Source organism: Micromonospora sp. URMC 106, from assembly GCF_051386395.1.
Classification (GTDB): domain Bacteria; phylum Actinomycetota; class Actinomycetes; order Mycobacteriales; family Micromonosporaceae; genus Micromonospora.
In genome coordinates this window covers 1-55,019 of the sequence record NZ_JBPQTP010000032.1, presented here as the reverse complement: position 1 = coordinate 55,019, position 55,019 = coordinate 1, and the positions used below count along the sequence as shown (strand labels likewise).

At 74.3% G+C, this 55,019-nt stretch carries 54 protein-coding genes (1 of these 54 running past the window's edge); 19 read left to right on the top strand and 35 right to left on the bottom strand.

Annotation, left to right across the window (positions count from 1 at the left end):
- From ACSNOB_RS13240 to ACSNOB_RS13220, 5 genes are all read right to left on the bottom strand, one after another.
- A protein-coding gene (locus ACSNOB_RS13240) for an SRPBCC family protein (RefSeq protein ID WP_436686921.1) crosses the window boundary here: on the bottom strand, positions 1 to 747 show its 5' portion. It extends 207 nt beyond the left edge of the window; the window shows 747 of its 954 coding nt (coding positions 1-747); its start codon is at positions 745 to 747; its stop codon lies off the left edge, out of view.
- A 319-nt stretch (positions 748 to 1,066) separates the two neighbouring features.
- Positions 1,067 to 2,656, bottom strand: a complete 1,590-nt coding sequence (locus ACSNOB_RS13235) for a pectate lyase family protein (RefSeq protein ID WP_436686920.1) — start codon at positions 2,654 to 2,656, stop codon at positions 1,067 to 1,069.
- Positions 2,653 to 2,874, bottom strand: a complete 222-nt coding sequence (locus ACSNOB_RS13230) for a hypothetical protein (RefSeq protein ID WP_436686919.1) — start codon at positions 2,872 to 2,874, stop codon at positions 2,653 to 2,655. The genes ACSNOB_RS13235 and ACSNOB_RS13230 overlap by 4 nt, the downstream gene beginning before the upstream one ends.
- A gap of 135 nt (positions 2,875 to 3,009) precedes the next feature.
- On the bottom strand, positions 3,010 to 3,561 hold the full coding sequence (locus ACSNOB_RS13225; RefSeq protein ID WP_436686918.1) for a YciI family protein: 552 nt from the start codon (positions 3,559 to 3,561) through the stop codon (positions 3,010 to 3,012).
- Positions 3,562 to 3,658: 97 nt separating this feature from the next.
- On the bottom strand, positions 3,659 to 4,642 hold the full coding sequence (locus tag ACSNOB_RS13220; protein WP_436686917.1) for a trypsin-like serine peptidase: 984 nt from the start codon (positions 4,640 to 4,642) through the stop codon (positions 3,659 to 3,661).
- A 490-nt stretch (positions 4,643 to 5,132) separates the two neighbouring features.
- Between ACSNOB_RS13220 and ACSNOB_RS13215 the strand changes: the two genes are divergently transcribed.
- From ACSNOB_RS13215 to ACSNOB_RS13205, 3 genes are all read left to right on the top strand, one after another.
- On the top strand, positions 5,133 to 5,981 hold the full coding sequence (locus tag ACSNOB_RS13215; protein WP_436686916.1) for a CHAP domain-containing protein: 849 nt from the start codon (positions 5,133 to 5,135) through the stop codon (positions 5,979 to 5,981).
- A gap of 283 nt (positions 5,982 to 6,264) precedes the next feature.
- Complete coding sequence (locus tag ACSNOB_RS13210) at positions 6,265 to 6,915, top strand: phosphotransferase family protein (protein WP_436686915.1); 651 nt, start codon at positions 6,265 to 6,267, stop codon at positions 6,913 to 6,915.
- Between the two features lie 204 nt (positions 6,916 to 7,119).
- The gene (locus ACSNOB_RS13205; RefSeq protein ID WP_436686914.1) at positions 7,120 to 7,995 is read left to right on the top strand and encodes an alpha/beta fold hydrolase; all 876 of its coding nucleotides are present in this window, start codon (positions 7,120 to 7,122) and stop codon (positions 7,993 to 7,995) included.
- A 37-nt stretch (positions 7,996 to 8,032) separates the two neighbouring features.
- On the opposite strand, the gene treZ is transcribed toward ACSNOB_RS13205, so the two are convergent.
- The 3 genes from treZ to glgX are packed head-to-tail and all read right to left on the bottom strand — an operon-like array spanning position 8,033 to position 14,206.
- Positions 8,033 to 9,766 (bottom strand): malto-oligosyltrehalose trehalohydrolase, encoded by a 1,734-nt coding sequence (treZ, locus tag ACSNOB_RS13200; RefSeq protein ID WP_436686913.1) that lies wholly within the window; start codon positions 9,764 to 9,766, stop codon positions 8,033 to 8,035.
- Positions 9,763 to 12,087 (bottom strand): malto-oligosyltrehalose synthase, encoded by a 2,325-nt coding sequence (gene treY / locus ACSNOB_RS13195; protein ID WP_436686912.1) that lies wholly within the window; start codon positions 12,085 to 12,087, stop codon positions 9,763 to 9,765. The genes treZ and treY overlap by 4 nt, the downstream gene beginning before the upstream one ends.
- 1 nt (position 12,088) lies before the next feature.
- Entirely contained in the window at positions 12,089 to 14,206 is a 2,118-nt protein-coding gene (gene glgX / locus ACSNOB_RS13190; protein WP_436686911.1) for a glycogen debranching protein GlgX, read from the bottom strand.
- A 335-nt stretch (positions 14,207 to 14,541) separates the two neighbouring features.
- Here glgX and ACSNOB_RS13185 point away from each other — a divergent pair, with 335 nt between their 5' ends.
- The gene (locus ACSNOB_RS13185; RefSeq protein ID WP_436686910.1) at positions 14,542 to 15,945 is read left to right on the top strand and encodes a glycosyltransferase family 4 protein; all 1,404 of its coding nucleotides are present in this window, start codon (positions 14,542 to 14,544) and stop codon (positions 15,943 to 15,945) included.
- Between the two features lie 165 nt (positions 15,946 to 16,110).
- Here ACSNOB_RS13185 and ACSNOB_RS13180 read toward each other — a convergent pair whose 3' ends face one another.
- From ACSNOB_RS13180 to ACSNOB_RS13165, 4 genes are all read right to left on the bottom strand, one after another.
- The gene (locus ACSNOB_RS13180; RefSeq protein WP_393107250.1) at positions 16,111 to 17,394 is read right to left on the bottom strand and encodes a citrate synthase; all 1,284 of its coding nucleotides are present in this window, start codon (positions 17,392 to 17,394) and stop codon (positions 16,111 to 16,113) included.
- Positions 17,395 to 17,627: 233 nt separating this feature from the next.
- Positions 17,628 to 19,856 (bottom strand): sulfatase-like hydrolase/transferase, encoded by a 2,229-nt coding sequence (locus ACSNOB_RS13175; RefSeq protein WP_436686909.1) that lies wholly within the window; start codon positions 19,854 to 19,856, stop codon positions 17,628 to 17,630.
- Positions 19,849 to 21,273 (bottom strand): class I SAM-dependent methyltransferase, encoded by a 1,425-nt coding sequence (locus ACSNOB_RS13170; RefSeq protein ID WP_436686908.1) that lies wholly within the window; start codon positions 21,271 to 21,273, stop codon positions 19,849 to 19,851. The genes ACSNOB_RS13175 and ACSNOB_RS13170 overlap by 8 nt, the downstream gene beginning before the upstream one ends.
- 8 nt (positions 21,274 to 21,281) lie before the next feature.
- Positions 21,282 to 21,431: a hypothetical protein gene (locus tag ACSNOB_RS13165; RefSeq protein ID WP_393107243.1), complete on the bottom strand. Its 150-nt coding sequence runs from the start codon at positions 21,429 to 21,431 to the stop codon at positions 21,282 to 21,284.
- A gap of 190 nt (positions 21,432 to 21,621) precedes the next feature.
- Here ACSNOB_RS13165 and ACSNOB_RS13160 point away from each other — a divergent pair, with 190 nt between their 5' ends.
- Positions 21,622 to 22,017 carry a VOC family protein gene (locus tag ACSNOB_RS13160; protein ID WP_393107241.1) on the top strand — a complete coding sequence of 132 codons (396 nt, stop codon included), beginning with the start codon at positions 21,622 to 21,624 and terminating at the stop codon, positions 22,015 to 22,017.
- Between the two features lie 92 nt (positions 22,018 to 22,109).
- On the opposite strand, the gene ACSNOB_RS13155 is transcribed toward ACSNOB_RS13160, so the two are convergent.
- Positions 22,110 to 22,796, bottom strand: coding sequence for a helix-turn-helix domain-containing protein (locus ACSNOB_RS13155; RefSeq protein WP_436686907.1), 687 nt, complete (start codon positions 22,794 to 22,796; stop codon positions 22,110 to 22,112).
- A gap of 37 nt (positions 22,797 to 22,833) precedes the next feature.
- Here ACSNOB_RS13155 and ACSNOB_RS13150 point away from each other — a divergent pair, with 37 nt between their 5' ends.
- The gene (locus tag ACSNOB_RS13150; protein ID WP_436686906.1) at positions 22,834 to 23,688 is read left to right on the top strand and encodes an arginase family protein; all 855 of its coding nucleotides are present in this window, start codon (positions 22,834 to 22,836) and stop codon (positions 23,686 to 23,688) included.
- A 42-nt stretch (positions 23,689 to 23,730) separates the two neighbouring features.
- Here ACSNOB_RS13150 and ACSNOB_RS13145 read toward each other — a convergent pair whose 3' ends face one another.
- The 3 genes from ACSNOB_RS13145 to ACSNOB_RS13135 all read right to left on the bottom strand — a co-directional run bounded on the left by ACSNOB_RS13145 (position 23,731) and on the right by ACSNOB_RS13135 (position 25,874).
- Positions 23,731 to 24,705, bottom strand: a complete 975-nt coding sequence (locus tag ACSNOB_RS13145) for a VOC family protein (protein ID WP_436686905.1) — start codon at positions 24,703 to 24,705, stop codon at positions 23,731 to 23,733.
- 5 nt (positions 24,706 to 24,710) lie between these two features.
- Positions 24,711 to 25,427, bottom strand: a complete 717-nt coding sequence (locus ACSNOB_RS13140) for a TetR/AcrR family transcriptional regulator (protein WP_436686904.1) — start codon at positions 25,425 to 25,427, stop codon at positions 24,711 to 24,713.
- A 213-nt stretch (positions 25,428 to 25,640) separates the two neighbouring features.
- Positions 25,641 to 25,874 carry a hypothetical protein gene (locus ACSNOB_RS13135; RefSeq protein WP_436686903.1) on the bottom strand — a complete coding sequence of 78 codons (234 nt, stop codon included), beginning with the start codon at positions 25,872 to 25,874 and terminating at the stop codon, positions 25,641 to 25,643.
- 179 nt (positions 25,875 to 26,053) lie between these two features.
- Here ACSNOB_RS13135 and ACSNOB_RS13130 point away from each other — a divergent pair, with 179 nt between their 5' ends.
- The 3 genes from ACSNOB_RS13130 to ACSNOB_RS13120 all read left to right on the top strand — a co-directional run bounded on the left by ACSNOB_RS13130 (position 26,054) and on the right by ACSNOB_RS13120 (position 28,836).
- Positions 26,054 to 26,995 carry a serine/threonine-protein kinase gene (locus ACSNOB_RS13130; protein WP_436686902.1) on the top strand — a complete coding sequence of 314 codons (942 nt, stop codon included), beginning with the start codon at positions 26,054 to 26,056 and terminating at the stop codon, positions 26,993 to 26,995.
- Positions 26,996 to 27,117: 122 nt separating this feature from the next.
- A complete protein-coding gene (locus tag ACSNOB_RS13125; protein WP_393107233.1) occupies positions 27,118 to 27,546 on the top strand; it encodes an OsmC family protein in 429 nt (142 codons plus the stop codon).
- A gap of 450 nt (positions 27,547 to 27,996) precedes the next feature.
- The gene (locus ACSNOB_RS13120) at positions 27,997 to 28,836 is read left to right on the top strand and encodes a hypothetical protein (RefSeq protein ID WP_436686901.1); all 840 of its coding nucleotides are present in this window, start codon (positions 27,997 to 27,999) and stop codon (positions 28,834 to 28,836) included.
- A gap of 19 nt (positions 28,837 to 28,855) precedes the next feature.
- Here the strand turns inward: ACSNOB_RS13120 and ACSNOB_RS13115 are convergent, their stop codons facing one another.
- The 5 genes from ACSNOB_RS13115 to ACSNOB_RS13095 all read right to left on the bottom strand — a co-directional run bounded on the left by ACSNOB_RS13115 (position 28,856) and on the right by ACSNOB_RS13095 (position 33,344).
- Positions 28,856 to 29,404, bottom strand: coding sequence for an ATPase (locus ACSNOB_RS13115; RefSeq protein ID WP_436686900.1), 549 nt, complete (start codon positions 29,402 to 29,404; stop codon positions 28,856 to 28,858).
- A gap of 188 nt (positions 29,405 to 29,592) precedes the next feature.
- Entirely contained in the window at positions 29,593 to 30,039 is a 447-nt protein-coding gene (locus ACSNOB_RS13110) for a response regulator (RefSeq protein ID WP_393107229.1), read from the bottom strand.
- A gap of 70 nt (positions 30,040 to 30,109) precedes the next feature.
- Positions 30,110 to 30,457 carry an STAS domain-containing protein gene (locus ACSNOB_RS13105; RefSeq protein WP_393107227.1) on the bottom strand — a complete coding sequence of 116 codons (348 nt, stop codon included), beginning with the start codon at positions 30,455 to 30,457 and terminating at the stop codon, positions 30,110 to 30,112.
- An 83-nt stretch (positions 30,458 to 30,540) separates the two neighbouring features.
- Positions 30,541 to 31,590 (bottom strand): cobalamin B12-binding domain-containing protein, encoded by a 1,050-nt coding sequence (locus ACSNOB_RS13100; RefSeq protein ID WP_436686899.1) that lies wholly within the window; start codon positions 31,588 to 31,590, stop codon positions 30,541 to 30,543.
- Entirely contained in the window at positions 31,587 to 33,344 is a 1,758-nt protein-coding gene (locus ACSNOB_RS13095) for a SpoIIE family protein phosphatase (protein WP_436686898.1), read from the bottom strand. Before ACSNOB_RS13095 ends, ACSNOB_RS13100 begins: the two co-directional genes overlap by 4 nt.
- Before the next feature lie 252 nt (positions 33,345 to 33,596).
- On the opposite strand from ACSNOB_RS13095, the gene ACSNOB_RS13090 reads away from it, so the two are divergent.
- Positions 33,597 to 33,941 (top strand): STAS domain-containing protein, encoded by a 345-nt coding sequence (locus tag ACSNOB_RS13090; RefSeq protein ID WP_436686926.1) that lies wholly within the window; start codon positions 33,597 to 33,599, stop codon positions 33,939 to 33,941.
- 57 nt (positions 33,942 to 33,998) lie between these two features.
- Complete coding sequence (locus tag ACSNOB_RS13085) at positions 33,999 to 34,343, top strand: STAS domain-containing protein (RefSeq protein WP_436686897.1); 345 nt, start codon at positions 33,999 to 34,001, stop codon at positions 34,341 to 34,343.
- Positions 34,344 to 34,425: 82 nt separating this feature from the next.
- Here ACSNOB_RS13085 and ACSNOB_RS13080 read toward each other — a convergent pair whose 3' ends face one another.
- Entirely contained in the window at positions 34,426 to 34,740 is a 315-nt protein-coding gene (locus tag ACSNOB_RS13080; protein ID WP_436686925.1) for a hypothetical protein, read from the bottom strand.
- Between the two features lie 214 nt (positions 34,741 to 34,954).
- On the opposite strand from ACSNOB_RS13080, the gene ACSNOB_RS13075 reads away from it, so the two are divergent.
- Both ACSNOB_RS13075 and ACSNOB_RS13070 read left to right on the top strand, forming a co-directional pair.
- Entirely contained in the window at positions 34,955 to 35,935 is a 981-nt protein-coding gene (locus ACSNOB_RS13075) for a DUF2267 domain-containing protein (protein WP_436686896.1), read from the top strand.
- A gap of 30 nt (positions 35,936 to 35,965) precedes the next feature.
- Positions 35,966 to 36,784: a spermidine synthase gene (locus ACSNOB_RS13070; protein ID WP_436686895.1), complete on the top strand. Its 819-nt coding sequence runs from the start codon at positions 35,966 to 35,968 to the stop codon at positions 36,782 to 36,784.
- 12 nt (positions 36,785 to 36,796) lie between these two features.
- Here ACSNOB_RS13070 and ACSNOB_RS13065 read toward each other — a convergent pair whose 3' ends face one another.
- Both ACSNOB_RS13065 and ACSNOB_RS13060 read right to left on the bottom strand, forming a co-directional pair.
- The gene (locus tag ACSNOB_RS13065; protein WP_393107216.1) at positions 36,797 to 38,098 is read right to left on the bottom strand and encodes an NAD(P)/FAD-dependent oxidoreductase; all 1,302 of its coding nucleotides are present in this window, start codon (positions 38,096 to 38,098) and stop codon (positions 36,797 to 36,799) included.
- A 51-nt stretch (positions 38,099 to 38,149) separates the two neighbouring features.
- On the bottom strand, positions 38,150 to 40,303 hold the full coding sequence (locus ACSNOB_RS13060; RefSeq protein WP_436686894.1) for an amylo-alpha-1,6-glucosidase: 2,154 nt from the start codon (positions 40,301 to 40,303) through the stop codon (positions 38,150 to 38,152).
- Positions 40,304 to 40,421: 118 nt separating this feature from the next.
- Here ACSNOB_RS13060 and ACSNOB_RS13055 point away from each other — a divergent pair, with 118 nt between their 5' ends.
- The 3 genes from ACSNOB_RS13055 (at position 40,422) to ACSNOB_RS13045 (ending at position 43,419) form a co-directional block, all read left to right on the top strand.
- Positions 40,422 to 41,867, top strand: a complete 1,446-nt coding sequence (locus ACSNOB_RS13055) for a M20/M25/M40 family metallo-hydrolase (protein WP_436686893.1) — start codon at positions 40,422 to 40,424, stop codon at positions 41,865 to 41,867.
- Positions 41,868 to 41,970: 103 nt separating this feature from the next.
- Positions 41,971 to 43,056: a hypothetical protein gene (locus tag ACSNOB_RS13050; protein ID WP_436686892.1), complete on the top strand. Its 1,086-nt coding sequence runs from the start codon at positions 41,971 to 41,973 to the stop codon at positions 43,054 to 43,056.
- Positions 43,057 to 43,257: 201 nt separating this feature from the next.
- The gene (locus ACSNOB_RS13045) at positions 43,258 to 43,419 is read left to right on the top strand and encodes a hypothetical protein (RefSeq protein WP_350712201.1); all 162 of its coding nucleotides are present in this window, start codon (positions 43,258 to 43,260) and stop codon (positions 43,417 to 43,419) included.
- 42 nt (positions 43,420 to 43,461) lie between these two features.
- Here the strand turns inward: ACSNOB_RS13045 and ACSNOB_RS13040 are convergent, their stop codons facing one another.
- From ACSNOB_RS13040 to ACSNOB_RS13010, 7 genes are all read right to left on the bottom strand, one after another.
- On the bottom strand, positions 43,462 to 43,833 hold the full coding sequence (locus ACSNOB_RS13040; RefSeq protein WP_436686891.1) for a hypothetical protein: 372 nt from the start codon (positions 43,831 to 43,833) through the stop codon (positions 43,462 to 43,464).
- A gap of 50 nt (positions 43,834 to 43,883) precedes the next feature.
- Positions 43,884 to 44,177, bottom strand: a complete 294-nt coding sequence (locus ACSNOB_RS13035; RefSeq protein ID WP_436686890.1) for a DUF6510 family protein — start codon at positions 44,175 to 44,177, stop codon at positions 43,884 to 43,886.
- A gap of 20 nt (positions 44,178 to 44,197) precedes the next feature.
- A complete protein-coding gene (locus ACSNOB_RS13030; RefSeq protein ID WP_436686889.1) occupies positions 44,198 to 44,932 on the bottom strand; it encodes a ferredoxin reductase in 735 nt (244 codons plus the stop codon).
- Positions 44,929 to 45,528: a sulfite oxidase-like oxidoreductase gene (locus tag ACSNOB_RS13025; protein WP_436686888.1), complete on the bottom strand. Its 600-nt coding sequence runs from the start codon at positions 45,526 to 45,528 to the stop codon at positions 44,929 to 44,931. Before ACSNOB_RS13025 ends, ACSNOB_RS13030 begins: the two co-directional genes overlap by 4 nt.
- Before the next feature lie 72 nt (positions 45,529 to 45,600).
- On the bottom strand, positions 45,601 to 46,620 hold the full coding sequence (locus tag ACSNOB_RS13020) for a TerC family protein (protein WP_436686887.1): 1,020 nt from the start codon (positions 46,618 to 46,620) through the stop codon (positions 45,601 to 45,603).
- Between the two features lie 225 nt (positions 46,621 to 46,845).
- On the bottom strand, positions 46,846 to 47,835 hold the full coding sequence (locus ACSNOB_RS13015; RefSeq protein ID WP_436686886.1) for a glycosyltransferase family 9 protein: 990 nt from the start codon (positions 47,833 to 47,835) through the stop codon (positions 46,846 to 46,848).
- Complete coding sequence (locus ACSNOB_RS13010) at positions 47,828 to 49,006, bottom strand: glycosyltransferase family 4 protein (RefSeq protein WP_436686885.1); 1,179 nt, start codon at positions 49,004 to 49,006, stop codon at positions 47,828 to 47,830. The genes ACSNOB_RS13015 and ACSNOB_RS13010 overlap by 8 nt, the downstream gene beginning before the upstream one ends.
- 74 nt (positions 49,007 to 49,080) lie before the next feature.
- Here ACSNOB_RS13010 and ACSNOB_RS13005 point away from each other — a divergent pair, with 74 nt between their 5' ends.
- Positions 49,081 to 50,247, top strand: a complete 1,167-nt coding sequence (locus ACSNOB_RS13005; RefSeq protein ID WP_436686884.1) for a CaiB/BaiF CoA transferase family protein — start codon at positions 49,081 to 49,083, stop codon at positions 50,245 to 50,247.
- A gap of 51 nt (positions 50,248 to 50,298) precedes the next feature.
- On the opposite strand, the gene ACSNOB_RS13000 is transcribed toward ACSNOB_RS13005, so the two are convergent.
- Entirely contained in the window at positions 50,299 to 50,709 is a 411-nt protein-coding gene (locus tag ACSNOB_RS13000) for a DUF2267 domain-containing protein (RefSeq protein WP_436686883.1), read from the bottom strand.
- A 156-nt stretch (positions 50,710 to 50,865) separates the two neighbouring features.
- Between ACSNOB_RS13000 and ACSNOB_RS12995 the strand changes: the two genes are divergently transcribed.
- Both ACSNOB_RS12995 and ACSNOB_RS12990 read left to right on the top strand, forming a co-directional pair.
- The gene (locus ACSNOB_RS12995) at positions 50,866 to 51,135 is read left to right on the top strand and encodes a DUF2795 domain-containing protein (protein WP_436686882.1); all 270 of its coding nucleotides are present in this window, start codon (positions 50,866 to 50,868) and stop codon (positions 51,133 to 51,135) included.
- Between the two features lie 99 nt (positions 51,136 to 51,234).
- Entirely contained in the window at positions 51,235 to 51,852 is a 618-nt protein-coding gene (locus ACSNOB_RS12990) for a DUF1345 domain-containing protein (protein WP_436686881.1), read from the top strand.
- Between the two features lie 218 nt (positions 51,853 to 52,070).
- Here the strand turns inward: ACSNOB_RS12990 and ACSNOB_RS12985 are convergent, their stop codons facing one another.
- The 3 genes from ACSNOB_RS12985 to ACSNOB_RS12975 form a co-directional block, all read right to left on the bottom strand.
- On the bottom strand, positions 52,071 to 52,736 hold the full coding sequence (locus ACSNOB_RS12985) for a hypothetical protein (protein ID WP_436686880.1): 666 nt from the start codon (positions 52,734 to 52,736) through the stop codon (positions 52,071 to 52,073).
- A gap of 42 nt (positions 52,737 to 52,778) precedes the next feature.
- Positions 52,779 to 53,750 (bottom strand): pirin family protein, encoded by a 972-nt coding sequence (locus ACSNOB_RS12980; protein ID WP_436686879.1) that lies wholly within the window; start codon positions 53,748 to 53,750, stop codon positions 52,779 to 52,781.
- An 87-nt stretch (positions 53,751 to 53,837) separates the two neighbouring features.
- Positions 53,838 to 54,434, bottom strand: a complete 597-nt coding sequence (locus tag ACSNOB_RS12975; protein WP_436686878.1) for a hypothetical protein — start codon at positions 54,432 to 54,434, stop codon at positions 53,838 to 53,840.
- Positions 54,435 to 55,019 lie beyond the last annotated feature (585 nt).

The window sequence follows — 55,019 nt, the reverse complement described above, 5'->3', positions numbered from 1 at the left end:
GTAGCGCAGCTGCACCCGGACCTCGGTCCCCCGGTCGCCGGGCGCGGGCACGAACCGGACCCGGCCGGCGTTGGGCACCCGGGCGCCGGGCAGCGACCGCCAGCCGAGCGAGCGGTTCGGCTGGTCCTCGACGATCTCCGCGTCCCACTCGATCCGGCGGCCCGCCGGGCCGCGGGCGGTCCAGTGCGACCGGCGCAGATCCTCGGCGCGTACCGACTCCAGGTGGGACATGAAGCGGGGCAGGTTCTCCACGTCGCGCCAGAACCGGTACGCCTCCGCCGGGGACCGGTTGACGGTGACCCCGAGGTCCATCCGGATCACCCGCCGGCCGGCCCGCCGCGCGCGGACCTGGCGTACGGCGGTGACCAGGTCGACGGCGGCGATGCCGGCGATCACGGCGGTGGTGAGGCCGACCCGGCGGCGGCGCTCGCCGCACCGGTCCGCCCAGGCCCGGCCGAGCAGGGCGAGGTCCGCCGCGTCCCCGGCCACCCGGGTCCACGTCCAGCCGGCCGGCCGGCGACCGGCGATCAGGCCGGCGGCGTGGACCAGTTCGCGGGCCCCCACGACCGGGATCACCGTGCGCGCGACGGGCGAGTCGTCCACACCGGCCAGTCGGGCCAGCGGCCCGGGCGCGGCGATCGCGCCCACGCCGAGCGCCAGGCTGAGCCAGCCCAGCGCCCGGGGTGACGGCGCGGCCGGCTCCGGCCCGTCCAGTTCCGGCAGCAACACCTCGTCGGACCTGTACACGGTCGGCCTCCTCGGCTCGGCGTCGGCAGGCCACCCCGGTCGGAGCGGGCGGCCCGGCGGTGGAAACCGCCACCGTGACGCTATGCCCCCGAATTGACCCATGAACCCCGAATCGAGACAGAACCCCGTTGTGGGCGCGACGCCGTACCGCCGACGGCTCGTCGGATCCTGGCGTGGGGCGGGGACCGTCGCGGCTGACGGCCCCCGCCCGTCGGCGGGATCAGCCGCGGGTGGCGGTCCCGCCTCCGTCCACGTCGGGCGGCTTGTTGCCGCGCGGTGGTCCGAAACGGCCGTTGCCGGACGGACGTCGGAACCGCCGCTACGCGGCGTAGGTCTCGAACTCGGCGACCCTCGGGGTGCCGGCCGAGCCGGTGACGTCGAAAGTGATCTTGCTCAGCGCGGTCGCCGGGAAGGTGATGACGCCCGCTCCGCCGCCGGAGGCCAGGACGGCGCCGGTGTCGTGGTTGACGAGCCGCCAGGACCCGATGTTGCCGATGGCGCCCGCCGCCTCGCGGATGACGACCCTGGACACCCTGGTGGCGGAACCCCACTTGATCGAGATCTGACCGGTCGAGCCGGCCGGCGACCAGTAGGTGCTCATGTTGCCGTCCCGGACGTTGCCGTAGCTCGTTCCGTCGGCCTTGCTGGAGCCGTCGGAGCCGGCCCCGATGCTCAGGTTGGGCCCGCCGGGCTGGGTGGGCGTCGGCGTGGGGCTGGTGGGCGTCGGGCCGGGGCTGGTGGGCGTCGGGCCGGGGCTGGTGGGGGTCGGCCCGGGGCTGGTCGACGTCGGTGCCGGCGTCTGCGGCGAGCAGTTGCCGTCGGACTCCCGCAGGCCCGTGTTGGCGCCCGCCGTCTGGCGGACGACGTCCGGCACGCAGGCGGCCCCGTCGAGGGTGTAGGCGTACGGGATGCTGACGGTGGTGTTGGACTGCGGGTTGGGGCCGGCCGGGTAGTTGTCGGTGCCGGGGCTCGACCAGGTCACGTTGTCGAAGACGTTGCCGGCGACCTGCCAGTAGCCGCGCTCGCTGGTGTAGAAGGTGCCCAGGACGTCCTTGGAGTTGCGGAAGTAGTTGTTCTCCACCTTGGCCTGCCCGCCGGCGCGGGAGTTGATGCCGGACTCGCGGAGGCTCACGTAGTGGTTGTTGTAGATGTGCGCGATGCCGCCGCGCAGCAGGGGCGTGCGGGAGTCGATGTTCTCGTACAGGTTGTGGTGGAACGTGACGAAGCCGTTCGAGCGGTCGCTCTCACTGGACCCGATGAGGCCGCCGCGGCCGGAGTTGCGCAGGATGCTGTAGGACAGGGTCACGTACTGGGTATCGTCCTTCATGTCGAAGAGGCCGTCGAACCCCTCCGACTCCCCGCCCGACGCCTCCAGGGTGACGTGGTCGACCCAGACGTTGCGGACGTTGCTCTCCATGCCGATGGCGTCACCACCGTTGGACGTGGGTGAGCCCGACTTCTTGACGTTCCGGACGGTCACGTTCCGGATGATGATGTTGCTGGCCTCGCGGATGTGGATGCCCAACTGGTCGAAGACGGCTCCGCTGCCGACCCCGATGATCGTGACGTTGCTGATCTGCTTGAGTTCGATCACCCCGTCGGCGGTGCTGCAGCTTCCGCCGGACACCTTGCTGGTGTTGCCGTGGTTGATGGTGCCCGTGACCTCGATGACGATCGGGGTGCTGCTGCTGGCCCGACCGCAGAGGGCCGCGTGGATCGCGGTCCCCGTGGTGGCCCGCACCGTCTGCCCGCCCGCCCCACCGGTGGTCCCACCGTTGCGCGTCGCGTAGCCGGTGGCGGAGCCGGCCGCCGCCGACGCCTGGTGCATCGGCAGCGCCACCACGATCGCGGCCCCGACGGCCGCCGTGGCCAGCGCCGCCTGGAGTCGCAATGCGACTGGTCGTCTCATCCTCGCCTCACCTTCGACTTCGAATGCTGGGGCGCCGGTTCGATCCCGGCCTCGTCGGCGCCGATCACACGTGCCTGGAAAGCGCTTTCCACGACCGAGGATAGGGAGACGTCGATTAATCTGGCAAGGATGTGTCCGGGTTGCGGGTGAATGTCCGACCCGATGCGCGACTCTCCGACGACCGCCGACCGACGGTGCGCGACGTCGCCCGCGCGCACCTGGGCTCCCCCACGATCCACGCACCCACCCGGAAAGACTGGCCTCCCGACGCGGGCGGCCACTCTTTCCGACAGTGCGCCGATCTCGCCCCCGGCACCGCGATCGCGCCCGGCTCGGCGGGTGGTGGCTCCGGGTCAGGCCCGCCGACCGCCGAACGTCCAGAGGTGCACCTCGACGTCGGCGTACCGGTCCGGGGTCAGCAGCGCACGCGCCTCGTCCGGTCCCGCCGCCCTGACCAGCGCCGCCGTGCCCAGCCAGGTGCCCCCGTCGTCGGAGAGCAGCGGCCCGTACGCGATCAGGTCGTCCCGGTCGGCGCTCACGTCGAGGTCGGCGGCCTGCCCCGCGCCGAGACCGAGCACCAGGTACCGGTCACCACCGGTCCGGCCGCCGGGGAAGTCCCACATCGTGCGCCCCAGCGCGTTGTGCCAACGGCGCAGCAGCACGTCGCGGTACGCGCCGGCCTGGTAGTTGGGCTCGTCGAAGGCGAACGCCCGGGCGGCGGCGGCATCGGGCAGGTCGACGATGTGCACGCTGCCGGTCGGCGTCTCCCCGTCGGGGGCGAAGGTCGGGCCGCGGGCGATCAACTCGGCCGCGTACCGGTCCATGTAGGACCAGTGCGCCTCCAGCAACTCGGCGCGCAGTGCGAGGGAATTGCGCCGATCGCGGTGGTAGCAGAAAAATTCCATGCCGCACAGCATGGTCTTCACGCCTGGTGGTGCAAGTGAATAAGCGCGCGGGCAGAGCCCCGGCCAACCGGCCGGGGCTCTGCTGGTCATGTGCCTTTTACGCCGGGGAGAGACCTTCCGCGAAGTCGTAGAGGCTCTTGATGTCGTTGTCGAAGTACGGACCGTCGAATTGGCCGTTGCCCGGATTGTCGCCGTGGCTCACGACGCTGTTGACGTATCCGAGGCCGTTCTGGTCGTTGTATTCCTGGAGCCAGGGTCCGCCACTGGAGCCGTAGGTCATGTTGCACCACATGCGGATCTGCTGGCCGCCGGCGTGCCACGTGCCACTCTGGCAGTAGTACTGGCTCTCGCCGCCGCCGAGGTTCGACGGGTAGCCGAGGGCGGTCATCAAGGAGATGTTGTAGCCCCAGTTCCAGCGCAGTCCGTGGCCACCGACCGTCTCGACGACCTTCAGGCCCCAGTTACCACCGTTGTGCATGATGGCGATGGCCATGTCCTCGTCGTAGCTGCTGCTGTTGGTCCACGCGGTGCGGGCCGTGAGCTGGTAGGCCACGAACGTCCCGAAGGGCCGCGCCCCGTCGCGGTACCGCGGCACGAACTGCCAGTTGCTGTACCACTGCCCGCCGGCGCCCTGGTGCACGCAGTGACCGGCGGTCATGACCAGCCGGCGCTTGCCGCTGGCGACGGCGCTCGCCGAGCAGGAGGCGGTGCCGCCGCTCGGGGTGGTGAAGTAGACCTTGCCGACGACCGCCGACTCGTTGAGCTGGATGCCGACCTCGTCGCCGCTGGCGATGCGCGGTTGCGCCGGTGCGACCGTGCCCGCCGGTCCGTCGGGCTTCGGCGCCCGGTTGGCCGACTCGCTGGCGCCCGGGCGCTTCGCGATGTCCAGGTCGACGGCGCTCGCCATCCGCTCCGCCGTCCAGAACGCGGCGACCTCCTTGGCGATCTTCTCGTTGGTGATCGCGCGGCCGTCACTGGTGCGGGCGGTGGTGGTGGTGTTGCCGTTCCTCTCGACCGTGGTCGGCTTCGCCTCGGCGGCGACCGGTCCGGTCACGACCAGCGCGAGCGCCATGCCGGCCATTGCGGACCAGCGTAGGGTTGGTTTCAAGAGTTGCCCCCTTTTCCTGGGTGCTCCATTCGGGCCACCGAAACGTATCGGCCGATCACTCCGATCGCAATGGAGTGGAATGGCAGGTAATTGACACTGACTCTTTGGTGACCGATAACGTGAGCAGCGCGGCCGCCGACAAAACGTGTCCAGCTCGAACAGATGCTCCGGTATTGCCGCGCAATTCCCAGCGCCGCGAATCCGCGCTTTCGGCCTGAGGGCGTTCGCGCTTGTCGACAGGTGGGAATTGCGATTGCAGCAACCAATCCCCGTCCGCCCGCGAGCGGCGACGGCCGCAGAAGTGCCGGCGCCCGGTCGGCGGGTCAGGCGGACCAGTGTCGCCCTGCCGCGTCGGCTCTGGTCCGACTCCAGGTGGGCGACGGGCGGCCGCACCGGCACATGCGAATTGATCAATGGCTGTAGTGTGGGCCCGTCGTCACATACCCCCGGAAGGGAAGTGGACATGCCCAGGATCACCGTTCGCGTCCTCGGCGCCCTCGGCACGAGCGTGCTCGGCGCGACACTCGGCGTCCTGGCGGTCGCCGCGCCTGCTCAGGCGGCGTCCCGCGATGGAATCTGCGACACCGGCGAATTCTGCTACTACTACAACAGCGACCACGCGGGATCGATCTCCGACCATACCGGCTCACTGGCCGACTACGGCTCGACGCAGCCGGACTGCTACGAGTTCAAGGGCGCCGGCAGCGGCCAGGGCCTGTGCGTCAAGAACAACGCCGCCTCCGCGTGGAACCGCACCGGCAGCACCGTGCGGGTCTACTACAACAGCGACTACAACGGCTCCTACGCCTACCAGGACCTCGCGCCCGGGGCGAAGACCAACCTGAACGCCACGTTGAAGAACAACAACGCCTCCCACCAGCTGCTTTCCGCGGGCGGGGCGACCTATCCGGCCTTGGACGACTACCCGTACAAGGGCCAGAGCACGGGCGTCGATCCGTGGAACTTCTACAAGGGGCAGTGCACGAGCTTCGCCGCCTGGGCGCTGCGGAGCCGGGTCGGCGTGCCCTTCCACAACCAGTACCTGGGCCAGCCGGCGTGGGGTAACGCCAAGGAGTGGGTCGCCGCCGCCGGGCGCGCCGGGGTGCCGGTCTACAACAGCCCGAAGGCCGGCGACATCGCGGTCCGGCTGGGCGGCACCTACGGTCACGTCGCCTTCGTCACCCGGGTTAACTCCAACGGCACCTTCGAGGTCGACGAGTACAACTACGTCTCGGCCGACAAGTACAGCCACCGGACGGTGTCGGTGGGAACGCTCAACAGCCAGTTCTCCAAGTTCATCCGCTTCAAGTGACCTGCTGCCTCGCCTGAGGGTTGCGGGCACGCCGGCCCACCGGGGCGGGCGTGCCCGCCGTCCGGGCGAACGACCGGTCCGCGTCACCGGGTCAGGCCGACCAGCGTCGCCAGGCACGTCACGCCGGCCGGCGCCGGATCCCCCCGGGCGACCTCGGCGACCACCGTACGCGCCAGGAAACTCTCGGTGCTGCTGGTGGATGATCCTGCTATGCGGCGACTGTCGGAGCCCTCCCGCAAGGACACTTCCGCGCGTGCCGCCCTCCGGCTGATGAGGTGGCAGAGTGATCGACCGCGATGAGGCGGCGGCCGTCCCGCCGTTGACGCTGGCTTGGGTGAGTCGGCACCTGGAGGTCGGCGAACGGATCGTCAGGACCGAGCCGCTGCACGGCGGCATCACTGCCGAAATGCGGAGGCTGACCATCGGCGCGCGGGACGGAAGCATCCGTGAGCTGGTGCTGCGGAGCTTCGTGGACCCGTCTGACGCGGGACACGCCGAGGACTGGCTGCACCGGGAGGCCGACGCCCTGTCGCTGCTCAAGGGGACCGCCGTGCCGGCTCCTGAGCTGGTCGCGGCTGATCCGACCGCCGCGGACTGCGAGTATCCATCGCTGCTGATGACACACCTGGCCGGCCGGACGGTCCTCGAGGACGAGGGATTGGAGGCGCGCGTTCCCCTGCTGGCCCGTCAACTCGTGGCGATCCACGCGGTGCGGCCCGCCGAGCGGCCCCGAGAGTATGTGGCGTCGACGACCGCCGACTGCACGGCCCGGCGTGGGGTCCGCGGTTCGCCCAGGCGTATGAGGAGGCCGGCGGGGTGCTGGCCGCGGCCGCGAGCGAGCGGCTGTACTGGCGGGTGCGGGACGCGCTGGCGTGCTCAGAGGAGGTGCAGGTGGTGGCGCGGCCATGGCGAGAGGCGGGGAGGACAGAGCTGACGACGCGAGCCGTGGAGAAGCGGTTGGATGCCTGTGTCACTGCCCTGATGGACGCGCGGGCCTGAGCCACGGCGGCCCCGGCGCGGCCCGGCGGAGGACTCCCTACCGCGGCTCCTGACGTCCGTGCCGGCAATCGAGGCAGGCGGGTGTTCCTGCCCGCGCGTAGCATCCGATCTGTCACCCGTCGGTCGTAGGCTCGCCGGCATGACGACGACAGACACTCGCACGCTCGCCGTGCCCGGCGCCGACCTGGTCTACGACGTACGCGAACCCCTGTCGGCCCCCGGCGAGCACCGCACGCTGCTGATGGTCGGCCAGCCGATGACGGCGGAGGGCTTCGGCGCGCTCGCCGGCCACTTCACCGACCGGACGGTCGTCACCTACGACCCGCGCGGGCTGGGCCGCAGCGTACGCTCCGACGGCCGCTCCGACCACACGCCGCAGCAGCAGGCGGCCGACCTGCACCTGCTGATAGCGGCGCTCGGCACCGGGCCGGTCGACGTGTTCGGCAGCAGCGGTGGCGCGGTCACCGCGCTCGAACTGGTCGCGTCCCACCCCGGCGACGTCGTCACGCTGGTGGCGCACGAGCCGCCGATCAACGCGGTGCTGCCCGACGCCGAGGCCGCCGAGCGCGCCCGGGCCGGTTTCCACGAGGCCTACCAGACGAAGGGCGCGGGCGCCGGCATGGCCGCCTTCATCGCGATGACGTCCTGGCAGGGCGAGTTCACCGACGCCTACTTCGCCCAGCCCGCACCCGACCCCGCGGCATTCGGCCTGCCGAGCGACGACGACGGCTCCCGCGACGACCCGCTGCTGTCGAAGAACTCCTGGGCGATCACCGACTACCGCCCCGACGCGGCGGCGCTCACCGCGGCGCCGACCCGGATCGTGATCGCGGTCGGCGAGGAGACGGCGGGGACGTACACGGCGCGTACGGCCGTCGCCACCGCGGCGCTGCTCGGCCAGGAGGCGGTGGTGTTCCCGAGCCACCACGGCGGCTTCCTCGGCGGTGAGTTCGGTTACGCGGGCAAGCCCGCCGAGTTCGCGGCGAAGCTGCGCGAGGTGCTGGACGCCGGCTGACCGCTGCCGGCGGTGGCAGCCAGACGTCGGGCGCCGCTCAGAGCGCCACGACCGCCGCCGTCTCCGCCGGCAGTTGGATCCGGTCCCGCATCACCGTGACGCCCTCGCCGGTGGCCAGCAGCACCCGCCGCACCACCCCCGGCAGCGAGACGCCCTGCGCCCGCCCGGCCAGGTTCGCCACCACCAGGCACTCGCCCCGGCGCATCACGAGGAACTGGTCGCCGTGGCGGACGTCGACGGCGTGCAGCCGCGGGTCGGACAGGTCGGGCCGGCTCTTGCGCAGCGCGATGAGCCGCCGGTGGAACTCGTACATCTCGCGGTGTTCCGGCTTGTCCAGCTCCGCCCAGTCGAGGCGGGAGCGGACGAAGGTCTGCGGGTCCTGCGGGTCCGGCACCTCCCCCTCCGGCCAGCCGTGCGCGGCGAACTCCCGCTTCCGGCCGGTCGCCACGGCGGTGGCGAGTTCCGGCTCGGGGTGGCTGGTGAAGAACTGCCACGGGGTGCTGGCCGCCCACTCCTCCCCCATGAACAGCATCGGCGTGAACGGCGCGGTGAACAGCAGGGTCGCCCCCACCCGCAGCAGCGCCGGGGAGAGGCTGGCGGAGATCCGGTCGCCGGTGGCCCGGTTGCCGATCTGGTCGTGGTTCTGCAGGTACGCCACGAGGCGGTGGCCCGGCGTGCGCTGCCGGTCCACGGGCCGCCCGTGGTGGCGGTTGCGGAAGCTGGACCAGGTGCCGGCGTGGAAGAAGCCGCCGGTGAGCACCTCGGCGAGGCATTCGAGGGAGCCGAAGTCGCCGTAGTAGCCCTGCCGCTCGCCGGTGAGCAGGGTGTGCAGGGCGTGGTGGGCGTCGTCGTTCCACTGGGCGTGCAGGCCGTAGCCGCCGGCCTCCCGTGGGGTGATCAGCCGGGGGTCGTTGAGGTCGGACTCGGCGATCAGCGACAGCGGCCGGCCGAGGTGGGTGGAGAGCGCCTCGACCTCCACCGCCACCTCCTCCAGCAGGTGGGTGGCGCGACTGTCGGGCATGGCGTGCACGGCGTCGAGCCGCAGCCCGTCGACGTGGTAGTCGCGCAGCCACATCAGCACGCTGTCGACGATGTAGCGGCGCACGCCGTCGGAGTGCGGGCCGTCGAGGTTGACCGTGCGGCCCCAGGTGTTGCTCTGCTCGGTGAGGTACGGCGCGAACATCGGCGCGTAGGCCCCGGAGGGCCCGAAATGGTTGTAGACGACGTCGAGGATCACCCCCAGACCCTTGGCGTGGGCGGCGTCGACCAGCCGTTTCAGGCCGTCCGGCCCGCCGTAGGGCTGGTGCGGGGCATACCAGCAGACGCCGTCGTAGCCCCAGTTGTGTTCGCCGTTGAAGGCGTTCACCGGGAGCAGCTCGATCATGTCGACGCCCAGGTCGACCAGGTGGTCGAGGCGGCCGATGGCGGCGTCGAAGGTGCCTTCCGGGGTGAAGGTGCCGACGTGCAGCTCGTAGAGGACGCTGCCGGGCAGTTGCCGGCCGGTCCAGGCGTGGTCGGTCCACTCGAACGCCGCGTGGTCGTAGAGCCGGCTCGGCCCGTGCACCCCCGCCGGCTGCCAGGCCGACCGGGGGTCGGGCAGCGCCCGCCCGTCGTCGTCGAGGAGGAAGGCGTAGTCGGTGCCGGGGCCGGCGCCGGGCACCTCGACCCGCCACCAGCCGCCCGGGCCGGAGCGCATCTCGTGGTCGGCGACGCCGGGCAGGCGCAGCCGGACCCGGGCGGCCTCCGGCGCCCACACCGTGAACTCGGTCATGACGCAGCCTCCACGGACTCGTTGGTGGGAGCCAGCAGCGCGACGGGATAGGTGGCCAGCAGGTCGGCCAGAGGGGTCTCCCCGCCACTGTAGACCCGGCCCGTGAACAGGTCCGTCATCTCGTGAACGGCAAGTGACACGATCGTGTCGCCCCAGCCGCCGGCGCGGGCCAGGCCGAGCGGCAGCCGGGTGGCGACCGCGACCGCGCCGCCCCGGTCGAAGGCCACCGCGTGCCGGCCGGCGGGCCCGTGCGCGGGCACCGGCCGGTAGCCGGTGAACAGGTCGGGGCGGTCGCGGCGCAGCCGCAGCGTCCGCGACACCACCAGCAGCTTCGCCGCGCCGCTCGCGTCCACCGGCGGGAGCGGGCCGGCGTCGAGGTCGGCCAGGAGCTGTCGGCGTACGGCGAAGTCGACCGGGCGGCGGTTGTCCGGGTCGACGAGGGAGTTGTCCCACAGCTCGGTGCCCTGGTAGGTGTCGGGCACCCCGGGCATGGCGAGCTGCACCAGCTTCTGCCCCAGCGAGTTGGACCAGCCGGCCGGGGTGATCTCGGCGGCGAAGGCGGTCAGCTCGGCGTGCAGCTCCGGGTCGTCGTACATCGCGTCGACGACCTCGTGCACGGCCCGCTCGAAGGCGGGGTCGGGGTCGGCCCAGCTCGTCGACACCGACGCCTCCCGGGCGGCCTTCTCGGCGTACGCGTGCAGCCGCTCCCGCTCGATCGGCCAGGCGCCGACGGCGGTCTGCCAGAGCAGGTGCGCGAAGGCGGGGTCGGGCAGCGGCGCCCGCGCCGTCCACCGGGTCACGAGGTCGGCCCAGCGTCCGGGCAGTTCGCTGAGCACGGCCAGCCGGGCCCGGACGTCCTCGGAGCGCTTCGTGTCGTGGGTGGACAGGGTGGTCATGCTCGCCGGCCAGCGCACCTGCCGGGCGGCGGCGAAGCGGTGGAACTCCGCCGGCGGCACGCCGAAGTGGGCGGGGCTGCCGCCGACCTCGTTGAGCGCGACGAAGCGGCTCCACCGGTAGAACGCGGTGTCCTCCACCCCCTTCGCCATCACCGCGCCGGTGTACTGCGGGAAGCGCTTCGCCAGTTCGTCGTCCGGGTCGCGCAGGCGGCGGGTGAGCGCGTCCAGCGCGGCGGTCAGGTCCGGGCGGCGGCGGCCGGCCTCGGCGCGGGCGGCGGCCAGGTGCCGGGCGCCCTCGGGCGGGTAGCCCCGGTAGACGGCGAAGGCGGCGGCCAGCTCGGCCAGCGCCGCCCGCGCCGCATCGCGGTCGACCTCGGGGGCGAGCGCGGCCAGCCGGGTCAGCTCGGCCGACAGCAGCCGGGTGGCGGCGGCGAGCTTGGTGTCGTGGGTGAGGTCCTGCCAGGAGGTGTGCCGGCCGACGAGGTGGGTGTCCAGGGCCGTGAGGTCGGCCTCGGCGTCGGGGTCGACGAAGAGGCCGCAGACGGCGGCGAGGGCGTCGTAGCCGGTGGTGCCGTCCACCGGCCAGTCCGGCAGCTCCTCGCCGTACTCCAGGATCTTCTCCACCACCAGCCACGCGGTGGGGGCGGCGGCGCGCAGCCGGGCCAGGTAGCCGGCCGGGTCGCGCAGCCCGTCGGGGTGGTCGACGCGGATGCCGTCGACCTCGCCGTCGGCGGCCCAGCGCAGCACCAGCTCGTGGGTGGCGGCGAAGACCGCCGGGTCCTCGACCCGCAGCCCGGCCAGCTCGGAGACGGCGAAGAACCGGCGGTAGGTCAGCTCGGCGTCGCCGCGTCGCCAGGACACCAGCTCGTAGTGCTGCCGGTCGTGCACCTCCCGGGGGTTGCCGTCGCCGGTGCCGTCGGCGACCGGGAAGCGGTGCTCGTGGTAGCGCAGCTCCCCGTCGGCGAGCTTGAGGTCGTCGAGGGCGTCCGGGGCGTCGGCCAGCACCGGCAGCAGCAGCCGACCCCGGTCCCAGTCGATGTCGAACCAGCCGGCGTACGCCGAGTCGCGGCCCCGGCGCAGCACGTCCCACCAGGCGGGGTTGGCGGCGGGCACGGCCACCCCGGCGTGGTTGGGCACGATGTCCACGACCAGGCCGAGGCCGGCCGCCCGCAGGGCGCGCAGCAGCCGCCGCCGGCCGGCCTCGCCGCCCAGCTCGGGGTTGACCGCCCGGTGGTCGACCACGTCGTAGCCGTGCGCGGAGCCGGGGGTGGCGGTCAGCAGCGGCGCGCTGTAGAGGTGTGTGACGCCCAGGTCGGCCAGGTAGTCGGCGAGGCCCGCGGTGGCGTCCAGATCGAAGCCGGGGCGGATCTGCACCCGGTAGGTGGCGCCGACCCGGGGGGCGCCCGGCGCGGGGGTGCTCGACATGTCAGGCCGTCCTCTCCAGCACCACCACGCACCGGTCCGGCACGCCGAGGACGCCGCCGGCCTCGACCACCGTGGTCTTCTCCGGCTCCGGTTCCGCGGTGCTGATCACCAGTTCCCAGCGCTGACCGAACTCGGGGCCGGGCACGGTGAAGTCCAGCGGCGCGTCGTGGGCGTTGAAGCAGAGCAGGAAGGAGCTGTCGACGTGGCGCTGGCCGTACGGGCCGCGCTCGCGGATGCCCTCGCCGTTGACGAAGAGCGCGACCGACCGGCCGAAGTCGTTGCCCCAGTCCTCCCCGGTCATCTCCCGCCCGTCGGGGGTGTACCAGGCCAGGTCCGGCAGGGGCTCGTCGACCTCCCGACTGCGCACGGCGAGGCCGGTGAAGAACCGGCGGCGACGGAACACCTGGTGCCGGCGGCGGAACGCGACCAGCTTGCGGGTGAACTCCAGCAGGTCGGCGTCGGCGTTGTCCCAGTCGACCCAGGCCAGCTCGCTGTCCTGGCAGTACGCGTTGTTGTTGCCGCGCTGGGTGCGGCCCAGCTCGTCGCCGTGGCCGATCATCGGCACGCCCTGCGAGAGCACCAGGGTGGCCAGGAAGTTGCGGCGCTGCCGGGCCCGCAGGGCGCGCACCGCCTCGTCGTCGGTGTCGCCCTCGACCCCACAGTTCCACGACCGGTTGTGGCTCTCGCCGTCGCGGTTGGACTCCCCGTTGGCCTCGTTGTGCTTGTCGTTGTACGACACCAGGTCGGTCAGGGTGAACCCGTCGTGGCAGGTGACGAAGTTGATGCTGTGGAACGGGCGGCGACCGTCGTCCTGGTAGAGGTCGGCGGAGCCGGAGATGCGGGAGGCGAACTCGGCCAGGGTGGCCGGCTCACCGCGCCAGAAGTCGCGCACGGTGTCGCGGTACTTGCCGTTCCACTCGGTCCACACCGGCGGGAAGTTGCCCACCTGGTAGCCGCCGGGGCCGACGTCCCAGGGCTCGGCGATGAGCTTGACCTGGCTGACCACCGGGTCCTGCTGCACCACCTCGAAGAAGGTGGAGAGGCGGTCGACCTCGTAGAACTCGCGGGCCAGGGTGGCGGCGAGGTCGAAGCGGAAGCCGTCGACGTGCATCTCCTGCACCCAGTAGCGCAGCGAATCCATGATCAGCTGGAGCGAGTGCGGGCTGCGCACGTTCAGGCTGTTGCCGGTGCCGGTGTAGTCGACGTAGTAGCGGCGGTCGGACTCGCTCAGCCGGTAGTAGCTGGGGTTGTCGACGCCCTTGAAGCTCAGCGTCGGGCCGAGGTGGTTGCCCTCGGCGGTGTGGTTGTAGACCACGTCGAGGATGACCTCGATGCCGGCGGCGTGCAGCGCCTTGACCATGCCTCGGAACTCCTGCACCTGCTGGCCGAGGCGGCCCAGGGCCGAGTAGCCGTGGTGCGGGGCGAAGAAGCCGATGGTGTTGTAGCCCCAGTAGTTGCGCAGGCCCAGGTCGGCCAGTCGGTGGTCGTGCACGAACTGGTGCACCGGCATCAGCTCGATGGCGGTCACCCCGAGCTTCGTCAGGTGTTCGATCATCGGCGGGGAGGCGAGGCCCGCGTACGTGCCGCGCAGTTCCTCGGGGATGTCGGGGTGGCGCATGGTCAGCCCGCGCACGTGCGCCTCGTAGATCACCGAGTGGTGGTACGGGGTGCGCGGCGGCTTGTCGTTGCCCCAGTCGAAGTACGGGTTGACGACGACGGACTTGGGCATGAACGCGGCCGAGTCCGCGGTGTTCATCCGCGCCGGGTCGTCGTGCTCGTAGTCGTAGACCGCCGGATCCCACCGCACGTCGCCGTCGATGGCCTTGGCGTACGGGTCGAGCAGCAGCTTCGCCGGGTTGCAGCGCAGGCCGTTCGCGGGCTCGTACGGCCCGTGCACGCGGTAGCCGTACCGCTGCCCCGGCTCGACGCCCGGGATGTACGCGTGCCAGACGTACGCGTCCACCTCCCGCAGTTCGACCCGCCGTTCCGTCCCGGTGTCCCACTCGTCGAACAGGCACAGCTCGACCCGCTCGGCCACCTCCGAGAAGATCGCGAAGTTGGTGCCCATCCCGTCGTAGGTGGCCCCCAGGGGGTACCGCTCACCCGGCCAGACCTGCATGTCGCTCCTCTAGTGCGAGATCATGAGCGCGCACCGCACCATGAGCGCACCACACGGCGGGGGCCGGCGGCGCGCGTGCCGGGTATTGCCCCGCCCGATCCGCCGCCAATCCACCCGATCGGCCGACGACCGGAATCCGCCCGACTGAGGCGCTATGGACCTTCGGGTGTCCTCCGTCACCTTGGCCCTTTTCGAGATGCGGGATCGGGCGCGATGCCTTTTGCTTGTTCGCGGGACGCGCACGCGCGTCGTCAGCTCGGCCCGTCGGCCACCCCAACCACTGTTCCGCCGCCATCGTCGCCGGCGCGTTCCACCATGCATGGACGGAGATTGATGTGACCACCCTGCGGGTCGGCGAGCAGACCGCCACCGCCGCGGGCCGGGTCCACCGGCCCACCCTCACCTCCCGGCCCCAGGTCCCGGCGCAGACCGGGCCGGGCACGCCCCCGCAGACCCGCCGCATCCTCATGCTCTCCTGGGAGTACCCGCCGGTGCTGGTCGGTGGCCTCGGCCGGCACGTGCACGCCCTGTCGGTGGCCCTGGCCGCCGCCGGGCACGAGGTCACCGTCGTCACCCGCCACGCCGACGGCGCACCCCTGGAGGAGTACGCCGACGGCGTCCGCGTCGTCCGCGCCGCCGAGGACCCCGTCACCTTCCCCCTGGCCACCTCCTCACTGCTGGCCTGGACCATGGCCTTCAACCACACCCTCACCCGCGCCGCCCTGCGCGCCACCGAAGCCGGCTCCTACGACGTCATCCACGCCCACGACTGGCTCGTCGCCCACACCGCCATGACCCTGCGCGAACACCTCGACATCCCCCTGGTCAGCACCATCCACGCCACCGAGGCCGGCCGACACCAGGGCTGGCTGCCAGAGGAGATGAACCGCACCATCCACGGCGTCGAACACTGGCTCGCCGGCGAGTCCGGCCGCGTCATCGTCTGCTCGGGATACATGCGCGACGAGATCACCGGGCTGTTCGGCGTGCCGGCCGGCCGGGTCGACGTGGTGCCCAACGGCGTCGAGCCGCACCGCTGGCGGGCGCCGGCGGCCGCGGTCGCCGAGGCCCGGGCGCGGTTCGCCGGCGACGGGCCGCTGGTCACCTTCGCCGGTCGGCTGGTCTACGAGAAGGGCGTGCAGCACCTGCTCGCCGGCCTCCCCCGGCTGCGCGAGCGGCACCCCGGCCTGCGCGCGGTCATCGTCGGCGACGGGCCGTACCGCGCCGAACTGGAGGCCGAGGTGCACCGCCTCGGCCTGGCCGGCACGGTGAGCCTTCCCGGCTTCCTGGGCGGCACCGCCCTGCCCGCGGTGATGGCCGCCTCCGACTGCTTCGCGGTGCCGAGCATCTACGAGCCGTTCGGCATGGTCGCCCTGGAGGGCGCCGCCGCCGGCGCGCCCCTGGCCGTCGCCGCGACCGGCGGGCTGGCCGAGATCGTCGAGCCGGGCGTCACCGGGATGACCTTCCGGCCGCACGACCCGGACGGGCTGACCGACGCCGTGCACGCCCTGCTGTCGGACCGGGAGCGGGCCCGCGAGCTGGCCCGGAGGGCCCGCGCCATGGTCCACGAGCGGTACGGCTGGGCGGCGATCGCGCACCGCACGGCGGCCGCCTACGCGGCGGCGATCGCCGGCGGGCCCGCCTTCACCGCCGAGCGGGCGGCGCAGCGGATGGCCCAGGGCCGTGTCCTGCCGCCGATCGCCGACGGCAACCTGCTGGCCGCCGCCGGCCTACGCTGACCGGCACGAAGTTTCGGGTGAGCCGGACCCACCACGCCTCGGGGCGCGGAGGGCTCGGCTCGCCCGGACGTCGGGGCGCGGTCGCTGTGGCCGCCGCCGGGCCGGACGGACGACAGGCCGCCGACCCACACGGGGTCGGCGGCCTGTTCGGGTACGCGGCGGAGGTCAGCGCTCGGAGGACGGGGTGTAGGCCCGCTCCGGGGAGCCGGTGTAGATCTGGCGCGGACGGCCGATCTTGGTCTCCGGGTCGTTGATCATCTCGCGCCACTGGGCGATCCAGCCGGGGAGCCGGCCCAGCGCGAAGAGCACCGTGAACATCTTGGTCGGGAAGCCCATGGCCTTGTAGATCAGGCCGGTGTAGAAGTCCACGTTCGGGTAGAGCTTGCGGGAGACGAAGAAGTCGTCGGCGAGCGCGATCTCCTCCAGCTGCATGGCGAGGTCCAGCAGCGGGTCCGGCTTGGCCATCCGGCCGAGCACGTCCTGGGCCGCCTTCTTCACGATCGCCGCGCGCGGGTCGTAGTTCTTGTAGACCCGGTGGCCGAAGCCCATCAGCTTCACGCCGTCCTGCTTGTCCTTCACCTTGCGGACGAAGGACGCGACGTCGCCGCCGTCGGCCTGGATCTTCTCCAGCATCTCCAGCACGGCCTGGTTGGCGCCGCCGTGCAGCGGGCCGAAGAGCGCGTTCACGCCGGCCGAGACCGAGGCGAAGAGGTTGGCGTTGCTGGAGCCGACCAGCCGCACGGTCGAGGTGGAGCAGTTCTGCTCGTGGTCGGCGTGCAGGATGAACAGCATGTCCAGCACCTTGGCCATCACCGGGTCGACCTCGTACGGCTCCGCCGGCACGCCGAAGATCATCCGCAGGAAGTTCTCCACGTAGCCCAGGGAGTTGTCCGGGTACAGCAGCGGCTGGCCGATCGACTTCTTGTAGGCGTACGAGGCGATGGTGGGGACCTTCGCCATCAGCCGGACCGTGGACATCTCCACGTGCGAGGAGTCGAACGGGTCCAGGCTGTCCTGGTAGAAGGTCGAGATGGCGCTCACGGCCGAGGAGAGGACGGCCATCGGGTGCGCGTCGCGGGGGAAGCCGTCGAAGAACCGGCGCATCTCCTCGTGCAGCAGCGAGTGCCGCCGGATCCGCTCGCTGAACTCGGTGAGCTGCTGCTGGGTGGGCAGCTCACCGTAGATCAGCAGGTAGGAGACCTCCAGGAACGAGGACTTCTCCGCAAGCTGCTCGATCGGGTAACCGCGGTAACGCAGGATCCCCGCGTCGCCGTCGATGTAGGTGATCGCGGACGAGCAGGCCGCGGTGTTGACGAAACCGGGATCGTAGGTCGTCATCCCGGTTTCCTTGAGCAGCTTGCCCACCCCGATGCCGGCGGGGCCCTCGACCGCGGATTGCACCGGCATCGAAAGCTGCCCACCGGGGTGATCGAGCTTGACTTCCGTCATGTGTCCCTCGCTTCGCCGGCAGATCTGCGTTGAATTGCCTTCGCTTTTACCGTAATCGCGGTCGCGGGGATACCGCCCGCCGTGGTTCGGCGGTGAGGCATGCGTCACCCGATTCCCGACCAGCGGGCCGGGAAACCCCCTCGATCCCGGGCACGGCGGAGCCGCCCGTGGGCGCGTGGCCGTGGGAACGCTACCGGTGGGCCGCGCGCGGGGCGCAAACGGCCCGCGGCGGCTCAGGACAGGTCGAGGCGGCGCAGGGTCCCGTCGGCGGCGACCCGGTAGACGTCCAGGCGGTTCGCGCCGGCGCGGAAGAGCCGGTCGTCGTCCAGCAGGGCGGCGAAGCGGCGACCGCCGGCGTCCCGGCCGACCACCGGGACGACCGCCCCGACCCGGCCGTTGACCGCGACCGCCAGCAGCGTGCCGTCGGGCACCTCGTCCGGCAGGTCGCCCCAGACCGCCGCCGGCAGCCGCCCGGTGTCCGGGTCGACGGCCCGGAACGCGGACAGCGCCGCCACCCGGGCGGTGCCGCCGCTCGGGTGGTCGCCGACGGCGGTGCCCACGAGCGGGTGCGGCGCGGGCGGCGCGAGCGGGGCCGGCACGCCGCCGGGGATCGGGGTCGGTTCGCCGGGGCGGTCGTAGAAGACCTTTCCCGTCTCGGCGCGTGGCGCCTGGCGGGCGGACCGGCCGTCGACCCGCCAGGGCAGCCGGATGGCCGCCTCGTCGGCGATGGTGGGCAGCAGGTCGACGTGCTGCCAGTTCCGGTCGTCGACCCGCCCCGCACGCTGCCCGGGGGTCTTGACGAAGGTCGGCACCCAGGCGACCTCGCCCGGGGCGGCCCGGAGGGCGTCCATGCCGCGGCCCTGCGCGCCCTTGGTGAAGCTGACACCGTGGTCGGCGGTGACCACCAGCAGAGCCTCGTCGTAGAGGCCGCGCGCCCGCAGGGTGCGCAGGGTCTCCCCGATCAGCCGGTCGGTGTAGCCGAGCTGCGCGAGGTGGCGCCGCCGGGCCAGGTCCACCCAGCCGTCGCCGTCGTTCGGCAGGTCCCCCGGGGCGTCGTAGCGCGCCCCCGACGGCAGGTACGCCCACGGCGAGTGCGGCATCAACAGGTGCAGGAAGTGCAGCACGGGGCGGGACGCCGGCCGCAGCCCCGCCAGGAAGCTGGTGAACCGGGCCGGCTGGTTGGCGTTCAGGCTGTCCCAGCGGAACTTCGGGTCCGCCGGCACCGGTTCGGCGTCGTCGATGCCCGCCTCGGCGCGGGTCCGTTCCCGGTAGGAGTCCTCCGGGTCGACGTGGCTGTCCACCGGGGCGGCGAGCTGGCGCAACAGCCCGCCGGTCTCCCGGACCAGCACGCCCATCCCCTGCTCGGGGGTGATCGGCGACTCGCAGCGGCTGGGCGGGCAGAGCCGGGTGATGCTCTCCTCGGCGCGGATGTCGTAGAGGCCGCCGAAGGCGGTGAAGAGGTTGTCCGGGTACTGGGAGTAGTGCGGCGCCGCCTCGCGCTGCGGGTACCGGCCGGTGAGCATCGCCGGCAGCGCGTAGGGCGTCCACCCGCCGACCCCGGTGGCGTTGCGGTACCAGGTGGAGCCGGCGGCCAGCTCGGCGAAGTGCGGGAAGCGGGTGGCGTCGATCCGTCCGTCCGGGCCGAGCAGGGAGACCAGCGGGAGCTCGTCGAGGATCAGCAGCACCACCGGCGGGTGGTTGCCGGGCCCGGCCGCCCCGGCCGCGCCGCCCTCGCCGCGCGGCAGCACCACCGTCGAGGTCGGCGAGGCGAACAGGAACAGCCCCACGAACAGCAGCGGGCCGGCCGCGGCCAGCCGCAGCACCCGCCCGGGCGCGCGCCACCGCCGGTGCGCGGCCGCCCCGGCGGCGCCGGCCACCGCCGCCACCAGCAGCAGCGGTACGCCCCGCAGCGGCGTCGCGTGCCGGCCGACCTGCACGGCCAGGGCGGCGAGCAGCAGCCCGACCAGCAGGGTGTGCGTCGCGGACCGGGCGGTCCGCCCGGCCAGCCGGGACAGCGCGGCGAGCAGCGCCACGGCGGCCGTGGGCGCCAGCGTGACCAGCGCGACCAGCAGCAGGATCTCCCGCCGGTCCGCGCGGTGGAACAGGAAGAAGTCGGGGCTGCGGCCGAGGACGTCCAGCAGCGGCTGGGTCACCACGAGCCCGACCAGGCCGGCCACCTCCGCCAGCCGGCCGAGTTCCGCGCGCCGGCCCGGCGACCCGCCGGCACGGCCCCCCGCCGGCGACGGGTCGGCCCGGCCGGTCGGGTTGGTCGGCTCGGACGGCGGCGGCGCGGGCGGGTCGGGCGGTACGGCGGCCGGGTCGGGCGGTACGGCGGCCGGGTCGGGCGGTACGGCGGCCGGGTCGGGCGGTACGGCGGCCGGGCCGGGCGCCGGCGACCGGTCGGCCGGGGTGACGGCCGGCGGCCGGGGCGGATCGGCCGGGCTGCGGGCCGGCTCAGCCACCCGCGACCGCCGCGTAGAGGGTCCGGGTGCCCGAGGGCAGGTCGAGGCGGCGCGTGATCCGGCAGCGGCCGGCCAACAGCCGCTCGAACTCCGCGTGGCGGTAGTCCGGGAAGAGGCCCTCGGGCTTGTTGGCCAGCAGCCGGCGGGCCATCGGGTCCTCGCGGTGGACGAACTCCACCACGATCCGGGCGCCGGGGGCGGCGAGGCCGACGAGCCAGTCCAGCACCTCGGGCAGCGGCACGTTGCGCCCGATCGCCAGGTGGTGCACCACGGCCAGGGCGAGCACCGCGTCCGCCCGGGCACGCCCGGCGAACGAGGCGCGCTCGACGCCCCGCCAGCCGCCGCCGGGGGACGGGTCGGCGAGGTCCATCACCAGCGGCAGGATCCGCCGCTCGCCCTCGGCGCGCAGCGCGCGGTAGAGCCCGTCGACCACGGCGGGGTCCTGCTCCACCGCGACGACGTAGTCGGCGTGCCGGGCGGCGAGGCGGGCGTACCGGCCGTCGTTGGCGCCGAGGTCGAGCGCCAGACGGGGGCGCGGCGGGCCGGCCAGCGCCTCGGCGACGAAGCGTTCCTTCGCGGCCCGGTCGTCGGCCGTGTACGCGCAGGTGCGCTGGTAGTCGACCCAGTGGCTGGCGGTGGGGCGGTGCTCCAGCCGCCGCACGAGCTTCTCGATCCCCCGCACGGTGGCCAGCGCCAACTCCCGGGAGTAGCCGGCCGCCCGCAGCTGCGACCGGACGTCGGCGGTGCTGGCGCGGGCGTTGCGGCGCTGCATCGCGTCGTGCAGGTGCACGTGGCTGGGCACGCCGGGCAGCAGCCGGCGGGCCCCGCCGAAGAGCCGGCGCATCTGGTCGGGCTCGATGCCGTCGACCCGGGCTCGCAGCCAGGGCTGGAAGTCCAGCCCGAGGTGGGCGCCGAGCAGCAACGGGTAGAGCAGGGTCTGGCAGAACTGCCGGTATCCGGCCCAGGGCTCGCCGTCGCGTGCCGGGGTGAACGAGCCGACGTCGATGAAGACCGGCTCCGTCCCGCGCCACTGGAGGTTGTAGGCCGAGCCGTCCTTGGTGGTGAACCCGGCCGGCAGGGCCGCCCGCAGGATCTCCAGGTGCAGCAGCGCGGCGTCGCGCAGCATGGCGAAGGACCACTCGTACGGGTGGGAGACGAACGGGATGCGCTCGTGGCGGAGCACGGCGGCCCACCGGGTGGCCGAGGGCACCCGCGCCGGCTCGACCGGCTCGGTGCCGCAGACCTTGCCGGCGGCGAGCAGCGGCGGGAAGAAGTCGGTGGCGGCCAGCGCGCGCCATTCCCGGGCGGCCCGCTCGTCAAGCCCGCGCAGCACGTCGTCGCCGAGGTGGAAGACCCGGTTGGCCGGGTCGCGGAACGACCCGGGATCGGTGCGCAGGCCGGTGTGGGGAGTCGCCATGGCCGGGGTCAGCGCTGGTCGGTGGGCTGACGGCGGAACTTGTCGACCAGCCGCCGCCAGTAGAGCTTGGCCGCCACGGCGGCGCCGGCCACCCCGCCGACCACCGCCTGCACGATCAGGCTGCCGGACCCCGCGTCCAGGTAGGCCAGGTGTTCCACCGACCGCTCCTTCCCTCGCCGTTTCGACACCGACGCACCCGACCGCACCCACTGAGGGATTTGACCGGAAAGTCGGACTTGTCTGACACCGTACGCCGATCGTCTCCACCGTGAAGGCGACACCGGACCTTCCGTCCGGCGTCCGTTTCGTTCAAGACGCGCGGCCGGGGCGCCCCCTACCGTCGACGCCATGACTCCGACACTGGACCTCGTCGGCATGGTCAGCAGCGACCTGCCGCGCTCACTCGCCTTCTACCGCCGGCTCGGCCTCGACATCCCGGCGGAGGCCGACACCCAGCCGCACGTGGAGGTCGCCCTGCCGGGGGGCCTCCGGCTGGCCTGGGACACCGCCGACACCGTCCGCTCCTTCGACCCGGACTGGAAGCCCGGAGGCGGCGGCGGAGCCACGCTCGCCTTCCGGTGCGCCGACCCGGCCGAGGTGGACCGGCTCTACGCGGAGCTGGTGGCCGAGGGCCACGAGGGCCACCTGCCCCCGTGGGACGCCTACTGGGGCCAGCGGTACGCGGTGGTGCTCGACCCGGACGGCAACGGCGTGGACCTGTTCGCCCCGCTCGCGCAGGGCTGAGCCGATCCACCCGCCACGCGCCACGGAAGCCCCGCCACCCGCGCGGCGCGCCGCTGGCCGGGCCACCCGCTCGCGCGGTTCCGCTGGCGCGCTCAGCGGGCCAGCAGGACGGTCGGCGGCACCCCGGCCAGATCCCGCACGTCCCGGGTGAGGTGGGCCTGGTCGGCGTACCCGCAGCGGGCCGCGACCTCGGCCAGCGGCGTGCCCGCGCGGGCCAGCGCCAGGGCGCGGCGCATCCGCAGGATCCGGGCCAGGGTCTTCGGGCCGTACCCGAACAGGTGCCGGCTGCGGCGGTGCAGGGCGCGCGGGTCCAGGCCGACCTCGGCGGCGGTCGCGGCCACGGTGGCGCCCGCGGCCAGCGCGGCGGCGATCCGGACGCCCACCGGCTCCGGGCCCCCGACCGCCCGCAGCCGCCCCACGGCGACCTCCGTCAGCACGGCGGCCGGGGCGGCCTCGGCCCGCTCGGCCAGCCGGTCGACCTCCCGGTCGCCCCACAGGTCCGCCAGGGGGATCCGCCGGTCGCGCAGCTCGACGGCGGGCACGCCGAGCACCGCCGGCCCGACGCCGGGCGGCAGGCGCAGTCCCACCCACCGCTGCGCCGGCCCGCCGCCGCTCAGGTGCGCGGTGCGGTCCGGCCCGGCCACCAGCAGGCCCGAGCGGCTCGTCCAGAGCAGGTCGACGCAGCCGTCGGGGAGCACCCTGGTCGGCGCGGCGCCCGCCCTCGTCGTGCTGCTCCAGAGCACCGCGCCGGCAAACCCGGCGGGACGTTCCCGGTACATGCCGCCCAGCCTGCCACGGTCGGGCTAGCCTCCGGTTGTGCGATGGTCGGTGCTGGACGCTCCACTCGACTCCTCCGGTCGCGGCCGGGGCGAGCGGTGGGCGCCCGCGGCGCTGCGGTCGGCCGGGCTGCTGGGCCGGCTGGGCGCGGCGGACGCCGGCGCGGTCGACGCCCTGGTCACCGATCCGACCCGGGACCCGGACACCGGCGTGATCGGCGTCGACCAGGTGCGCCGCGCCGGCCGGGCGATCGCGGTCCGGGTGACGGAACTGCTCGGCACGGGACGGCACCCGCTGATCCTCGGCGGCGACTGCGCGATCCTGCCGGGCACGCTCCAGGGACTGCCGGCCGGCTTCGACCTGTGGTTCCTCGACGCCCACCTGGACTTCGAGGACGGGCGCACCTCGCCCACCGGCGAGGCGGCGGACATGGACCTGTCGATCGTCACCGACCACGGCCCGGCCGGCCTCCTGGACCGGGAGGGGCCGCTGGTCGATCCCGACCAGGTGCACGTGCTCGGCCACCGTGTGCCCGACCGGGACACCGCGGACGGGATGGAGGCCGTCCGGGTCGACCCGGCCGTGCACCGGGTGCCGGCCGACCGGCTGCGCGGGCCCGACGCGGCGGCGATGGGCCGGGCCCTGGCCGTCGGCACCACCCCGGCCTGGCTGCACCTCGACCTCGACGTGCTCGACCCGCTCGTGCTGCCGGCGGTCAGCTACCCGGAGCCGGGCGGCCTGGACTGGGACGACCTGACGGCGCTGGCCGGGCCGCTGGTGCGCTCGGGCCGGCTGCTCGGGATGAGCGTCACGGACTTCAACGCCGACGAGGACCCCGACGGGCGCCACGCGGAGCGGATCGCGGCGGTCCTCGCCGAGTTGCTGTCCGACTGACCGGGCGGAGCCCGGCCACACCCCGCCCGGCGGGGTGTGATGTCAGTAGGCGCCGGAACGGAAGACGATCGCGGCGCCGAGTGCCTCGCTGGCTGGTACGACGATCTCACCCGCCCGGGGCTTGGTGTGTGACACCCCGGTCGCCCTCAGGTGGTCCTCGGTCTGGGCGATGTCGTGTACCGCGATCGTGTAACCGACGAAGGCGGGCACGGCCGGCGGACGTTCGCCCGGCAGCAGGCCGGGCACCGCCGAGGCGGCGACCAGGGTGACGGTGGCGTCGTCGAGGTCGAAGGTCGCGGTGGCGCCTTCGCGGTCGGCGGCGCGGCCGAGATACGTCTCGTAGCGGCGTGCTGCCTCGGGCAACTCGTCGTCTGCCACACCCAGCACGCAGCCCACCAGATCGACTGCGCCGTTGGCGTGCGCCGGCTGCTGCTGCCCGTCGAGAGCGGTGTTTTCGGCGATGCCGATCCTGCCCTCTGGTAGCCGGCCGGGTGGCGCGCCCGGGTCGGCACTGTCGATCTCCAGGTAGCGGGCGGGAACCATCCGAGTGCCGTCGGCGGTTTCGACCGGACGTTGTATCGCGTGCACGCCGCCGTGGCCGACGCCGGCGGCGCCGAGTCGGCTGGCGGCGGCGTCGATGTCGGGCGAGTCGAAGATGAGGATGTGCATGCCGGGGAACCGGTCGAGGCAGGCGGTGAGGTTCACGGCGGCGCCACGGACGGCGGTCAGGAGCCCCGGCAGTTTGTCGTCGGGAACGTCGAGGGGAAGCGTGCGGGCTCCCGCCGGGATCGGCTGACCGTCCTTCACGACGGTCACGATCTCGACGAAGTTGCGGCGGAGGTAGATGTGGGTGTTCGCCGCGCCGACCGGACGCGCCGGGGCTCCCGGGGTGGTGGGCAGCGTCGGACAGGCCGGCGGCGGCACGACGAAGCCGAGCCGCCGACAGGTCTCGACAGCCGCGGTCATGTCTGCCACGACCAGGCCCACGTGGTGCAGGCCGCTGATGTCCTTGCCCATGACTGTCACCTCTCGTCGGTCGACGCGCCGTACGCGGCGCGGCGGTAGTCGTCGGTGTGCCGGTCGAAGATGGCGATGACCGGCGGCGCGGCGGCGGCGAACCGTGCCGGTGGCGGCGGCTGCGCTGGTTCGAACGCGCGGCACAGCGTGTCGGCCAACTGGTCGGCCTTGTCCTCAAGCGCCAGTTCGACCTCGGGGGAAAGGAAAGGCTCGATGCCGAAGAACCCGAACATGACCGCGGGCAGGGTGTAGTCCAGACCGTCCGGCCGCAGGTCCGCCCGCAGCAGGCCGTGACCGGCCAGGACCTCCAGGTAGTCGCGGGAGGCCAGTAGTTTGGCGCTCTGCAGCGGCCGACGGGCGGGGCTGGACAGGAACCGGTCCAGCATGTCGGTGTCCCGCGTGAAGATCGCGCGCAGGACGGGGCGCGACATCGCTTCCAGGAAGAACCGGCGCAGGTACCGGTGGAGCGCGATCTCTTTCGGGTCGTCGCGCATCGCGGTCACCACCGCCGTGAGCATCGCGACCGCCTCCCGCGCGCCGACGGCGAGGAACAACTGCTCCCGGCTGCGCCAGTGCAGATAGACGGTGCCCTTGCCGACGCCGGCGTGCCGCGCGATCTCGTCGATGGTCACCCGTCGGTATCCCCAGCGCAGCAGCAGGTCCTTCGCCGCATCCAGGATGCGGTCGGCGCGATCCGTCCGGCCCGGTTGCCGCTCCGCCATGGAACCCCCTCGTGACTGATGACCAAAATAGCATTCTGGTCATCAGTCACGAGAAACGGCCTGATCCCTCGACACGCCGACCTGACAGACCGTGGCCGGGGTCGGACTCGACCCGGCGCGACACGTGGGCCACGCCGGCCGGCGCCGCGACCGTCCACCGGGCGGTCTCCCGCACCCCGGACAGCGACGCCGGTCAGCGCGGGCCGGACGATCTCATTCGGTCATGCCCACCGGGTAGGTGTGCACGAAGCGCATCGTCCACGTGCCGCCGCCGACCGGGTGCTCCCGCTCGTAGAGGTGGTCCGGGCCGCCCGGGCCGGCCGCCCCGGCGCCGTCGGGATGGCGCAGGACCCAGCGCGCCGGCGGGGCGCCGTCGGGCTCGGCGGGCAGCGCCCGGACCAGGTCGTGGGCCGGTCCGCCGACGAAGCGTACGGTCACCTCGCCCATCCCAGGCACCTCCCCCGCTCCCGGGCCGACAGCGGCCCCGGCTCGCAAGCTACCGCAGCCAGCGTCGGCACCGCCCGGATCCGGCCCCGGTTTGCCCTGATCGGAGGCCGGGTACCGGCAGCGGAGGACGACACCACGGGCGCCCCGGGACGGGCGGGACGGAAGACGAGGAGCGGTCGATGAGGACGCTGGACGGGCGGTACCGGCTCGAACAGCGCATCGGCATCGGCGGCATGTCGGAGGTCTGGCGGGCCCACGACGCGGTGCTGGACCGGCCGGTCGCGGTCAAGGTGATGTCCCCCGGGCAGGAGGGGCAGGACACGTCGGTCGAGCGGATCCGCGCCGAGGCGCGCTCCGCCGCCCGGCTGGTGCATCCGAACGTGGCCAGCGTGCACGACTTCGGCACCTGCTCGACGCTGCCCGGTGGGCAGGTGCCCTACATCGTGATGGAGCTGGCCGAGGGCGAGACGCTCGCGGCGCACCTGCGGGTCGGGCCGCTGGACTGGCGGATCGCCGTGCGGGTCTGCGCCGAGGTCAGCGCCGCCCTGGCCGCGGCCCACGCGCACGGCATCGTGCACCGCGACGTGAAGCCGGCGAACGTCATCCTCACCCCGTCCGGCGTCAAGGTGCTGGACTTCGGCATCGCCACCCCGTCGGGCACCCCGGACCGGTCGCCGGAAGGGATCGTGGTGGGCACGCCGGCGTACCTCGCGCCGGAGCAGTTGGAGCGGGCGCCCGCCACCCCGGCCGCCGACATGTACGCCCTCGGCGTGCTGCTCTACTACTGCCTGAGCGGGCGGCTGCCGTACCAGGCGGGCACCACGACACAGCTGCTCGGCGTGCGGCGGCGGCAACCCCCGCAGCCGCTGCCGGAGATCGACGGGCTGCCCCCGGAGGTGGCCGACCTGTGCGCCCGCTGCCTGGCGGACGACCCGGCCGAACGGCCGACCAGCCTGGTGGCCGCCCTGCTGCTGGCCGAGGCGGTGGACGCCCGGGTGTACGTGCCGATGCAGCAGCGGATGGCGCCCCGGCAGCGGGGCGGCGCCGTGTCCCCGTGGACCGAGCGGGCGGCGGCCGAGGTGACCGAGGCGGCGCCCCTGCCTCCCGCCCACGCCGGCTGAGCCGCCGGGCGGCCCGCGTCCCGTGCCGCCCGCCGGCGGCACACCCCCGCTCCGGCCGTCGGCTGCGGTTTCACGGCCCGGGGGCCGGGTAGCCGGGCCGGTGAGTGAACGGGAGGAACGCGATGCCGGAATCGAGCTCCTGGCTGAACGAGACGGCCACCGCGACCGCCGAGGGCGGCCACGTACGCACCGACGACGGGGGGCTCTCCACGGCCCTGGCGTCCCCGCTGGCACCGCACTGCTCGGGTCTGACCCCGGAGCAGTTGCTCGCCGCCGCCTTCGCGTCCTGCCTGCACCACGCGGCGGTGGAGGCGGCCGGTGAGATCACCGACGAGGCGCACACCGTGCAGGTGCGGGCTGAGGCGAAGCTCGGGCGCGACGACGACGGCCGGTACCGGGCCGACGTGCACGCCTCCATCTCGTCGGCCGGGCTGAGCCGCCAACAGCTGGCCGAGCTGGTCGAGCACGCGGATCGGCTGTGGCCGTTCTCCAGCGGCGACGCCAGCCGGCACCGGCTCACCGTGACACCGGCGGAGAACGGCCGGCACTGACCGCCGGGCGATCGGCCCGGCCGCTGCGGACCGGCCAGGTCGGCGGGCAGGACCGGCCGGCGGAGGGGCTCCCCGGCTGCGCACCTGGACGGACCGGCCCGACGGGCGTCGACGCCGGGCGGGCCGGCCCGTCGGGGGCGCGCTCGCCACCGACCCGGTCCGGTCCGGCCGGGCTCAGGTCACCCCGGCGGCCGATCGGCGGGTGGTCCCGCGGCCGGTGGCGCATGGGCCGTTCGGGGGAGCGGAGACGGCGGCCGCCATCCTTGCCCCAAGATCGACTCTTCGCCCGTTTGCAGACCCTTTAACGGATATGAGGGAAAGAATAGACACGGGAGGAACGTGCGGCTGATGATCGGCCGGGCGTAATGGGGCTGCGGATCGGCGCAAAATGTGGCGCATGCCACCAACCGCGCCGATGGCAACGGGCGCTCCTCTTTCTAGCCTCGGCGGGTGCACCCCGACGACCCCCTCGACCAGAAGCTGACCCAGGACCGGCCGGCCACCGCTGCGGCCGATCCCGCCTCAACCGAACGGACGATCGGCCGTCATCGCGCCGCGGAACGGCCCCGTCGCGGCGGCCGGGCCCTGCTCGCCTCGACCCCCGTGCGGGTCGCCCTCGCGACCGGCGTGACCTGCTGCCTCGGCGCGGCTGCGTTCGCCGGCACCCGGGCCGACGACACCCCGCGGGAGCCCGTGGCCGAGGCGGTGGCCGAGCGGGCCGCCACGGACGAGCGCGCCTCCCGGTCGCTGGACCGGGCCGCCTCCCCCGCCCCCGCGGTGAGCCCCAGCGCTACCCCGAAGCCGACCCCGTCGGCCACCCGCAAGGCCCCGCGCAAGCCGGCCAAGCCGGCCCGCCCGCGCCCGGTGGCCGGGCTCACCCAGGCCCAGATGGACAACGCCAAGATCATCGTCGACGTGGGCGTGGACCTGAAGATGCCCCGGCGCGCCATGGTCGTCGCCGTGGCCACCGCCATGCAGGAGAGCAACCTCTACAACCTGGCCAGCGACGTGCTCCCGGAGTCCCGGCAGTACCCGCACCAGGGCAGCGGCTCGGACCACGACTCCGTCGGCCTGTTCCAGCAGCGCCCGAGCAGCGGCTGGGGCACCGTCCGCGAGCTGATGCGCCCCGCGTACGCCGCCCGCGCCTTCTACGAGGCGCTGCGCGAGATCCCGGGCTGGCAGGAGATGAGCGTGACCGCCGCGGCCCAGGCCGTGCAGGTCTCCGCCTTCCCCGACGCGTACGCCCGGCACGAGGGGCGGGCCACGACGGTCGTCGCCGCGCTGACCTGACGACGGTCGCGCACTCGGGTCAGCGGATCCCGGCCCGGCCGCCCGGCGGCTCGCTCGACGCCTCGGCCCCGCCCCGGGCGGCGATCCGGGTCGCCGGCACGCCGGCACCGGTCACCCCGGCCGCGGCGGTCGGGGTGTCGGCCGGCACCGGCTCGGCGATGAGCCCGCTGAGGATCTGGTCCACCCGGGCCTCGCGCCGCCGTCGGACGTAGAGCGCCGCCTCGAAGTCCCGGCGGGCCTGCACCGCCTCGGCGTAGACCCGCTCGCGCACCTGCCGGGCCTCCTCGCGGGCCGCGTCCAGCTCGAAGCGCGCCTGCGCCAGGATGTCGGCCGCCTCGCGCTCGGCGTCGTCGACACCGCGCCGCCCCACGTCCCGGTCACCGAGGTCCAGCCGCTTGAGCAGGCCGCACAACGCCGTCGCCTCGTCTCGGATCTCGTCCCACTCCCGACCGGCCCCGGCGGCGCCCTCCGCCCGGGCCGCGAGCCGGGTCAACCGGATGCCGAGCTGGTCCAGGCAGGAATCGACCTGCCGCTGGTCGTAGCCGGTCTCAACGACGGAGAACCTCATACTGTCGCCCCCCAGGCAGCTGGTATTTCTTCCCCACCTGGATCCTCGGCGCTGGCGGCGACCGCCGAGGAGGTTCCGGAAAAATGTTCAGCATGCGAGCGCCGACCGGGTCCGGGGCGCCCGCGGGGTGTCGACAGGCGGCCCGGCGTGGACAATGCGGCCGGGGGCCTACCGGCGGCGGCGACGCCTCAGGAGCGCTTCGGGAGCACGACCACCCGGCCGAAGAACTCGTCGATGCGGCGCACCACGTCGTTGAAGTCGTCCAGGTCGATCGGCTTGGTGACGTACGCGTTGGCCTGGAGCGTGTAGCTGCCCACGATGTCCGTGTCGGCGTTGGAGGTGGTCAGCACGACGATCGGGATCGTCCGCAGGTCCTCGTCACCCTTGACCGCGCCGAGCACCTGCCGCCCGTCCATCCGCGGCATGTTCAGGTCGAGCAGGATGACGTCGGGGCGCCGGGCCTCGGTGTGCCGCCCCTCGCGACGCAGGAACTCCATCGCCTCCTGGCCGTCGCTGACCACGTCGATGACCTTGTCGACGTCGGAGTCCGCGAGGGCCTCCTCGATCATCAGCACGTCGCCCGGGTCGTCGTCCACCACCAGGATGCGAACCGGACTCGGGCTGTCTGCACGCATCACTACCTGCTTCGTGTCGGCGGAACGGAGGGCGGCGAGCCCCTCGATGCTGGCGGGAAAATCTAGCCCATCAACCGGCGGCCTGCGCCGTCGGGTCGGCTATGTCGGGTTCATACCTCAGCACCTCGGCCAGCCCGGTGACCTGGAGCACCCGGTCGACCCGGCCGCTGGCCCCGGTCACCCGCAGCCAGCCGCCGTCGGCGGCGACGCGGTTGTCACCCCGGACGAAGGCGGCGATCCCGGTGGAGTCGCAGAAGACCAGCTCGGTCAGGTCGACCAGCAGACGCCGCTCGCCGCCGTCGACGATCCGGTCGATCACGGCGTTGAGCTCGGGTGCCGTGCTCAGGTCGAGTTCGCCGGCCAGGTGCAGGCAGGTCCCCCCGCCCGGGCGATCGGTGTACGTGACGGTGAACGTCACCGTGGTCCCCTCCGCTCCACCGCAGGCGGATGCTTGCAGTGCAGCAAGTATAAGCAAGGGCTTCGGCCGGTCGACACCGGCGCTCACCGCGTGCCGGGGCCACCCCGCGCCGCCACGGACGAACGGGCCGCCTCGAGGAACCGCGCGGCCCGGGGGAAGTCGCGCAGGACCTGCCCATAGTGTTCCAGAGTCAGTCCCAGCGCGGGGGCCGGCACCCCACGACTGGTGAGGATCTCCACCATCCAGTCGACGAACTCGGTGAAGAGCGAGCCGTCGTCGACGTACAGCGCGGCGGCCAGGAAGTCCACGATGTAGCCGAGGTCGCTGACGGTGGAGTCCAACTGCGCGGACGTGTAGTCGCGCGTCGCCGGGGCCCGTTCCCGCAGGTCCGCCAGCGCCCCGTCGATCAGCTCGCCACGCCGCTTCACCAGGCTGGTGTACTCGTCGTCGGCCAGGTGGGACAGCTTTGCCGGCGGGGTCCGGCGCAGCGCGCGCTCGTCGGCGACCAGGTCGGCGGCGGCCGGGGCGTCGGGCGCCCAGGCCACGCCGAGCCGCCGCGCCCAGCGCCCGTCCGCGCCGAAGCCGCGGCCCCCGACCACCACCGGCACGTCCGAGCGCCGGCACGCCTCGATCATCCGGTGCGCGTGCGGCAGCCGCATCGGCAGCGCGCAGGCCAACGCGACCGCGTCCGCGTCGTGCCGGTGCAGGAACGACACCAGGTGCGCGGCGGGGACGCTCGCGCCGAGGAAGGTGACGTGCCAGCCCCGCAGCCGCAGCACCTCGGCGACCAGCCGGGGCGGCAGGGCGTGCCACTCGCCGTCCATGCACGCCACCACGACCCGGCCCCGGGTCGGGCGCGGGTTGGCGTACGCGGCGATCGCCGCCACCACCCGCTCGCTGATGTGCGTCGCGGCGTGCTCCTGCGCGACGCTCCACTCGTTGCGCGCCCACCGCTCCCCCACCTCGGCCTGCGCCGGGGCGACCAGGTCGAGCAGGACGCGCTCGGCGGGCACGCCGGCCTCGAGCAGCCCCACGGCCACCTCGATCGCGCCGTACTCGTCCGCCTCCTGAAGCTGGTGCAGGTAATCGAGCCAGGCGCCCGCCGGGGTGGCCTCGGTACTGGGGGCGGTCACGCTCGCGTCTCCCTGGCGTCGGTGGTGTGGGGCGGGGTCGGCACGGCGTGCAGGTGCCGGGGCGTGCGCCCGCCCGGGCCCGTCGCGCGCAGCGCGAGCACGGCGATGTCGTCGTGGTCGCCGTGGGCCAGCCAGTCGCAGGTGACCTGCTCGACGCGCTCGGCCAGGGCGGGCGCGGGCATCCGGTGGCAGTCGGTGAGCGCGTGGACGAGTCGCTCGCCGCCGAACTGCTCGTCGCCGCGGCGGCCACCGCGCGCCTCGGTCACCCCGTCGCTGTAGAGCAGGCAGGTCTCGCCGGGCTCCAGCCGGACCGTCACCTCCCCGATCCGCGGGTCGGGGACCACGCCCACCAGCATGCCGGACAGCGGGACGGTCTCCACCTCGCCGGAGTCGCGCAGCACCAGCGGCGGCAGGTGGCCGCCGCCGGCCATGGTCAGGGTGAGGCCGCCCTCGCGCTGCGGCCGGACCACCCCCAGCACCATGGTGGCGAAACGGCCCTGGCCCTGTGCCTGGGTGGTCTCCAGCAGCGCGTCGTTGAGCAGCTTCAGCAGCCGCCCGGGGTGCGACTCCACCCGGTGCAGCGCCTGCAGGCACTGGCGGAGCTGGCCGGTGAAGACGGCCGCCTCGACGCCCTTGCCGGAGACGTCGCCGAGGAAGAAGACCGAACCGCCGTCGGGCAGCCGGTGCGAGCCGTAGAAGTCCCCGCCGATGCGCAGCCCGGCCTGGGCCGGCCGGTAGGCGGTGCCCCACTGCACCCCGGCGGCCTCAGCCGGCTCCACCGGCACCAGGCTCGCCTGGAGGGTGTCGGCCACCTCGGCCTGGTCGCGGTAGAGCAGCGCGGCGGTCAGCGCGGCGCCGGCCCGCGCCGCGAAGGCCCGGACGAGCTCGGTGTCGGCCTCGTCGTACCAGCGGGTGGCCCGCCGCGCGACCAGCAGCACCCCGACCGGGGCGTCCCGGCCGGGCAGCGGCACCACCCGGGCGCAGGCGTCGGCGGCCGTCAGGCCGGGCAGCCAGCCGGCCGTCACCGCCTGCTCCACCAACCAGTCGAGGGTGTGCGGCTCCCCGCCGTCCAGCCCCTCGGCGATCGCCGCGGGCAGGTCGACGGCGGGCAGGGCGCCGCTGTCCACGGCGGGGGCGTCGTCGTCGGCGCGGGTGCCCCGCCACCAGCGCGCCCGCCCCGCGCGGGGCGCCAGCACCAGCACCGCCACCTCGGCCAGGGTCGGCACGGCGAGTCGGACCACCGCCGCGGCGGCCCGGTCCGGGTGCAGCGGGTTGCCGAGCTTCTCGCCGACCACGGCCAGGAACGCCGAGCGGGCCCGCTCGGCCAGGAGCGCGTCGGCGCGCGTGACGCTCTCGGTGACGTCCTCCACGTACCAGCAGCAGCGGGCGGCCGACAGCGAGACCTGCCGGGCGCGCAGCCGACGGCCGTGGTGGGTGAGGTCGCCGACGGTGAGCCCCGGGATGCCGGCCGCCGCGAGCAGTTCACCGGGGACGACCTCGGGCAGCAGCCGCCGCGCCACCGGGCTGACGTGCCGGACGACGCCCTGCGCGTCGCAGACGACGAGACCCTCGCGGAAGTGCTCGACGACCTCGGACCAGTCCGGCGTCGCGTGCTCCAGGTCGGGGGCGAGCGCGGACAGCGGGGCTGTCGGGCGGGCGGGCGCGGCGGCGGGCCACGCCGGAGCCCGTGCGGCACTCGGCGTGGGGATCCGTCCGTCGCCGGGATCCGAGCCCCGGACGTCGGCAGCAGTCACCAGCTAAGCCCCACTCCTTGTCGACACTTGTGTCGCGCCGGAAGCGGCGCTCACGGTCACGTCTCCCCGCCCACCCTACGCCGGTGCGCCGGCACCGCCACCTGACGGCCGCGGAGGCGCAGCGGCGGGTGCGTACCCGGCGGGGCCAGCCGGGGATTGTTACGATTCCCTCGCCCCTGCCCGACCGGCAGGCTGCGGAAAGGCGTGATCGTGCTGTCCCATGGGAGGCCACCCGAGGCGACTCCGTTGATCATGACCGTCGACCGGTCGGATCCGGACGCACCGCTCATCCGGGTCGGCGGTGACTTCACCTACACGACCGCCGCGCCCCTGCGGGCCGAGGTCGACCGGCTGCTCGCGGACGCTCCGCCCGCCCTCGTGCTGGACTTCGGCGACCTGCTCTTCATCGACAGCACCGGCCTCGGCGTGATCGTGCACGCGTGGCGCGAGGGGCAGCAGGGCGGCACCGCCCTCCAACTGCGCGGGGTGCCCCGCTTCCTGGCCACGATCCTCGACCTGACCGGCGTCGCGGGCCTGCTCGCCCGGCCGCTCGGCGACAGCCTGGCCGCGCACCCCGGCCCCGCCGGCCCCGCCTGACGCCACGCGGCCCGTCCCCGGGTTTGCGTTCCGGGCCCCGGCTGCGAACATGGAGGGATGGCAGCCCAGCTGTTGACCATCGACGTGGCTCGGCCCGACGCCGGTCGCGTCCGGCTCCGGCTGGCCGGTGAACTCGACTTCGACACCGCTCCCGAGCTGATCGCCACGGCCGCCGAGCTGCGCCGGGACGGCTGCGACGAGCTCCTGATCGACCTGAGCGGGGTCAGCCTGTGCGACTCGTCGGGGCTGAGCGCGCTGGTGGTGGTGCACCGCGGCGGCCCGGGTGTGGTCCGGCTCTCGGGCGTCAGTCCCCAGCTCCAGCAGCTGCTGGACCGCACGGGGCTGGCCGAGTTGCTGGCCAGGGACCGCTCCGCCGACGGCGACACGCGACAGGTGGGCTGAGCCTGTCCGCAGCCGGCCGGTTCCCGCCGGGCGGGGGGTGGCCCCCGACCCTGGGACCAGGGGTCGGGGGCCGGAGTGAGGCTCAGTACGCGGTGACCGGCTGCAGCCGGGGCCCGGTCGACCGCTGCCGCCGGGCCGTCGGCGGCTCGGCGTCCTCCGGGATGCCCGTATCCGGAGTCTGGAAGAAATAGCGGACGAACTCCCCACCCGCCTCGTTGTCGTCCGCGCCGGGCCACTGCCCGATGCAGTCCACCCCGACCACCTCGCGGCCCGAGCCGTCGGCCTCCTCCAGCAGCGCCCACAGGCTCACCGGGTAGCAGCGCGTGTCCTCGGGCGAGAGGCGCCAGCGGGCGTACCAGCCGGGTCGGGCGGGGACGATCTCGACGATCTTCTTCATGACGACCTGTCCTTCCGCGTCCGGTCGGAAGTTCTCCGGTCCGCTGCGATCGTCGGCTCCCATCGGGTGATCGCCCCTCACCCCCGGCGGATGAAGCTTCGGTACCCTCTGCCGGACGTCGCCGGCCCGGCCGCCGGCGTCCGTTTCGGTGCCGGGACCGGCGGGAAGGCGACCGACGGAAGCGAGGGAACACCAGCGGAAGCGAGGTGTCACCATGCGCAAACAGATGGAGGGCGACAACCAGCGCCGCCGCACGCTGGCCCGCCAGGCCCGCGAGCGCGGCATGCAGGCCAGCGAGACGGGGGCCAGCCTGAGCGCCTCCAAGCAGCTCACCCACCTGGACCGGGGCAAGCGCGCCGGGCCGCCGCCGGCGGGCAGCCGGCACAAGCCCGACAGCACCCGCGGCGGGCCGGCGCCGCCACCGGCCGGCGTCCCCGAGTCCCCCCGCCCCCTCCCGGAACCGGGTCTGGGGGCGCCGGACGCGACGCCGATCGGCTACCACGCGCTGGTCGACGACGTCGTGCGCCGCACCGGGACCGACTTCCGCACCGCCAAGGTCGGGGTCGAGTCCACCGTGCTGGTCCTGGCCTGGGCCCTCGGCGAGGCGGAACGCCGGCGGCTGCTCACGGCGGTGCCGGCGAAGCTGCACGACGTCGTCCCCGTGGACGGCATCGAGCGGCACCAGGACCTGCCCGGTTTCCTGGCCGAGGTGGGCCGGATCAGCGGGCGCAGCCCGGAACAGGCCCGCTACCAGGCCGAGGCGACCGTGGCGGCGCTCGCCGACCACGACGGCGACCTGATCGAGTCGCTGCACGTGCCGGACGGCCTGCGCGAGCTGCTGGAACCGCCGTCGGCCGGCGGCGGGGTCGTCGGCGCGGCCACCACCACGCCGCCGCTGAGCGACGCGGAGCTACGGGAGGCGCTCAGCGGGCTGCCGTACTGGTCCGGCGACGGGAACTCGCTGTCGCGCACCGTGGAGCTGCCGCCCGACAACCTGGACCGGGTGCTGGACCGGATCGACCAGCTGCGGCAGGAGACGGGGCGCGCGCCGCGCATCGGTCGGCCGGACGCCACCACCGCCGTGCTGACCGTACGGTCCCGGCAGGCCGGCGCCGTGACCGCGATGGACGTGGACCTCGCCCACGCCGTCGACGCCGCGATCGACGAGGCGGGCGCCGGGATGGCCGCCGGCTGACCCGGCGCGGGCTCGGCTAACGTGCCCGGCATGGAGGTCGACGCGCACCGGCCGGAGCTGGTCGTGGACCCGGCCCGACCGACCGGGCGCACGCTGCTCGCCGCCGGCGTCGAGCAGTCGTACGTGGACGTCGCCGACCCCCGTCACCTGCGCTTCGAGTACGTACGCCGGATGGCCGCCGTGGCGGACCTGGCGGCGCCGACCGGCCGGCCGCTGGACGTGCTGCACCTCGGCGGCGGCGCCCTGACCCTGCCCCGCTACCTGGCCGCGACCCGGCCCGGCTCGGCGCAACTGGTCGTCGAGCGGGACCCGGCCGTGGTCGACCTGGTGGCGCGGGAGCTGCCCGCCCTGCCCGCCGACGTCGACGTGCGGGTGGCCGACGCCCGCGACGCGCTGGCCGACGCGCCGCCGGGCGGGCACGACCTGGTGCTCGCCGACATCTACCGGGCGGCCCGGATGCCCGGGCACGTGACGACCGTCGAGTTCGTCGCCGCGGTGGCCCGGACCCTGCGCCCGGACGGCGTCTACCTGGTCAACGTGACCGACCTACCGCCGCTGGTGTTCGCCCGGGTGCAGGCGGCCACCCTGCGGGCGGTCTTCGCCGACGTCTGCCTGGTCGCCGACCGGCGGATGCTGCGCGGGCGGCGGTACGGCAACCTGGTCCTCGCCGCCGCGCCGCGCGCCGGGCGGCTGCCCGTGGCCCGGCTGGCGGCGCGGGCGGCGAAGGATCCGGTGCCCGGCGGGGTGCTGCACGCGGCGACCCTGGACGCGTTCGTCGCCGGCGCCCGTCCCGCCACCGACGCCACCGTCGCCGCGGTCGACGACCGGCCGCCCCCTCGCCCGGCCTGAGCGCCCGCGGGGTCAGCGGGGGCGCACGGCCACCTCGGGCGAGGAACTCTCCAGTGGCACGGCGTTGGCCGGGACGAGGCCGAGCTGCACCGCCGGGCGGGGCAGCGCGGCGTCCAGCACCCAGTCCGCGCCGACCCGGGCCCGGTTGCCCGGCATCGCCAGCAGGTGGTAGCCCCGCGTGACCGCCTTGGCGGGCAGCCCCGACAGCGACACCTTCAGCGGGTTCGCCGCCGCGTCCTTGCCGCCCAGGTCGACCACCCAGCCCAGGTCGTGGTGCCGGTACGGCTTGCGCCGGCCCTGCCCGTAGGAGGCCGCGATGTTGTGCGCGGCCAGCTTGCCCTGCCGCTGGGCGTGCTGCGCCGTCATCGTGCAGATCTGCCCGGGCCGGGTCAGGTCCGGCACCGCGGCGGCGTCGCCGCAGGCGTACACCTCGGGGAAGCCGGGGACCGTGAGGTACTCGTCGACGACCAGGCGGCCCTTCTCGGTGCGCAGCCCCAGCTCGGCGACGAACGGGTCGGGGCGCACGCCGACGCACCAGACCAGGGTGCAGGTGGGGACGTACTCGCCGTCGGTGAGCTTGACCCCGTCGGCGGTGGCCACGGCCACGGAGGTGCCCATCCGCACGTCCACGCCGCGGCGGCGCAGCACCCGGTCGGCGGTGTCGGACATCCGCTTGTCCAGCTCCGGCAGGACCCGGGGCGCGACGTCCAGCAACATCCACTTCGGGCGGATCTTGAGCCGGGGGCGCTGGGCGACCAGCTCGTCGGTGAAGAGCTGGCCGTGCGCGGCCACCTCGGTCCCGGTGTAGCCGGCGCCGACGACCACGAACGTGGCGCGGGCCTGCTGCTCGGCCGGGTCGTCGGCCTGCTCGGCCAGTTCGACCTGCCGGACCACGTGGTCGTGCAGGAAGAGCGCCTCGGGCAGGCCGCGGAAGCCGTGCGCGTACTCGGTGACGCCGGGGATCGGCAGCAGCTTGTTGACGCTGCCGACGGCGAGGACCAGCCGGTCGTACGCGATCCGGTTGCGGTCCCCCTCCGGCTGGGTGAAGCCGACCCAGCGGTTCTGCAGGTCGACGTGGTCGGCCTCGCCGATCACCACCCGCACCCCGTCGAGCGTCCCGGCCAGCGGCACGGAGATCCGGGTCGGCTCGACCACGCCGGCGGCCACCTCGGGCAGCAGCGGGAGGTAGAGGAAGTAGTCCGTGGAGTTCAGCACCACGATCTCGGCCCGGCCGCGGGCCAGCCGGCTCAACGTCTTCGCCGCGTGGTATCCGGCGAACCCGGCCCCCACGATCACCACACGAGGTTTCGTCATTGCGGCCCCGTTCCCACGCCGCGCCCCGACAAACGTGGCAGGTCGGTCAGTTCAGTACTCGGCCAGCCGGGCGTACCCGGTCCGACCGACCGCCTCCACCGCCCAGCAGCGCCCGAAGGCCCGCACCCGCTCGGCGACGATCCGCCCGATCTCGGGCGGGATGTCGGGGTCGAGCACCAGCCGGCCGTCCACCGGGTTGACGTCGAGCATGGCACGGACCAGCGCCAGCGGGGTGCCGGCCGCCCACGCCTGGGGGCTGCACGCGGTCGGGTACGGCACCGCGAAGAGCAGCCGCTCCCGGGGGAATCCGCTCATCGCCTCCGGCAGGCGGTGGCCGAACTGCTCGGCGGCCTCCAGCAGGGCCAGGCTGATCCGGTTCGCCTCGGCCCGGTAGCCGTACCGGACCAGCCCGAGCACCGCCAGGGAGTTGTCGTGCGGCCAGACCGTGCCGCGGTGGTAGCCGAGCGCGTTGTAGAGCCGCTCCTCGCGGGACAGGGTGCGGATCCCCCAGCCGGAGAACATGTCCTCGCTCATCAGCTGCCGCACCACCGCCTCCGCCCGCTCCGGCGGCACGATCCCGCTCCACAGCAGGTGCCCCATGTTGGAGGTCTTCGAGTCGATCGGGTTCTTGTCGCCGTCGAGCCCGACGGCGTAGAAGCCACCACGCCCCTCGATCCAGAAGTCGCGGTTGAACCGGTCGTACAGGTCGGCGGCCTCGGCGCGCAGCCGCCGGGCCAGCTCGGGGTCGGCCAGCGGCCCGTCCGCCAGCTCGGCCAGGCGCAGCTTCGCGTCGTAGACGTAGCCCTGCAGGTCGCAGCTGGCGATCGGCAGCACCGGGATCCGGCCGTCGGCGAAGGAGACCCCGTCCGGCGAGTCCCGCCAGCACTGGTTGCCCAGGCCCTCCGGGGAGCGGGTCGCGTACTCGACGTAGCCGTCGCCGTCCCGGTCGCCGTACCGGTCGATCCAGTTCAGCGCGGCGAGCGCGTTGTCGCGCAGGAACCGGACGGTCTGGTCGTCGCGGGTCCACCGCCAGTACTCGGACAGCAGGATCAGCCAGAGCTGGGTGGCGTCCGCGCTGCCGTAGTAAGGCCCGTACGGCTTGACGCCGGTGCGGGTGAGTTCGCCGCTGCGGACCTCGTGCAGGATCTTGCCGGGCTCCTCGTCGGTGAAGTCGTCGCACTCGTTGCCCTGCAACCGGGCCAGCCCGAGCAGCGCGCCCTTGGCCAGCGCCGGCCCGGCGACCAGCGTCTGGTACGCGGCGATCAGGGTGTCGCGGCCGAAGACCGACAGGAACCAGGGCAGGCCGGCGCCCGGCAGCATGATCCGCTCCCCCTTGACCTCCAGGTCGAGCCGCAGCGCCGCGAGGTCGTCCCGGGACTGCCGCACCGCCTCCTGCAGCGCCCGGTTGTCGCTGCGCAGCACTGCCCGGGCGACGGACCAGCGGCGCACCGGGTCGTCGGCGCGCCGGTGGATCACGTCGGAAATGTCACCTCGGACCGGCTCCACCACCCCCATCCCCGGCGGCAGCGGCACGTGCAGGTCGACCTGCCACTCCTCCCGGGGCGTGAGGGTGAGCTCCCACACCAGGTCGTCGCCCTCGACGCGGCTGGCCGGTTGCGAGCAGCAGACCCGCGTCTCCGCGGAGAAGCCGTTCCGCGCGTAGCGGAAGCAGAGCTCCGAGCCGTCGGACGCGTGGCTGCGGGTGATCTCCGAGGAGCGGTCCCGGACGCCGGACTTGACCTCGAACAGGTCGGCGAAGTCGACGCCGACCGCCAGCCGCAGCTCGACCCGGACCGGCTCGGTCCGGAACGACACCAGTCCCACGCGCTCGTGGAAGCCGTCGCCGACGTACCGCAGCCGCCGGATCCCGAGACTGTCCGCCGGCAGACCGGGCACGTCCGGGTTGGTCAGCACGTACTGGGCCGAGTAGTGGTCGATGGTCTCGGAGCGCAGCACCAGCAGCGGCCGGTTGCCGTTGACCGAGAGCATCCAACCGCTGACCAGCCGGGTGTCCAGGTGCACGAGGCCGCCGATGCTGCCCGGCGGCACGTCCCCGGTGGAGTCCGAGTACATGAAGGTCGGGCCGCTGAGCACGGCCATGGAGTTCGTGCCCAGCTCGGGCGGCATGGCGCGCTGGTTGCCGCTCTCCCGCGCGGCGAGCAGGCCCGGCGTGGGATCGGCAGGTGTCGGACGCACGGCAGCCATACCGCCACGGTAGGAGGACCGGCGCGCTCCGACATCACCCGCTCCGGGTGACGCCGACCCGACATGACCATGGCCGGCCGGATAGACAACGACCATCGTCTATGGCGAGGATGCGGGGATGGGATCCCACGACACCGCCGACGACCGATCCGCGAGGTCGACCCGGCGCACGTTCCTGTCCGCCTCCGCCGCCGCCACCGCGGCCACCGTCGCCGTACCCCTGCTCGCCGGGCCGGCCGCCGCGGGCGACGCCGCGCCGCCGGCCGGGCCCGGACACCGGATCCGCCCGCAGGCACCGGACCATGAGCTGCGCGAGCTGCTGCGGCAGGTCGACCAGGAGCGGATCGAGGCCACCGTGCGCCGGCTGGCCGCGTTCGGCACCCGACACACCCTCTCCAGCCAGGACGACCCAGTGCGCGGCATCGGCGCGGCCCGCGACTGGATCCACGAGCGGATGACCGCGTACGCCGCCGCCTCCGGTGGCCGGATGACCGTCGAACTCCAGTCCTACGTGCAGGAGCCCGCGCCGCGCATCCCCACCGCCACCCGGATCACCAACGTGGTGGCCACCCTGCGCGGGGACACCGCGCCGAACCGGACGTACGTGGTCACCGGCCACTACGACTCGCGCGCCTCCGACGTGGCGGACGCGGTCGGCGACGCCCCCGGCGCGGACGACGACGCCTCCGGCGTGGCCGTGGTGCTGGAGCTGGCCCGGTTGATGGCCACCCGCCGGACGGCGGCCACCGTCGTCTTCGCCGCGGTGGCCGGCGAGGAGCAGGGCCTGTACGGCTCGACCCACCTCGCCCGGCAGCTCAAGGCGGCGGGGGCCGACATACAGGGCATGTTCAGCAACGACATCGTCGGCAGCAGCACCGCCGACGACGGCACCCGCGACCCGCGCACCCTGCGGCTCTTCGCCGAGGGGGTGCCGACGGCGGAGACCCCGGCCGAGGCGACCGTCCGGCAGTCGGTCGGCGGCGAGAACGACTCCCCCTCCCGGCAGCTCGCCCGGTTCGTCACGGACGTGGCCGACAACGACGCCACCGGAATGCGGGTGCGGGTGATCTACCGCCGCGACCGGTACCTGCGCGGCAGCGACCACATCCCGTTCCTGCGCGAGGGGTGGCCGGCCGGTCGGTTCACCGAGCCCCACGAGGACTTCGCCCACCAGCACCAGGACGTCCGGGTCGTCGACGGCAGGCAGTACGGCGACCTGCCGGAGTTCTGCGACTTCGCGTACATCGCCCGGGTGGCCCGGGTCAACGGCGCCGCGCTGTGGTCCCTGGCCCGCGCCCCCGGCACGCCCAGGGGGGCGGTGATCGTCACGACGAACCTCACCAACGACACCACGCTGCGCTGGCAGCGGGGCGACGAGCCGGACCTGGCCGGCTACGAGGTGGTGTGGCGGGAGACCACGGCGGCCGACTGGCAGCGCGTGATCGACGTCGGCGACGTCACGGAGGCGACCGTCGACCTGTCGAAGGACAACGTCTTCTTCGGCGTGCGGGCGGTCGGCCGCGACGGACTCCGGTCCCTCGCCTTCCCGAAGCCGGGGAGCTGACAGCGGCGGACTCCCGACACGTGACTGTGTGGTTGCCGACTGTGACGACGGTGGCGCCGGCGCAGGCTCCATGCCGACACGACCCTCGTCTCCAGGAGGACAGATGCGACTCCGTTCGCTCGCCACCGCCGCGCTGGCCGCCGCCCTGGCGGCCGGCGCGCTCGCGCCGGCCGCTCCGGCCACGGCGGCCACCGCCGACCAGTGGGGCTTCGCGTACGTCAACGATCCGACCGTTCCGGCGTGGACGGTGCTCGACACCACCCGGCAGTGGGGCAGTTGGAAGACCGCCTTCCCCGCCGCCTGGGCCCAGGGCGCCAAGCTCGCCCCGGGCCGGTTCCTGGTGCGCTTCCCGCAGGTCGCCGCCGGTGCCCGGGGCGTGCCGCACGTGACCCCGGTCAACCGCACCGGCCACTACTGCGAGGTCGTCCGCTGGTACTCCTCCGGCGTCGACCAGATCGTCGACGTGCAGTGCCACGCGCCGGGCGGCAACCGCGAGGACACCCCGTTCACCGTCCTGTGGACCACCAGCAGCGGCGTGCTGCCGGCGGGCACCGCCCACGCGTACGTCCAGCAGGCCGGTGGCGCCCTCGTCCAGTCGTACAACTCGACCGGGGCGGCGAACGGCATCGCCCCGGGCGGGGTCGGACAGTGGTCGGTGAAGCTGCCGGGCGTCGGGCTCGCCGGCGTGCTGGCCGGCGACGTGCAGGTCACCGCGGTGCAGCCGAACGCGGCGGCGCGCCGCTGCAAGATCAGCAGCTGGTCCGCCGCCGGAACCGACGTGGTCGCGCACGTCTCCTGCTTCGACCAGGCCGGGGCGCCGGCGACCACCGACTTCGCCCTGTCCTACCACCGCCGGCGGGCGGTGATCGGCTCGCTCGCCCCGCCGTCGCGCTTCGGCTACCTGGGCACCGCGGTCGGCGGGCCGACCAACGACAACTCGGTGCTCGGCGTCGGCGCCAACACCGTCGCCGCGCTGGCCCCGGCCGGTCGCTACCTGGCGACGTTCCCGCAGCTCGGGGTCAGGGAGACGCACGCCCAGGTGGTGGCGCAGGGGGCCGGCGCCAACTACTGCCACCTGACCCAGCCCTGGTCGACGGCGCTCGACGCCGGGGTGGACGTGGTCTGCTTCGACAACGCCGGGGTGATCACCCCGCACCGGTTCCTGGCCACCTTCACCTCCCGCGTCTGACGCGGCCAGCGGCACGCCGGGACCGTCGGCGCCACCGCCACCGCCACCGGCACCGCCCGGTCCGTCCGGCCCTGTCCCGGTCCCGCCGCAGCCGCGGCGGGCCGGGCGGGGCCGGATCACCCGGGACGGGTGGGTCGGTCTCACCCGGCCCGGGGGCAGGCTGGTGCTCCACCGACATCCCGGCGAAGGGAGGACCGCGTCATGAGCATGCCGATGTCCAACGACCAGCGACAGCCGATCTACCTGCGGCAGAGCGGCCGGAAACACCTCACGCCCCGGCAGCGGCGGCGCGTCGAGCACAAGCAGGGGCGGATCGAACGCCTCGGCGGCCAGCGCCCCGAGGCGCGGCGACCCGGCCGCTGACCCGACGGTGGGTGGCGGCCGGTTCCGGCCGCCACCCGGCCGTCATCCGCCGCCGGTGCGCTCGACGGTGTAGTGGATGGTCTGGGCGACGATCCAGCCCTGCTCGATCAGGAACGAGTCGGCCCCGTCCCGGACCCGCGCGCCCGCGACCTCCGCCGTCCACTCCAGGAACGCCACCCGGCCCTCGACCAGCTTGTTGGTGTACGTGTAGCCGCCGCCGGGCAGCTCCTCCTCCAGCAGCCGCGCCAGCTCCCGGACCCCGGCGTGCCCCCGGAACACGCCCCGGCGTTCCAGCACCACACAGGCCGGCGACACGTTGCGCGCCAGGTCCTCGGCGAACCGGTGCTCGGCGGCCAGCCGCAGGTGGTCCTCGAACACCTCCCGCGCCGACCGCGCCCGCAGGTCCTCGTCCACGGCGCCGCCTTCGCCCGCCGCGGCTGCCCGGGCCGCGTCCGGGTCCGCCGTCACAGCGGGCCCGGATGCGGCTGGTCCAGCGGCATCGGCACCGCCAGGAAGGTGGCCCCGCGCAGGTCCAGCCAGGCCCGGTCGGGCGAGCGGACCAGCCGCAGCATCACCTCGGCGCAGTTCGGGCAGCGGGCGACCAGGCCGGGCGCGTGCGAGTAGACCCGCAGGCCGGCCAGCGGGCCGAGCGCGCCGCAGTGCGCGCACCGCCCGGTGGCGGCGCTCAGGTCGACGGCGAACAGCTCCCGCAGCGGGCCGTCGAGCATGTTGCCGTCCAGGTACGACAGCTCGGTCATCGGGCACTCCTCCTCGACGCTCAGCCGGTCGGGCCGAACCGTTCGGTCTTCACCCGCCGGCTCTGGTGGCCGAGCCCGACGAGCAGGTCCGCCACGGTCTCCACGAAGCCGGTGGGGCCGCAGACGTAGCAGAGCGGCTCCAGCTCGGGCGGCCAGCCGTGGGTGTTCACGTCGGCCAGGCTGATCCGGTGCGGCTCGCCCCGCCAGCCCTCCGGCGCCTGGCGGGTGTACACGTACGCCACGTCCAGGCCGTGGTCGTCGCGGACGCGGGCGCGCAGCTCGTCGGCGTAGAACACGTCGTCGGGGGTGCGCACCGAGTAGAGCAGCCGGAACGGCACGCGACTGCCGGCGGCACGGCGCGCCCGGACCATCGCCATCAGCGGCACGACGCCCGAGCCGCCCCCCACCAGGAGCACCGGGGCGGTCTCCTCCGGCCGCCAGACGAACCAGCCGCCGACCGGGCCGCGCACCTCCACCGGGTCGCCCTCGCCGTAGACCCCGGTCAGGTACGGCGACACCTCGCCGTCGGACACCCGCTGCACGGTCAGCGCGATCCGGTCGCCCTCGGCGGGGCCGGCCAGCGAGTACGACCGCGCCGCCTGGTACCCGTCGGGCGCGGTCAGCCGCACGTCGACGTGCTGCCCGGGCAGGTGCCCCGGCCAGCCGGGGACCTCCAGCACCAGGGTCTGCGCGGTGGGCGTCTCCACCCGGCGCTCGACGAGCCGGGCCACCCGCCACCGCAAGGGCCCGGTCAATCGCCCTGGTACCGCTGCTCACGCCACGGGTCACCGTAGTCGTGGTAGCCGGCGGTCTCCCAGAATCCGGGCTGGTCCTCCGTGGTGAGCCGGATGCCGCGCACCCACTTGGCGGACTTCCAGAAGTACAGGTGCGGCACGAGCAGCCGGGCGGGGCCCCCGTGCTCGGCGGGCAGCGGGCCGCCCGCGTAGCGGTGCGCCACCCAGGCCCGCCCGCCGCGCAGGTCGGCCAGCGGCAGGTTGGTGGTGTAGCCGCCGTACGAGTGGGCCTGCGCGTAGTGCGCGGCGGTGTCGATCCCCGCCAGGAGCGTGTCGAGGGAGACGCCCTGCCAGTCGGTGTCGCGCTTCGACCAGCGGGTGACGCAGTGGATATCCACCGTCGGGGTCTCCTGGGGCAGCGCCATCAGCTCGTCCCAGCTCCAGCGGAACTCCGCGCCGGACTCGGTGGAGATGACGAACTCCCACGTCTCCAACGGCACCTTCGGCGTCGGGCCGGCGGAGAGCACCGGGAAGTCCTCCGTCAGGTACTGCCCCGGCGGCAGGGCCGGCTCCGCCGAGCGGGGCCGGCCCTGGAAGCCCGGTGACACGATTCCCATCCGTCAGTCGTACCACCCGCGGTGGGGCGCGCAGGCGCGGTCGGCCGGAACCGCACCGCGGCGGGTGACGCCTCAGCCCCGCTCGACCACGACCTCCTTCTCGCCCGACCGGGACCCGCGGGTGGCCCGCAGGCTGGTGAGCGTGACGACCAGCAGGACGCCGATGATGACGCCCAGCGAGGCCAGGGTGGGGATCTCCGGCACGCCCGACCAGATGCCGTGCGCCCAGTGCAGGCCGAGCTTGACACCGATGAACGCGAGGATGATCGCGAGGCCGTAGCTGAGGTGGACCAACCGGCTGAGCGCGGCGTGCAGCACGAAGTAGAGCGCGCGCAGCCCCAGCAGGGCGAACGCGTTGGTGGCGAAGACCAGGTACGGGTCCTCGGTGATGCCGTAGACGGCGGGCACCGAGTCGACGGCGAAGACGATGTCGGTGGCGAGCAGGGCGACCACCACGAGGGCGAACGGGGTGAGCGTCCGCCGGCCGGCGATGCGCACGGTCATCCGCGTGCCGTGGTAGTCGTCGGTGACCGGCATGAACCTGCGCAGCAGCTTCACCGAGCGCATCTTGTTGATGTCGACTTCCTGCTCGTGCCCGGAGAGGGCGTCGCGCAGCAGCTTCACCGCGGTCAGGACCAGGATGATCGCGAAGAGCAGGAAGGCGAAGTCCAGCGTCTGCAGGGCCGCCGCGCCGAGGGCGATGAAGACCGCCCGCAGCACCAGTGCCCCGACGATGCCGTAGAGCAGGACCCGCTGGGCGAGCATCGCCGGCACGGCGAACGCGGCGAGCAGCAGCATGAAGACGAACAGGTTGTCGACCGAGAGGGACTTCTCCACCAGGTAACCGGTGAGGTACTCCACGCCCTGCTGGGAGCCGTAGCGGGACCAGACCCAGCCGCCGAAGGCCAGCGGCAGGGCGATGTAGAAGACGGACCAGCCCAGTGCCTCCCGCATCGACACCTCGTGCGGCCGGCGGGTGACCATGAAGTCCAGCACCAGCAGGGCGAGCACGGCGGCGATGGTGACCCCCCACAGCGTGGGGGTGCCGACCGACTGGATCTCGGTGGCGGCAAGGTACGGCAAATCGGACATGGAGCCTCCTCGAACACCGTGTCATGTTCGAGGTCTCCTTCACCCACGTTTCGTGGGCAACCACCCGAGGCGGGCTCCGGGGCTCGCCGTACTGACCGGGATGGTTCGTGGGAAGTACTCCCCTCGTGGCGACAAGGTTAGGTCAGGCTCAGCGGGCGGAGCAAACGGGCGCGCGGGCTCACGCGCTCCGCCCGCGCCGACGGCCGCCGTGCCGGCCGGGCGCGCTCAGCGGGCGGTGACGGCGGCGAGGACGGCGTCCACGTCGAGGGCGGCCATGCACGCCGGCTCGGCCGCGTCGAGCGGGCAGCGCGCCTCCCACCAGCAGGGCTGCTCGGTGATGGCGGTGGGGCGCCGGTGCGGGCACCCGGGCAGCCCCTGGAGGTCGGCGCCGCCCATCCCGTACCGCCGGGCGTCGGTGGGGCCGAACAACGCGACCGTCGCGGCGCCGGCCGCGGCGGCGAGCCGCACCGGCCCGGTGTCCGGCCCGACCACCACCCCGCCCCGCCGGCCCACCGCCGCGAACTGCCCGGCGAGGGTGGGCAGTTCGGAGCGGGGCAGCGGCACCCCGAGCGGCGCCGCGGGGTCGACCGGGCCGACGGTGAGCAGCGGGTGGCCGCGCCGGGCCAGCTCCCCGGCCAGCGCCCGCCAGTGCCGCCCGGGCCAGCGCTTCACCGCCATCCCGGCGTCGGTCACCAGCACCACCGGCGGCGCGAGCGGCTCCCCGACGAGGCGGGCCACCGCCCGCTCCCCCGCCCGCCGCGCCTCGTCGGGCAGGTGCACCCGGGGGCGGGCCGACCGGTCGGCGGCGGCCAGCAGCCCCTCGGCGTGCAGGATCTCCAGGTAACGGGCGCCCACCGGCTGGTGCGGCGGCGGGTCGCGCCACAGGTTCGTCACCGCCCGTCCCGCGCCGGCGGCCAGCAGCTCCGGAATCCCGTCGTACCGGGTGGTGCTGACGGCCAGGTCGGGGCGGCCCGCCGCCAGCGCCGCCGCCACCGCCTCCCGCTCGGCGCCGGGACGGCCGTGCCGGGGCGTGGCGACCTCGGCCACCGCCGGGTCGGCGCGCACCAGCTCCGCCCCCGGGTCGTGGGTGATCATCCGCAGCCGCGCGCCCGGGTTGCGGCGGGCCAGGCCGTGCACCGCCGGCAGCAGCATCAGCAGGTCGCCGATCCCGCCGAGCAGGTCCACCACCAGGATGTCCGCGTACACCTCAGGCACTCGCCCGCCCCAGCGTCCGCGCGTAGAGGTCGCGGTGCGCGGCGGCGACCCTCGGCCAGGAGTACGCGGCGGCGAAGGCGCGCCCACGCTCGGCGAGCCGGCGGCGCAGCACCGGGTCGGCGAGCAGCTTGCCGACGGTACGCGCGATCGCGGCGCTGTCCCGGCGCTCCCCGATCACCGCCACCGCCCCGCTGCGGCGCAGCTCGTCGTCGCCGGCATCCGGCACCGTCACCGCGGTCGGCACGCCGTGCGCCAGCGCGGCGAGCAGGGCCCCACTCTTCGTGCCGACCCCGGCGGTGAACGGCAGCACCGCCACGTCGGCGGCGTGCAGCGCGGCGGAGACCCGTTCGGCGGGCAGGTGCCCGGTGAAGGTCACCGCGTCGGCCACCCCGCACCGGCGGGCCAGCCCGGTCAGCTCGGCGCGGAACGCGCGCGCCTCGTTCTCGGGCAGCGCCTGGGAGGTGAACCCGCCGACCACCAGCAGCCGCAGGTCCGGGTGGGCACGCCGCAGCTCGGGCAGCGCCTCGATCAGGTACCGCAGCCCCTTCACCGGATGCACGAAGCCGAAGAAGGCCAGCAGCGGAGCGCCCCCGGCCAGGCCCAGCTCGGCCCGTAGCCGCTGCCCGGCGGTGGCCGCGCCGACGTGGTCGGCGACGTTCGGGGCGATCGGAATGTGCGTCGCGGCGCGGCCGGTGCGCGCGCGGACCACCTCGCCGTGGCCCGGATTCGTGACGATCACCGCCGCGCTGACCGGCACCAGCCGGCCGGACTCGCGGTCCCAGCAGCGGGCCCGCTCCACCGCCGACCAGAGCCGCCCCGGCAGCCAGCCGGGGCAGGCCCACCAGCCGTACTCGTGCAGCGTGGTGACCAGCGGCACCCGCCGGGGCAGCCGCCACGGCAGCAGGCCGGGCTGCCCGGAGAACCGGTACGCCGACGGCGCGAACTGCACGTGCACCACGTCCGGGGCCAGCTCGCGGACCCGGCGCGCGGCCCGGACGGCGGCGCCGCGCCAGCGGCCCCGGTCCTCGTCGGGGCGCACCGGCACCGGGGTCACCTCGACGCCCACCCCGTCGAGCGCCTCGATGAGGTGCGTCACGTAGTCGCTGACGCCGTCGGCGTCGGGCCGGCCGGGACCGTGCAGCATGGCCACCCTGATCCGGTCGTCGACCACGCCACCTCCCCGCGTCTCGGCCGCCGGGTTCCCGGCCCCTTACGGCGCAAACGCGCAGCGCCTATCGTGGGCCGATGACCGAGGACGTGCCGGCCGGCCCGCTGGCCGGCGTACGGGTGGTCGAGCTGGCCGGCATCGGGCCCGGCCCGTTCGCCGCGATGATGCTGGCCGACCTGGGCGCGGACGTGGTCCGGGTGGACCGGGCCACCGACGTGGACCCGGACGCGTTCGGCACCGCGCACCCCGACCTGCTCAACCGGGGGCGCCGCTCGATCGGGGTGGACCTGAAGTCGGCCGGCGGCCGGGAGGTGGTGCTGGCGCTGGCCGCCGGCGCCGACGCGCTGATCGAGGGCTTCCGGCCGGGGGTGACCGAGCGGCTCGGCATCGGCCCGGCGGAGTGTCTGGCGGTGAACCCGCGGCTGGTCTACGGGCGGATGACCGGCTGGGGGCAGGACGGCCCGGCGGCGCCGTACGCCGGTCACGACATCGGCTACGTGGCGCTGACCGGGGCGCTGCACGGGATCGGGCGGGCCGGGGAGCGCCCGGTGCCGCCGATGAACCTGCTCGGCGACTTCGGCGGCGGCGGGATGATGCTGGCCCTGGGCCTGGTCTCCGCCCTGTACGCGGTGCGCGGCGGCGCGCGCGGGCAGGTGGTCGACGCGGCCATCGTGGACGGCGTGGCGGTGCTCAGCACCCAGATCCACGCGCTGCGCCGGCTGGGCATGTGGCAGGACCCGCGCGGGGTGAACCTGCTCGACGGCGGCGCCCCGTTCTACGACACGTACGAGTGCGGCGACGGCCGGTACCTGGCCGTCGGCGCACTGGAGCCGCAGTTCTACGACGAACTGGTGCGGCGCAGCGGCTTCCCGCTGCACCCCGACGAGGCGTTGGACCGCACCGACCCGGCGAACTGGCCGGCGCTGCGCCGGGCGTGGGCCCGACTGTTCCGCACCCGCAGCCGGGACGAGTGGACGGCGCTGCTGGGCTCCTCGGACGCCTGCGTGGCGCCGGTGCTGGACTGGCAGGAGGCGCCCGGGCATCCGCACCTGGCCTCGCGGGGCACCTTCGTGGAGCGGGACGGGGTCACCCAGCCGGCCCCGGCGCCCCGTTTCTCCGGCACGCCGACGGCGCTGCGCCGCCCGCCGCCGCAGCCCGGGGAGCACACCGACGAGCTGCTGGCCGAGGCCGGCTTCGACCCCGGCCGGGTCGCCGACCTGCGCGCCGCCCGCGCGGTCGCCTGACCGCCGCCCCCGTGGTCCGGCCGTCGGTGCGGGTGGCGGGGGCGGGCTCGGTCAGGAGCGGCGCAGGGTGGCACCGGGGGCCATCGCCGGCTCCACCAGCTTCCGGTAGTCGCGCGGCAACTGGGTGGCCACGTCGTCGAACTCGCCGCCGGTGATCGCCTCGCGGAGCGTGATGAAGACCGCCCGCGCGGCGTCCCTGGCCGCCGACTCGTCGACACCGGCCCGCAGGGCGATCCGCGCGACGAACTCGGCCGCGCCGAAGCGCTCCGCCGACTCGGTGCGCGGGCTCGGCTTCATCACGACCTGCAACGGCTTGGGCAACTGCGCCGCCAGGTCCAGCACCTCCCCGCCGGTCAGCCGCTCGGCGAGGGTCTCCAGCGTCGCCCGGGTCAGCCCCACCGCCTGCTCGGAGGAGGTGCGGGTGCGTTGGGCGACCTGGTCGACGAAGGTGTCGTAGTTCATCCGTGGCTCCTTCGGGGTGCGTCGGGCCTGCGCGTACCCGGCGATCCGGCCGGGAAACGGCGGTGGATTTCCCCGCCGGGCCGCGCGTGACGGGCCGCCCGGCGGGTAACCGCCGCCGGTCGTGACCGGATTCGAAGCCCCGGAGGAGCCGACACCATGGCGAGTTACGCCGACGTGCTGCAGTACCTGTCGAGCCTGGACTACCCGGCCGGGAAGGACGACGTGGTACGCGAGGCCGAACGCGAGGGTGCCCCGCCGGACGTGCTGCGGGCCCTGCGGGCCCTGCCGCCGGTCGACTACGCCAACGGCAACGAGGTGGCCCGCTCCGCGGGCATCGACGCCGCACCCGAGATCGGCGCGTCCAAGCGGGCGGCGCAGGCGCGGGACCGGCACCAGCGGGTGTCGCAGCACCTGCGCGGCATCTGAGCCTTGCCCGCGCCTCGGCTGACCGGCGGCGGCCCCGCGCGGCGCGGCCGCCCCGGTGACGGGTGACGGGTGCGCCGGCCGTACGGGCACCCACCGGCCGTGGTCCAGCTCACCGTGATGGGCGTGGTCGGGCTGCTGGCCGGCGGGCTCACCGCGCTGGCGGCCACGCCGGCGCTCGCGCCGCTGGTCGGCTGGGACGCCGCCGCGTTGAGCTGGCTGGTGCTGGTGTGGCACAAGCTGTGGCCGATGGACGCGCGCTCGACGGCCCGGCTGGCGGTGCACGAGGACCCCAACCGGGCGGCCCGGGACACCCTGCTCCTCGTCGCCTGTCTGGCCAGCCTGCTCGCGGTCGGCGTCGTGGTGACCCGCGCGCACGGGGCGCCCGCCACCGCCGGCCGGAACGTCTACGGCGGGCTGGGCGTGCTCAGCGTGCTGCTGTCCTGGTTGGTGGTGCACACCGTGTTCGCCGCCCGGTACGCGCGGATCTACTACACCGGGCCGGACGGTGGGGTGGAGTTCAACCAGCCGGACCCGCCCCGCTACTCCGACTTCGCCTACCTGGCGTTCACCGTCGGGGCGACCTTCCAGGTCTCCGACACCACGCTGACCAGCAACGAGATGCGCCGGACGGTGCTGCGGCACTCGATGGTGTCGTACCTGTTCGGGACGTTCATCATCGCCGTGACGGTGAACCTGCTGGCCGGTCTGGCCCGGTGAGGGGAAGCGGCCGGACAGGCGGGCGCCCCAGTCGCGAACCGCGACCGGGGCGCCACGCAGAACCTGACCGGCGGTCGCCGGGCCCGAACCGGGCCGCGACCACCAGGCGGTTGATGTACGCCCGAACCGGGCGGGCATCACTGCCGGCACCAGCATACGACCTGCCATCCCCCGTTCGGGGGATTATCGGCGAACTGTGGGCCAGCGCACCTCGCCCGTCAGCCGGTCAGCTCCGCGTACCGCCGCTCCAGGTCGACGCGGGCCAGCGCCCCGACCAGCCAGGCGAGGCGCTCGGACTCGCCGCTGCCGGCCAGCCCCGCGAGGTCGTCGGCGGAGCGTCCCAGCCCCAGCCGGCGGGCCGCGACCAGCGCGCGGCGGTCGGCCACCGGCGCCACCTCCCGCCACAGCGCCTGCGCCTCGCGCAGGAACAGGTCGACCACGGCGGCGTCCACGCCGGGCAGCTCGGTGAGCAGCTCCCGCTCCCGGGCCGGGTCGTGGTGGGCCACCGCACGCAGCCGGCGCAGGTCGCCCCGGTAACGCTCGACGACGGCGCGGGCCAGGTCGCCCAGGGTGTCGGCGAGGGCGTCGACGTCGCCGCGCTGGCCGCTGTCGCGCAGCACGCGCACCCGGTCGGCGTGCAGCGAACGGGCCAGCCGGGCGGCGCTGTCCCAGCCCGCGGCGGGCAGGGCGTGCGCGCTGTCCACGGCACGCCGGAAGTCACCGCGGCGGGCCAGCAGCACGGCGAGGCAGAGCACCTGGAACAGGCTCGACGGGTTGTTGATGACCCGGAAGCCGTACTGCTCCGCGAACCCTCGCCCGCTGCCGGCGAGCCGGCGCACCAGGCGCTTCTTGTCCTCGATGGTGGAGACGGCACTGGTCGGCATGCCGGCGACTACCCACGCCGCGCCCGCCCACGCCTGCCCGCGTCAGCCGAGGACGCCGCCGCTGCGGTCGCGCGCCTTGAGCCGGGTGGTGGGCAGCGCCGGGGCGGGCAGCGGCGGAGCCGGATCGTCGGCGACGACACCGAAGCGCCGCCCGGCCATCCAGTCCTCCCGGGCGGCGGCGACCTCCTCGTGCGAGCGGCCGACGAAGTTCCACCACATGACCAGCGGCTCCTCGAAGGGCGCCCCGCCGAGCAGCAGCAGCCGGCTGCCGGGCTCGCCGCCCAGGGTGAGCCGGTCCCGGCCGGCGCCGAGGTAGAGCAGCGCCCCGGGGGCGACCGACACCCCGTCGACCTCGGCGGCGCCGGACATGGCCAGCAGCCCGTACTCGAAGTCGGGGCGCAGCGGCAGCGTGGCCGGCGCGGCCCCGCGCAGCTCGAACTGCGCGCCGAGCAGCGGGGTGTGCGTCACGGCCGGGGACCGCTCGCCCGCCAGCTCGCCGACCAACAGGGTGACGTCCAGTTCGCCGTCGCGCCAGCGGGGCAGGTCGGCGTGGTGGGCGAAGTCGGCTGCCCCGGCGCGGGCCGGGTCCGGCAGCGCCACCCAGAGCTGCACGCCGTGCATCAGCGGCGGATGCCGCTCGGGCGACCGCTCGGAGTGCGCGATGCCGTGCCCGGAGGTCATCACGTTGAGCTGGCCGGGGCGGATCGGCTGGACGTTGCCGAGGCTGTCGCGGTGCAGGATCTCCCCGTCCAACAGCCAGGTCACCGTCTGCAGGCCGGTGTGCGGGTGCGGCGGCACCTCCATGCCGGGCCGGTCGGCCACGTCGTCCGGGCCGAAGTGGTCCACGAAGCACCAGGCGCCGACCATCCGCCGCTGGCGCTGCGGCAGCAGCCGCCGCACAGTGGTGTAGCGACCCAACGGCACGTCGTGGCCGGGCAGCAGGACGCTGCCGGGGTCGGCGGTGGCCACGCCGGGCGGCCGGGTCTGCGCGGGCATTCTCTCGGTGCGCTCCACCGCCCGACTGTACGCCCGGAGCGGCACCCCGCACGCCGCTGGCCGGCACCCCGTGCGGGGTGCCGGCCAGCGGCTTGTTCACACGTGTCAGCTGTTCCAGTGCTCGGCGACGAGGTCGGCGGCCTGCTGCTCCCACTGCGCGTAGTGGTCCGGGTACGCCGACACCTGCACCGTCTGCGCCGCCTTCGTCAGCGGCATGTCCTGCCACCCGTCGACCTGCTTCAGACCCTTCAGGAACGCCATCGTCGAGTACTGCGGGTCGGTGATCTGCTCCACCGTGCCCCACCCACTCGACGGGCGCTGCTGGAACAGACCCTGCGAGTCGTGGTCGTTGCGCTCACCCAGGTGACCCAGGTTCTCCAGCTTCGACTCCTGCAGCGCGGTAGCGATGGCCACCACGGCGGCCCGCTCGTCCATGCCGGCCTTCTTCGTCGCCGCGATGATCGCCTTGACGTTACCGACCTGCTCGTCCGACAGGTCGATACGCGACTGCGCGCCCTGCACACCATGCGGGATCAGCTTCGCCTTGTCCACGGCCGGCTTGTCGGCCTGCACCGCGACGGCGGCGACCGGGGTGGCCTCAACCGCAGGGGCGGCGTGAGCGGCAGCCGGACCAGCGAACACACCACCGGCGAAGGCCAGACCAGCAACACCAAGAACGCTCTTACGCATGATCGTGTTCATCACAGTGGCTCCATTCGGGGGTTGGCACCACACGCAGCGAACAAGGGGGGGTTCGGCCACGCGGGGTGCAAGCACCGTCCGGCGCTCAAGAAACACAGAGGGGATCCGGCAGCACGCCGGGAAGAATCAGACCAGGCCAGTCACGCGGGGCGGGGGGACGCCCGCACGCCGGCCGGACCATGTGTAACGACCGGCGGCCCACCATCATTCCGGGGCCCCGCACACCAGCCCGTCGCCCGGGGGGTGTGCCCTTGCTCAGCCGTACGCATGGTGTAACGACCCCGGCCCCGCCAAGATTCCACGCCCACGATGCCCCCGGTCACACCCCGAAACCGGACCCCCGTGAGGTCACCGCCCACCCCCTGGCCCGACCGCCTTCGCAGATGGGACGACTCCCCCGTTCGCCGCCGGTTGCCACGAGCGCCCTCACAGACGGGACAGCCCGACCGCACCCACCCGGCACCGGCCGACGCGACCGCCGTACCGCGAAGCCGACATCCAGGCACGCACGACGCGCAACCACCGACGGGGTGTGGCCCGCCGTGCCCGGCGCAGGGATCAAGCCTGACCGCCCGGAGCCGGGCA

Bases quoted from the DNA above. Each gene is read 5' to 3' on its own strand.
- ACSNOB_RS13235 (WP_436686920.1), bottom strand. From the start codon at position 2,656: ATGAGACGACCAGTCGCATTGCGACTCCAGGCGGCGCTGGCCACGGCG.
- ACSNOB_RS13225 (WP_436686918.1), bottom strand. From the start codon at position 3,561: ATGGAATTTTTCTGCTACCACCGCGATCGGCGCAATTCCCTCGCACTG.
- ACSNOB_RS13220 (WP_436686917.1), bottom strand. From the start codon at position 4,642: ATGGCCGGCATGGCGCTCGCGCTGGTCGTGACCGGACCGGTCGCCGCC.
- ACSNOB_RS13215 (WP_436686916.1), top strand. From the start codon at position 5,133: ATGCCCAGGATCACCGTTCGCGTCCTCGGCGCCCTCGGCACGAGCGTG.
- ACSNOB_RS13205 (WP_436686914.1), top strand. From the start codon at position 7,120: ATGACGACGACAGACACTCGCACGCTCGCCGTGCCCGGCGCCGACCTG.
- treZ (WP_436686913.1), bottom strand. From the start codon at position 9,766: ATGACCGAGTTCACGGTGTGGGCGCCGGAGGCCGCCCGGGTCCGGCTG.
- treY (WP_436686912.1), bottom strand. From the start codon at position 12,087: ATGTCGAGCACCCCCGCGCCGGGCGCCCCCCGGGTCGGCGCCACCTAC.
- glgX (WP_436686911.1), bottom strand. From the start codon at position 14,206: ATGCAGGTCTGGCCGGGTGAGCGGTACCCCCTGGGGGCCACCTACGAC.
- ACSNOB_RS13180 (WP_393107250.1), bottom strand. From the start codon at position 17,394: ATGACGGAAGTCAAGCTCGATCACCCCGGTGGGCAGCTTTCGATGCCG.
- ACSNOB_RS13170 (WP_436686908.1), bottom strand. From the start codon at position 21,273: ATGGCGACTCCCCACACCGGCCTGCGCACCGATCCCGGGTCGTTCCGC.
- ACSNOB_RS13160 (WP_393107241.1), top strand. From the start codon at position 21,622: ATGACTCCGACACTGGACCTCGTCGGCATGGTCAGCAGCGACCTGCCG.
- ACSNOB_RS13155 (WP_436686907.1), bottom strand. From the start codon at position 22,796: ATGTACCGGGAACGTCCCGCCGGGTTTGCCGGCGCGGTGCTCTGGAGC.
- ACSNOB_RS13145 (WP_436686905.1), bottom strand. From the start codon at position 24,705: ATGGGCAAGGACATCAGCGGCCTGCACCACGTGGGCCTGGTCGTGGCA.
- ACSNOB_RS13140 (WP_436686904.1), bottom strand. From the start codon at position 25,427: ATGGCGGAGCGGCAACCGGGCCGGACGGATCGCGCCGACCGCATCCTG.
- ACSNOB_RS13135 (WP_436686903.1), bottom strand. From the start codon at position 25,874: ATGGGCGAGGTGACCGTACGCTTCGTCGGCGGACCGGCCCACGACCTG.
- ACSNOB_RS13130 (WP_436686902.1), top strand. From the start codon at position 26,054: ATGAGGACGCTGGACGGGCGGTACCGGCTCGAACAGCGCATCGGCATC.
- ACSNOB_RS13125 (WP_393107233.1), top strand. From the start codon at position 27,118: ATGCCGGAATCGAGCTCCTGGCTGAACGAGACGGCCACCGCGACCGCC.
- ACSNOB_RS13115 (WP_436686900.1), bottom strand. From the start codon at position 29,404: ATGAGGTTCTCCGTCGTTGAGACCGGCTACGACCAGCGGCAGGTCGAT.
- ACSNOB_RS13110 (WP_393107229.1), bottom strand. From the start codon at position 30,039: ATGCGTGCAGACAGCCCGAGTCCGGTTCGCATCCTGGTGGTGGACGAC.
- ACSNOB_RS13090 (WP_436686926.1), top strand. From the start codon at position 33,597: ATGACCGTCGACCGGTCGGATCCGGACGCACCGCTCATCCGGGTCGGC.
- ACSNOB_RS13085 (WP_436686897.1), top strand. From the start codon at position 33,999: ATGGCAGCCCAGCTGTTGACCATCGACGTGGCTCGGCCCGACGCCGGT.
- ACSNOB_RS13080 (WP_436686925.1), bottom strand. From the start codon at position 34,740: ATGAAGAAGATCGTCGAGATCGTCCCCGCCCGACCCGGCTGGTACGCC.
- ACSNOB_RS13075 (WP_436686896.1), top strand. From the start codon at position 34,955: ATGCGCAAACAGATGGAGGGCGACAACCAGCGCCGCCGCACGCTGGCC.
- ACSNOB_RS13070 (WP_436686895.1), top strand. From the start codon at position 35,966: ATGGAGGTCGACGCGCACCGGCCGGAGCTGGTCGTGGACCCGGCCCGA.
- ACSNOB_RS13065 (WP_393107216.1), bottom strand. From the start codon at position 38,098: ATGACGAAACCTCGTGTGGTGATCGTGGGGGCCGGGTTCGCCGGATAC.
- ACSNOB_RS13060 (WP_436686894.1), bottom strand. From the start codon at position 40,303: ATGGCTGCCGTGCGTCCGACACCTGCCGATCCCACGCCGGGCCTGCTC.
- ACSNOB_RS13055 (WP_436686893.1), top strand. From the start codon at position 40,422: ATGGGATCCCACGACACCGCCGACGACCGATCCGCGAGGTCGACCCGG.
- ACSNOB_RS13050 (WP_436686892.1), top strand. From the start codon at position 41,971: ATGCGACTCCGTTCGCTCGCCACCGCCGCGCTGGCCGCCGCCCTGGCG.
- ACSNOB_RS13045 (WP_350712201.1), top strand. From the start codon at position 43,258: ATGAGCATGCCGATGTCCAACGACCAGCGACAGCCGATCTACCTGCGG.
- ACSNOB_RS13035 (WP_436686890.1), bottom strand. From the start codon at position 44,177: ATGACCGAGCTGTCGTACCTGGACGGCAACATGCTCGACGGCCCGCTG.
- ACSNOB_RS13025 (WP_436686888.1), bottom strand. From the start codon at position 45,528: ATGGGAATCGTGTCACCGGGCTTCCAGGGCCGGCCCCGCTCGGCGGAG.
- ACSNOB_RS13020 (WP_436686887.1), bottom strand. From the start codon at position 46,620: ATGTCCGATTTGCCGTACCTTGCCGCCACCGAGATCCAGTCGGTCGGC.
- ACSNOB_RS13005 (WP_436686884.1), top strand. From the start codon at position 49,081: ATGACCGAGGACGTGCCGGCCGGCCCGCTGGCCGGCGTACGGGTGGTC.
- ACSNOB_RS13000 (WP_436686883.1), bottom strand. From the start codon at position 50,709: ATGAACTACGACACCTTCGTCGACCAGGTCGCCCAACGCACCCGCACC.
- ACSNOB_RS12995 (WP_436686882.1), top strand. From the start codon at position 50,866: ATGGCGAGTTACGCCGACGTGCTGCAGTACCTGTCGAGCCTGGACTAC.
- ACSNOB_RS12985 (WP_436686880.1), bottom strand. From the start codon at position 52,736: ATGCCGACCAGTGCCGTCTCCACCATCGAGGACAAGAAGCGCCTGGTG.
- ACSNOB_RS12975 (WP_436686878.1), bottom strand. From the start codon at position 54,434: ATGAACACGATCATGCGTAAGAGCGTTCTTGGTGTTGCTGGTCTGGCC.